Genomic DNA, 56,500 nt, shown 5'->3' with positions numbered 1-56,500 from the left:
GTGGCAGCCATGCGATGACCAGAAGTAGCGGTGCATTGCGGTGCTGCAACAGCGCGAGCACGGCGAACCCAGCTGCAAGGACACCTGGACCGGTCACCCGGAGCCATCGGATCGTCCGCTGCTGGTGTGCTGAGGAGCTGACGACTTGGCTTGCCGACCAGCCGAGCGACAATGCCGCTCCGAAGAACCCGGCAGCCACCGGCGGCAGTCCGCCCAGGCGCTGACCGAACAACGGCAGGAACGTCTCTACAGCAACGCCAGCCGCGAGGAACACGATGGTCAGGTAGACCCACCGCAATGCGGAGCCAGTCTGGTAGGTGGGGCGCGGTAGGACTCGGACCTGGCTTCGCTTCTCCGTCACCGCAAAGGCGGTGACCAGAGCCAGTGCCAGCGCGATGAACACCCCCATCATGACGTCGTTCGAGAGGATTCCGGCGACGCTCACGGCCCCTGCGGCCCCGATGACCAGCATCAACGACCCCAGCGGTACCGGAACCGCCTCCGCCTCGGTCCTGCCGCTTTTTGGAAGTACGTGGGGGGCAAACGCCGCCATCACTCCCGCGGCAACAGCCAACACGACGAACGCCAGCCGCCAGGACCCGAACTGGGCGAAGAGGCCGCCCAGAGTCGGACCGACGAAGTTGCCCAGGCCGAACATGGCGGAGATCAACGCGCTGCCCCGCACCCACAGATGGCGCGGCAGTGCCGAATAGATCAGGGCGAACCCCAGGCCGGTCAACAAGCCCGCACCGAGTCCCTGCGCGCCACGGCCGACCAGCAGCACCGGCATGACCGGACTGGCCGCGCAGACAACCGATCCGACGGCGAAGACGCCAAAGCCGACCAGATAGGAGCCGACGTTGCCGCGCCGGGAAAGAGTTCGGCTCACGAGCATGGTCGCGACCACTTGGGCAGTCAGGAAGACGGTCATGTTCCATGCGTAGAGGCGTTCACCGCCAATGTCCGCGACCGCCGTCGGCAGCAGACTTGCGGCCAGGTAAATGTTGACGGCGCCGACGAGTACGCCCCCGCCCAGCACTACGACGGTGCCGAAATGGCTGCCGAGTTCCCGCCACGACCCGACACTCTGATTGTCGTCCACTTGCCAAACCCCGTCCCTGAGTTGCTTCCTTCCAGGCATCATGGCGGGCCCGGGAGACCCGGTAATCCGGCAAAACGGACGTGATCTGCCTCACATCTTCGAAGTGGGGCGGTTTCGCGTACCCCTCGACGGGACCGCCCCGGAACTCGCGGGAGGCGCGGCGAAGTGGACGAACTGACATCCGGCGATGAGTCAGCAGCCCGGCGACGCCCTGAGATTGCGGCGAAGCAGCGAGTCACCTTGAATCGCATCCTGTGCACCTTCAGCAAGCCAGCACCGTCACCCCGAAGGCCAACTCAATCTGAATTCAGGCGAAAGCGCGCAGAACACCCTCTAAGAGCTCGACGCCTCACCGACAACCATGCACGAGTTCGTAGATGTGCAAAGAGGCCCCTGCCGCTTCGGCACTACGCCGGTGGCCTCCCTGTGGTCTGTTCGTCAGCAGTCGGTCGACCGCGCCATCGGCTCAACAACACGCGCTCAAGGTCCCTGGCATGCTTACCTGCGACAATCCCTCAGGAAGGGCAGCCCCCACGCTCATGAACAGCAGTGCACTGACCGCCTTGGAACGTCTCTCCGGGCACCAGCAGCGGTTCGACGCGTCCTTCGCGAAGTACTTCGCCGAGCTATCTCACGAGGTCAGCAGTCCGCCTCTGAGCCGCTTCGCTCCCCGCTGCCTGGAACTGCTGGCGGAGGTTTCGCTGCGCGGCGGCAAACGGATGCGGGTAGCCCTGGTCCATGAGGCGGCTCGCCTCGTGACCGACGACGAGGTGCCCGGCATCGAAGAGGCCGCGTTGAGCACCGAGTTGCTCCAGACCCACGCGCTCGTCCTCGACGACATCATCGACGACTCGCCGGTGCGCCGCGGTGGGCCCTCGACTTACTACGCCTACCGCAGTGACTTCCCCGAACACCCGCAGACCGCTCTGGGACTGGCCATGATGGCCGGCGATCTCGCCGGGTTCCTGGCAATGCGCGTCCTGCTCCAGGCCAACATCCCTGCCGAGCGCAAACTCGCCATGCTGGACGTCCAGTACGCCATGACGACTGACACCGTCGTCGGCCAGATCCTCGACCTGGAACGCGACGTCACCCCCGCGCCCGATGAGGAATTGCTCGACGCCGTGAGCGAGTACAAGACCAGTCGACAGGCCATCTTCGCTCCCATGGCCCTGGGACTCCTGGCCGCTGGTGAAGACCTGACCAAGTACGAGGCGAATGTGCTCCGTTACTCCACGCTGGCCGGCATCAGCGGCCAGATGCGCGATGACTATCTCGATCTATTCGGAGATACGGAGACCACCGGCAAGCCCTCCGGCGGCGACGTGCGGGCCGGCCGCCACACCTACGTTCTCCGCGCCTTGCTGACCGCTACCAGCGGGAGCGATCACGACACGGTCCAGGCCGCACTCGGCGACCCGGGCTGCACGCCGCAAACCATCGACCGTATCCGTGACATCGCCTACCGTCACGGCGTTCACGCCCAACTGCAGGACGCCATCGAACGATACGCCGAAGCCGCCTCCGCCGAAGCCGCATCATGGCATTCCCACTGGCGCGAGGAGGCCGTCACCCTCTTCGAGTACCTGCCCCAGTGGAACACACAACGAAGCCACTGATTGGACCGTGCCGCGCACAGGCTGACCAAGCAGTCCCCTCCCACCGGACACCAGCCTCAACATCGGCCCGGCCATCGGCTTCAGCTGCCCTGCCCCACATGCCAGGGTGGGGCAGGGCAGCCGCCCGGCCTGCGGAGCGGCACGGCGCTGGCGCTCCATCCGGTGACACCCATCACGAACGCGTAGTCCTCGCCTTTGTGCATGCCGCTGTGTCCGCACACCCTCACCAGTTCGGTCCGCGCACCGTGATCACAGTGTGGCCCTTCGATGACGGCCACTACACCCACAGGCAACCGGTCTTGTGCCTGCCCAGGGGTGAGCAGGCACAAGCGCTCAGGATGCCGTCACCCGCCAGGTCGGATGACAGACAGGCGACCCAGCCGACCCGTGGCCACGGCAGCAGCTTCACGCCCGGCGGTCTGAGCACGCTAAAAAACCGCCTCTCTCACCTGACTCACCATCACGAAAGTCAGCATCGAGTCAGCATCAAACCTGCCAGACCAGACCGGGCTTCACACCGGTGAACCTACACATGATCGAAGGGCAGTGAAAGATCGATCTGACCTGCAAGTTTGGCGCCCTGCCCGGGGAGAACACAGGCGGCCCTCCTGCCAAGAGCAGGCAGGTGTAATCCATGTCCCCACAATTTCCTAATTAGGAATTGGCGAGATCCCAAACATCATTCTCGCCTCTCGCGAAAGGGTTCAACTCGAAGAGCACTGGACCCTGTCGGTGAATCGGCAACCTCTCCGGGATTTCCATTCGGCACAAAGCAGGGAATAGCTCACGCTGAGAGGTCAGCAAAATGTCAGCATCATCCCGCAGCGATCTTGATCGTGCTGGCAGGGGCTGCTCAGTGGCTGAGTGAGGCGCGCTCTGAGCTTGGGAATCACCGGGCGCTTAGTCGCTTCTAAGCCTCTGAACTGCGTAAACGCGGTCCATGTGGAGGGTTGGGGTGGGCCGGGAGGCACCCGCATCGACCGGGGTTCACCGCCCGTCAGGGCACGCGGAGGGCACGTACTGCCGGAAGCCAGCACCCGTTCCGCGAGGCGCTAGATGCGCGCGAACCTCTCGGGCTGTTCGGCGAACTCCTTGGCCACGGCCGGGCTGACCGTGGCGTGGGTGCTGCGGATCGTGTCCAGGTAGTCGTCCGTGGCGGGGCGGGTCCGGGCACCGGTGTCGATGGTGCGCTCGAACGCGGACTGCGAGACGGTGCGTGCGGCGTGGCCGATGTCGGCCGGGGTGAAGCCCTCGCTGGCGGAGACGAGTGCCGAGACATCGGCCTGTGCGCCCGCGCGGGTCAGGAAGCTCTCCCACAGCGCGGCCCTGGCCTGCTGGTCGGGTGGGCCGAGGGGGACGACGTAGTCGAAGCGGCCGTGGCGCAGGAAGGCCGGGTCCAAGGTAGTGACGTTGTTGGTGGCGCAGACGAGCAGTCTGCCGTCCCGGCTGCGGAAGCGGACGATCGCCTTGAGCAGCTCGTTGACGATGCCGACCGCGGTCGCGTCCGCGCCGATGCGTTCGCCGGCCGCCTCTTCCACCTCGTCGATGAAGACCAGGGCATGGTCGAGCTGGGAGATCTCGTCGAAGCGTCGGTTCAGACCGGTGGCCAGTCCGTATTCGGCGGCGAGGCGGGCGGGGAACAGGTCCAGGAAGGGCCATCCCAGACGGTCGGCGATCGCGTGCGCGAAGGTGCTCTTGCCGGTCCCGGGCGGACCGAAGAGCATGACGGCGCGTGGTGGCGTGTTCAGCGGCCAGTTGGGGATGGGCCAGCGGCAGCACCAGGCGGCGCTCGATGAGCCGCTTCTCGTGTTCCATCCCGGCGACCTGCTGCCACAGGCCGCCCGGCGGCAGCTCCGCTCCCAGCGACGACAGCAGGCTGATCATCTGGGGTCTCACAGGTGCGCGTTTTTCGAAGAAGACCAGGCCGGAGCGGGCTTCGAAGGCGCAGTTGCGCAGGGCGGTCACGCCGGTCTCCCCGTCAGAAAGGACCGCGTGCACCGTGCGGACACCACCCGTGAACAGCCGTTGCTCCAGCGCGGTGAGCAGAGCGTTGCCCAGCCCCTGCTGTCGCCAGGAGGGCAGCACGCAGATACGGAGGATCCAGGCCCGGTCGCCTTCCACATGGCTCACTGCGGCCCCCACCATGACCTCGTCGGCCATGGCCACCACGGCCGGATGGGGGGCCTGGAGGGCGGCGACGACGTCCGAGAGGTGGAACAGGGGGGCTTCCCCGGTCGTGCCGCTCTCCGCGTCGACGCGGATCACCGCTTCGAGGTCGTCCCCGGAGTAGTCCCTGACAAGCCAGCTCGTCATGAGTCGGCTCCGAGTGCTGGAGGTACTTCCATCATCCGGTGCCCAGCCCGCCGTGACGACCGCGCGGGAGGCCCTGCACGGCGGCACCCGGCCTCCCGTGCGGGCACCCTGACCCCTCAGCGGCGCTCCGGTGATCGTCCGTGGCGTCGTGCGGCCCGGTCAGCCGCGCCACTCGATCAGGAGGAGAGTCGCATCGTCCGTGGTGATTCCGCCCCGTTCCCGCATGAGGGTGTGGGAGAGGGAGCGGACCGCCGTCCGCACTTCGGTCCCGGTGCGCGCGATGCGGTCCACCCAGTCGATGAGCTGTTGTTCGCCGAACTCCTCCCCGCCGGTTACGTGCTCCTCGATCAACCCGTCCGTGAAGCACAGGACGCGGTCGCCCGGCTCCAGGGCGAGCTCGCTGATCCGGGGTTCCTGGCCACCGAATCCGACCGGCAGGGTGGTCGGGCTGTGGAGCCGCCGGATGGCGTGCTGTCCGCGGATGAGCAGGGGCGCGGGATGGCCCACGTTGACCCACTGTAGGTGCCCGGTTGCCGTGTTGAGCCGCATCATCTGGGCGGTCACGAAGTGGTCGGGGCCGAACTGGTCGGCGATCGCCCGGTCCATGAACGCGTAGATCTCGGAGATTCCGATGCTGATGCGCCGGGCGTGCCGGTAGGCGCCGATAGCCACCGTGGCCATTGTGGCGGCGTCCAGACCGTGGCCCATCGCGTCGACCACGGCCACGTGCAGGATGTCGCCGTTGAGGGCGTAGTCGAAGCTGTCGCCCGCGACGTCGTACGCGGGCTCCAGCATCCCGGCCACCGCGACCCGGGGCACGGACATCGCCAGTGGTGGCAGGACCGACCACTGGATCTCCGCGGCGACGCTCATCGGTTCCCTGCGCCGGACCCGGAAGAACAAATCGGTGTATCCGTGCTTGGTCACCAGCATGTCGGCCGTCAAGGCGGCGATCCTGCGCAGCAGCCGCCGGTCGTCGTCGTCGACGCTGTCCAGGGTGACGGCCATGACGCCCACGTGGTCCCCGCCGTCCAGCAGCGGCAGGTGGACCCGCACACCGTCGGCCTGCCCCACCTCGACGCGACGCCCCTCCAGAAAGGCCCGGCCGGCGTCGGAACCGTCGATCGGATGCGGCTCACCGGCCATCAGCCCCTCGCCCGGCACCGGCACCAGCAGCAGCTGTCCGTAGTCCTGCAGAAGGATCGCGATCTCGCGGCCGCCGAGCCGGCCCACCTGTTCCGCGATCAGCGGACCGAGCAGATGCGGCGGCGACTCATGCCCCCGGTCCAGCAAGGTCCCCAGAAGTTGTTCCCCGAATCCTTCCGACGGGCCCAGGCCCCCTGTCCGGGGTCGGCGTTCACCTCCTGCCATCGCCGGCCCTTTGCCGGCAGCCTGCAGGGGTGGTGCCCGCGGTGGCGCGGGCCATACGAGGTCGGACGTTCTCAGGAATCCTCTTGAATGATGTGCGCACATGAACTCCCGGCACGGCAGTGATCGATGAGAGCAGCGTGCAGCGGTTGTCGGTTCTGCCTGATCCATTGCTCCGCAGGCGGCATGTCACTTCCCGGATCTCTTGGACGTGGGCCGGAAGGCGCCTGCCGCAAAAGGGTCTCTGGAGAGCGAGAGCGGGAAAATCGCGGGGGATCTATCGTCAAGGTATGAGCGTGTTCATCAAGCTGGTGGAGAACCGGCCTCCCAAGGAATACGCGGAGCTGGTGGCTGCAGATGTCTCGTACGACGACATCACCGAAGGTGAGTCGCCCGCCACGTACGAGTACGACCTGCTTCCGAGCGGTGCATTGCGGATCCTCAGGGTGACCAAGGGCGAAGCCGCTGTCGTCGATTCGATCTACGCTCCGGGGCTCTGGTTCCGTGTCCAGGGGCAGTGGCACGGTAATGCGGAATAGCAAGCACCACCCTGCCGGTGGCCCGACGCTGCCGGCTGCCGAGCCCGGTCGTCGGTGCTTGAGCTCCGAGCGGAATGTGCTCACGCTTTGCGTCAGCCTGCGGAATCACGTCGGAAATACCTGCAGGTGTACCGTGGGTTGTGGGTTGCGCACTCTCACGTGTTGCGCCTGAAAGGACGGCCCCGGCGGTTTCACCGGGGCCGTTTCGAGGTTCACACCGAGCGTGCCGGCACGGTCACACGGGCGCCGTGGCCGCCCTCGGAGTCCCGGACCGCTTCTCGGGTCTGGTCGGCTTCCGTCACGATCCGATGTGACGACCTCTCATGCGTTGCAGGGGGTGAAGCGACGAGGCTTTTTGCGGCCGCATACGGTCGCCGCAGCGCAGGGCATGTGACGCACGCCGCAGGAAGTGGATCTCGATATTCGGGACGACGTGGCGTCAAAGGCCCTGCGGAAGCCTTGCGCCGGCCAACTCGGTACGGCAATCGGTCCGTTATGGCACGCGAATGGCACGCGACCCAAAAATGGTCTAGGCAACAAACAAGCCCCAGGCCGCTGACCTAGGGCTTCTGCATGGAGCGGGTGACGGGAATCGAAGCCGCGCTCTGAGCGTGGGAATCAGGGGGCTTTCGGGTGCCATACGCCGTCCTGACCAGCGAAGATGCCGCACCGGCAGGCGGTGTCCCGCCGTATGCCTAGCCCCTGTTGACCGTTGTTTACCGCCCTATCTGGCACGACACTGGCACGGTGGGCGACACAGCTCTCGAATCGGCGGTTCGATGCAGGGACTTGGATCGGTGCGTACTGCGGGCACTGCAGCGGTTGGTACGCGGATTGCTTGCGCGAAGTGACCCACCCGCTTCGCGCATTGGCATTCACGGAATCAGGGGTCGACCGAGCCTGCCACGTGCACCGACCATCGCCGACGGCGGCTACCAGGGCACGGGACTGCTCATTCCGCACCGCAGACGCCGAGGTCAGCAGCGCCTGAGCCCGCAACAGGAAGCGGAAAACGCCGTGCACCGCCGGGCCCGAGTGGAACATGCCCTGTCCCGGCTGAAGAGCTGGAAGGTCCTGCGGGACTGCCGTCTCAAGGGCAACGGCGTCCACCAGGCCATGCTCGGCGTCGCCCGACTGCACAACCTCGCCCTCACGAGATAAGGCACACCCCATACGGGACAATCTCTAGCAAAATGAATCAGTGCTGTGCGATCAGTCGCGCGTCCTGAGCAGGTTCGAGTGCCGGGTGTCGTTGGAATACTTCTGCCTCGGCGCGTTCGTCGGGGCCGGGTGGGGCATTGGGAAGAGCGTGGTTCAGGCTTCGATGACGAGCCGCTCGATCAGGTTGTTGCGGAGTGTGAACTGGTAGCGCAGGTCAACGGTCCCGCCGGGGAAGTTGCCTTCGAGGTGGTGTGTGGCGATGTAGTGGGTCGTGTCGATCTGCTGGGCGCTGGTGAGATTGATGGTGTACGTGAACTCGGTGGCGGAGCGGCTCAGCCACCGCTCGATTGCGGTGGCGCCTTGGTATGTCTTGCCGTCGTCGGTCACGGTGGCATCATCGGTGAAGGTGGTGACCGCGGTGGCGGTGTCGTGGGCGCGGTGGGCCTTGAGGTAGCGGGTGATCGTCTCGGGCAGTGTGTGCGGGGCGATGGTGCGGGGCTGTTGTTCAGGCATGACGGTCCTGTGGGTGGTGAGGGGGTCAGACGGTGGGTGTGGTGCCGCCGTCGATGACGTGCTCGGCGCCGACGATGGACGAGGCACGGTCGGAGACGAGGAAGGCGATGAGCTCGGCGACTTCCTCGGGCCGGTTGGGGCGCCCGAGGGGAATGCCGCCGAGGGAGTCCATGAGCTGGCCCAGCGCCGCCTCCCGGGTGACGCCGGCTTCGCTTGCGATCCGGGCGACCAGATTGTCGGCGGCAGTGGTCTGGATGAAGCCTGGTGAGACGGTGTTGACGCGGACGCCGTGCGGGGCGACCTCGTTGGCCAGCCCCTTGCTGTAGGTGGTCAGTGCCGCTTTGGCGGCCGCATAGGCCAGGGTGCCGTTCCACAGCGGCATACGGCGCTGGATCGAGGTGACGTGCACGATCACGCCCTTGCCGCTGGCGATCATGCCGGGGAGCAGGCCGCGGTCCAGGCGGACGGCGGCCAACAGGTTCGTATTCAGCTCCCGGGTCCAGTCGTCCTCGCGCAGCGCCGCGAACCCTCCGGCCGGCGCCTCGGAGCCGCCAAGGGTGTGGACCAGGATGTCGACACCTCTCCAGCGCGCGTCCACCTCGGCGATCACGTGGGCGGCGCCTTCAATGGTGGACAGATCGGCGGCGATGAACGTCTCCTCCTCAACATCGTCGGGGCGGCTGCGGGAGGTGACGAGGACGCTCGCGCCGGACTCGGTGAGGCGCCGGGCGATGGCCGCTCCGGTGCCCTTGGTGCCGCCGGTGACCAGGACGCGGCGGCCTTCGAGGGATTCGCTGAGGGTGGTGGTCATGGAGCCTCTCCGTTCCCGGGGGGCATATGAGACGCCGCTCCCCTTGTTGCTGCTAAAATAGAAGCCACTAGCTTCGACTTTAGCAGTAACTGGGAGGGTGATCACGGTGGCGAGCCGGATCAGACTGGAGGACCGGGAATGCCCGCTGTCCACGACGGTGGAGCACGTCGGCGAGTGGTGGACGCTGCTGATCCTCCATGACGCCTTCGACGGCTACACCCGCTTCGACCATTTCCAGGAGAATCTGGGCATCTCCTCCAGCATGCTCACCACTCGGCTGAAGACCCTCGTCGCAGCCGGACTGCTGGAGCGCCGGCCCTACCAGAGCAACCCCGTCCGTCACGAGTACGTCCTCACCGAGCTGGGACGTTCCCTGCGCCCGGTGATCCTCGCCCTGGCCGCGTGGGGCAACTCCCGCCTCGCGCCGCATGAGCGCAGCATGATCCTCGTTGATGCGCACAGCGGCGAAGAGGTCGAACCCGTGGTCGTCGACGCCAAGACCGGCCGCCGACTTGACGACGGCAACGCGTACGTTTTCACCGCAGGACCCGCCGCCAGTGACGCCATGCGGGCCCGCTACACCCCCACTGCCTGAATGCAACCGAATCTTCCGGGGCAACCGGCGCCCTGGCTGTGAAGCGACGGACAAGGTCTGCGTGGACTGCCACAGCCCGTCCAGTCGACTACCGTCGCTGGGATCGCGGGCTGAGCCGAGGCGTCATACGGCCGTGCGTCCTCCGTCGACGGGCAGGACCGCGCCTTGTACGAAGCTCGCCGCGTCGCCGGCCAGGTACGCGATCGCCTCTGCGATCTCCATCGCGGTGGCGGGCCGTCCGGCGGGCGCCTGGGAGGCCAGGGCCTGGAGGTCCTCTGCCATGCCGGCCGTGGTCTCCGTCCGGGTCGGGCCAGGCTGCACGGCGTTGACCCGAACCCCGCGCGGACCGTACTCGGCAGCCCATGCCTTGGTCAGCAGGTTCAGCGCCGCCTTGCTCGACCCGTACAGCGCCATTCCAGAGGCGCCGAGCTCGGCGGCCATGGTGCTGACGTTGACGATCGCTCCGCTGCCGCGCTCGGCCATCGCCGGCGCCAGTTCCGCCCCCAGGAAAAACAGAGCCTTCACATTCAGTGCATAGACAGCGTCGACGTCACTCTCGCGTGTCTGCTCCGTCGGCCCGAACGGATAGATGCCCGCATTGTTGACCAAGATGTCGACCCGGCCACCGCCGATGCGTCGGGCTTCACGGGCCAGCCGCCGGACTGCCTCGGCGTCCCGCAGATCGGCGGCCACGAAGTCCGCCTTGCCGCGTCGCCCCCGGATCACGTCGACCACGCCGTCACCGCGGGTACGGTCGCGGCCCGCGACCAGCACATGCGCGCCCCGCTCGGCGAGCACTGAGGCGGTCGCCGCGCCAATGCCGCTGGTCGCCCCGGTCACCAGGGCAATGCGTCCTTCCAGGTCTGCGGAAGTCATGTTCACAGCCTTCATTCCTCGGATTGGCTCTGCTTATCGATCATCTCTCGCGTGTCATGCCATATCGCGCAACTTCTAAGCACCAGGCATGGGCCGCATCTGAATTCCGTGCCGCTTGCCGATCTCGATGAGGCGATCAATGTCCGGTGGCGCGTCCGACTGGGGTGGCAGCTCCCGTCGCCGGGCTGGTTCACCCGCCTCGGCGAAGAATTTTTCGATACCGCCCGGCGTGTAGGTGGTCAGGAGCCGCACCGTGCTGGTGGGCTCAAACCGCTCCAATGTGCCCTCAGGGATATGGATAAAGGACCCGGGACGGCATTCGACCGTCGCGTCGCTGATGTGGTAATGCAGCGTCCCGTCGATGACGTAGACGCTCTCGGTTCCGGGGTTTCATGGGTGGACGTCCCAGGTGTTCCCACGGCTGGGCCGGCGGAAGGCCCCCAACGGGGTGCGCGGGCCGCAGCGTCACGTGTGAGCGGCGCTTCTGTGTGGTCCACCGCAGTCCGGTTTTGCCTGGTCAGCGGATGTCTGCCATGACGCGGGGTCCAGCACCGGACGGCCTGTGGGGCCGTGTCCGCTCCATCGCTCATGCAGGGCGGACGGCTGGCCTCGCAATTCGGCGCCGTGGCCGATGAGCAGCCGCATCCGAGCTGCCCCCTGAGCCTTTTCCAACCTCGCTTTGAGGCGTTGGGGTGGAGGGTGAGGACCGGCTGGACGAGGCCGGTGATGCGGGTGGTGCCGCACGGCACAGGAAGGGACGCTGTCCCGGAGCGCCGTCAGCGCGCGCGGCGCCTCAGGCAGTGGCCCAGGAGGACTGTTCCCGCCCCCGCGATCAACGAGGCGGCGGCGATGCCGGCGATTTCGGTCTCCGCCCGTGCGGAACCGGTGGCGGCCAGCGCAGACCGGGCGGAATCAGCCGCCGTGGCGGCTTGGAGGACGAGGTCGGTGACCGCTTCGGGGTGGGCCATCATGGCCACGTGGGAGGAGTCGATCTCCACCGTGTGTGAACCCGCGCGTTTCGCCTCGAAGCGTTCCTGGTCGGGGTTGATGGTCTTGTCTTGCTTCGCGACGAGGAACCACGACGGGATGTGCTTCCAGGCCGCCACCTTGGCCTTCTGCGAGAACGCGGTCGTCGCCGCGGGCCGCTGGGTCACCGCCAGGACCCTGGTGGTGCTCTGCGGCAGGTCGGCGGCGAAGACCTGATGGAGTCTGTCGGGCTTGAGGTACAGGTCGGTGCCGCTGACGCCGCCGGCCCGGTAGGGAACGGACTTCGTGGCGGTGCCGAGTTCGCTGGGGAACCTGGCGGCCAGGGACATGCCGCTCTCGCCCACGTCGGGCATCAGTGCCGATACGTACACCAGCGACTTGACCCGGGGGTTGCCCGCGGCGGCCGAGCTGATCAGGGCGCCGCCGTACGAGTGGCCCACCAGCACGATCGGGCCCTTGATGCTGTCCAGGACCGAGGCGATGTAGGTGGAATCGTTGTACAGCCCGCGCAGCGGGTTGGCGGGAGCAATGACGGTATAGCCACGGCGTTCGAGCCGTTCGACGACCCCGTTCCAGCTGGAGGCGTCCGCGAACGCCCCGTGCACCAGCACGATGGTGGGTTTGGTCGTGGTCGTGCCGCCGTCCGCGGCGGCAGGGGCCGCCACGGTCGTGCACAGGGCTATGCCGCACGCAGCTGCCATGATGTGTATGCGACGTATTCGGCGCCGTGAGCCGAGTACCGGAAATGCTGTCATGAGACTCTCTCTTTCCGTCAGACCTACGGCACCCGAGTGTTCAGGTATCCGCACCGGCAAGCGCGGCCACGTCCTCTAACCGGGTCACAAACGTGGGCCATGGGAGTGAACGTCAGAGTCAATGGGTGTTCAGAACCTACGTCGTGAGCCGTGTGTATTCCGATGACCGCTCAGTGCGTGCGCAGAGCACTGACTCGACGGGCTTTCCGTAGTGGAAACCGTGCCACTAACTGTGCGAACTTCCGTTCCGCCTAGGGGAGCAAGCCGCTCACTGGATCAGGTCGCCATCAGCTCTGCGCCATCGGCCATCGCGTTCCGTGAACACGGCCCGCCAGAGGTTGTTCTGATGTGAGGGCAGCCAGCGACCTTTCCCACCCTGACTGGTGACGTGCTGAGTTGGTGTGAGCGCTGGGCGCGGGAAGAGGTGAGGCTCCTGGTAGATGGGGGGCGACCAAGAGCAACCTGTCCGCCCGGAGATTCGCGTGCTTGTCTACCCATCGGGGATCGATCTGTCCAGCTCAGCACTTCGGTTCCTGTCCGGCCTGCTACGCGCCCGGCGTCTGGAGCGCGGCATCCGGTGGCGCCGACTCCCCGCTGACCGGCAGGCCCTGCGGGTACTGGCCCACCTGCGGTGCGGTCACACCTACGCCCAACTGGCAGCCGGTTTCGGCATCGGGATCGCCACGGTCTACCGGTACGTGGCCGAGGCCATCGAGCTCCTGGCGGCCCTGGCACCGGATCTGACCACCGCTGTCCACACGGCGGCGCGGAAGGCGTATCTGATCCTCGACGGCACGCTGCTGCCCATCGACCGCATCGCCGTCGACCGGCCGTACTACTCCGGCAAGCACAAGAAGCACAGCATGAACGTCCAGGTCCTTGTCGATCCATTCGGGAACCTGTTGTGGGCCTCACCTGCGCTGCCCGGCGCAGTACACGACATCCGAGCCGCTCGCACCCACGGCATCATCGACGCCTTGGCCCAGTCAGGCGTGCGCTGCTGAGCCGACAAGGGCTACCAAGGCGCCGGAGGCACCGTGCGGGTTCCCTACCGCGGTCGCTGGAACAAGCTGTCCGCAGGTCAGCAGGCCGCCAACATCTCCCACGCCAAGATCCGTGCGCTCGGTGAACAGGCCATGGCCACACTCAAAACCTGGAGGCTCCTGCGCAAGCTGCGATGCCAGCGCCACCCGCATCACCAGCCTCGTCCAGGCGGTCCTCACCCTCCACCCCAACGCCTCAAAGTGAGGTTGGAAAAGGCTCATTGCATTGTTCAGCGAGATGGCCGGAGCCCTGCTTCTGTCACGCGCCGTCGCCGATGCCGACCCCGCCCTTGCCGACGAAACCCTCGACAGCGCACGCACCGACCTGCACAGCCGCACCGGTGCCGCGTAGGGCCGTGAACCGCCGACCGACGCGGCGAGGCCACCCCACACGCCGGTGGGATCGAGTGTTGGTGATCGCGGTCGAGGTGGGCTGGTTCAGTCTGGGATGGCAGCGTCGACCAGGGCGGCGGCTACGGTGCGGGCGGCTGTTTCGGCGCTGGGGTCGCGGTCCAGCCAGGCGCTGATCCCGGCGCCGTCGTAGAGCAGTACCAGTTGCTGGGCGAGTGATTTCGCGTCCTTGGCGCCTGCCTGCTGGGCGAGGCCGAAGAAGAGTTCGCGCAGCCAGGTGCGGTAGTCGTTCGCGGCCTGTTCGACGACGCCGCCGGGTGGGGCGTCGGCACTCGCGCTGATGAACGCGCAGCCACGGAAGCCCGGCTCGATGAACGAGAGCCCCTGCACCTCGAACACGCCGACCAGGCGCTCCTTCGGGGTTTCGTAGCGCGCTTCGAGCTCGCGTGTCATGTGCTCGACGGTCGCGGCATGCCGTGCCTGCAGGTAGGCGCGGACCAGGCCGTCCTTGCTGCCGAAGGCGCTGTACAGCGTTGCCTTGGCAACTCCGGCGTGCTGGATGACCCGGTCGATGCCGACCGACTGGACTCCCTCGGCGTAGAACAGCTCGTCGGCGGCGGCCAGCAGCCGCGCCCGCGCCGCCGCACTGCGTTCTCGTGGTGAGAGCACTTTCTCAGACATAGCCACAAGGTAGCAGACAGGTCTGTCTGTCTTCAATCGGTTGCCTGCAACCGTTGACATATCCAGACGGGTCTGTCTAGGTTGGAGTTGTTGCTAGACAGACCGGTCTGGATGATAGTTCGGAAAGGTGCATCCCATGTCTGTGGAGCGCGAAGACAACCTCGGCCTGCATCCCCTCACTGCTCTGGTCACCGGGGCCACCTCCGGTATCGGCCGGGCGGTCGCCAAGCGGCTCGCCGCCGACGGAATGTCCGTCGTGGTGACCGGCCGCAATGCCCAGCGCGGCGCCGAGACCGTCAAGGAGATCACCGCGGCCGGCGGCGAGGCCCGGTTCATCGAGGCGGACCTGGAGGATCCGGCCGGTGTCGACCAGCTGGCCGCGGAGGTCGGCGAAGTCGACGTCCTGGTCAACAACGCCGGGCAAGCCGTCTGGGCACCGACCGAGGAGATGAAGGTCTCCGACTACGACGCGATGTTCGCCGGCAACGTCCGCGCACCGTTCTTCCTCGTGGCCGCGTTCGCCCCGGCGATGGCGACGAAGGGATCGGGCAGTGTGGTCAACATCGGCAGCATGGCGGGCAGCCTCGGTCTGGCCACCGGCGCCGCCTACGGCGCGACCAAGGCCGCACTGGCGTCACTGACACGAGGATGGACGGCCGAGTACAGCGGCCGCGGCGTCCGTTTCAACACCGTCGCCCCCGGTCCGGTCTACACCCGGCCCGAGGCCCGCGACCTGTTCGACGCGCTCGCCGAGACCACCGCGATGAAGCGAGCCGCCCAGCCCGCCGAGGTCGCCGAGGCTGTCGCATTCCTCGTCTCGCCTAAGGCCGGCTACATCACCGGCGCGACCATCGCCGTCGACGGCGGCCGCACCGCCATCTGAACCTGCCTCCCATAAGAGGACAACACTCGTGAGCAACATCGTGTACGGCCTGAGCGTCGACACCGCCGACGCCGAGAAGCTCGCCCGCTTCTGGGCCGAGGTACTCGGGAGGGACGTCGCCTCAGGCGCGAGCCCCGAATTCGCCACACTCGACCCGGACGGGGCCGCCCCTCGCCTGAGCTTCCACCGGGTCCCCGAGCCGAAGTCGGTGAAGAACCGGCTGCACCTCGACCTCATCAGCCCCGCCTTCGAGGCAGAGTCACAGCGGCTGCTCGCGCTCGGCGCGTCCCGGATCCGCGACGTGACGCAGAGCTCCGCCCGCTGGACGACGTTCGCCGACCCCGAAGGCAACGAATTCGACCTCATCGCCGGATGAGAACGGAACCAGCCGTGCAGTACGCACCGGACCCGGCGAACACATTTGCCAACAGGGCACTTGCCTGTCCCGCAGCGCGGGGCACCGCTGGGCGCATCGCGTTCTCCCCGACCGGCTCGCGTCGGCCACCGTATGCCGCGGACGCCCCGGCAGAAGGCCGGATCAGGCGAGAAACCCACGGGGCCCGGCTACCGGATCCCCCATGACTCATACATGAAAGGTCACAGCCATGAACAGGCTGGACGGCAAGGTCACCCTCGTCACCGGCGGCAGCAGCGGGATCGGATTCGCGATCGCGCAGAGGTTCGTGGAGGAGGGCGCCTACGTGTTCATCACCGGGCGTCGCCAGCCCGAACTGGACAAGGCGAAGGACGAGATAGGTAGGAACGTCACGGCAGTTCAGGGCGACGTCACTGTCCCCGCCGACCTCGGCCGGCTCTTCCAGACCATCGAGAAGCAGAAGGGTAAGCTCAACGTCGTCGTTGCCAACTCGGGTCTGGTCGACCCGCAGGAGTTCGGCCAGATCACCGAAGAGAGCTTCGACCGCACCTTCAACCTCAACGCCCGCGGCACCCTCTTCACCGCCCAAAATGCGCTGCCACTGATGAAAGACGGCGGCTCGGTCATCCTCGTCGGATCGATCGCCGCCTACACCGGCCACGACGGGTACACCACCTACAGCGCCACCAAAGCCGCCGTGCGCTCCTACGCCCGCACCTGGACCAGGGAACTCAAGGACCGCGGCATCCGTGTCAACACCCTCAGCCCCGGCCCGATCGACACCCCGATCATGGACAGCCAAGCACACTCCAAGGAAGGCGCGGACGCGATCAGAGCAGCCTTCGCTTCCGCCATTCCCCTCGGGCGCATGGGACGCCCCGAGGAAGTCGCCGCAGCCGCCCTCTTCCTCGCATCCGACGAGAGCAGCTTCTGTGCAGGCATGGACCTGAGCGTCGACGGCGGCATGGCTCAAGTCTGAGGTTGGACTCCGGCAATCCGGGGAGTCTCGGCTCCTCCCGCGAGTTCAATGAAACCACCCCACCACGCACTGTGGCTGACGCCATGTACTGCGCCACGGGAGGCCACTCGGCGAGGCGTCAGCGTACGCAAAGGCAGGGTCGATCCCCGCGTTGCGGCTGTGCTCGCTGTTCGTCGGATCTGCCGGAGAGAAGCATTCCGGCATCACCTGGAGGGAGAACTCTCATGGGACAGACCGTGGAAGAGAGGAACAAGGAGATCGTCCGGGAGGCGTTCGACACACTCTTCAACAAGCGGGATTACGCAGCGGCCGAGAAGTTCTGGTCCCCGGACTACACACAGCACAGTGCACACATCGAGCCCGGCCGAGATGGTCTGTTCGATCTGGTCAAGATCCTGCCGGACGAGCTACGGCACGAAGTCGACTTCATCATGGCGGAAGGCGACATGGTGGTGGTCCGCGGGCGGTTCTCCGGGCACGCTCAACCGGTGCCCTGGATCGCCGCGGACTTCGTCCGCATGGAGGATGGGCTGCTCAGGGAGCACTGGGACATCATCGAGGACGAGGCATCCCGCGCGAACTCACTGAGTGGACTGCCGATGTACGGCGACACGTTCCCCGAGGAGCGCTGGCCGAAGCAATGAGCATCTACCTTCGATCAGTCGCCGAGGGACCAGGCGCGGCGGCGTGGCGGAGCCGTAAGCGAACTGGCCCTTTCGCCCCACCCGTGCTGTTCGCCACGCCCGCTTCGAACTCGCACCACCACAGAGGGACATCCGCGCCGTCTTGAGTAAGGCCGCGTTCGGCGATCTCTGCAGCAAACTCGCCGGAAAGAAGGGAGCACGGCACGTTCCTGCGCTCCTTGACTCACGGCCATGGCCTGCAACTGCACGCGGTGCACCGCACGCCTCTGGCCGAACTGGCGGCGCATGCACGGGTGCAGCCCGATGCGGCCAAAGTCGCGTTCATCGACATCGGCTCCACCCACAGGCGGGTATTCGGCTGGACCAAGCAGGGAGCGGAGGTGGGTTTCGCTCCGCCGACGAGCGGGACCACTAGGCCGTTTCGTTTGGATCACCGGGAGGACCAGGCGACAAGGGGGCGGGCAAGACCACCACTGCATTCCTCCTTGCCCGCGCCGGGTGGCGGCTCCTCGCCAACGACCGCGTGTTCGTACGGCCCGAGGGCGGCCACGACACAGCCGCCAACGCGGCCCTGCAAGACGGCCGCCCAGATCCTCGCGTGACACCGCCCTTCCCAGCTTGCTCGGGAAGGCCCCATGATTAGGCCCTCGCCCTGCGGCGAGGGTCTGTGTCCCGGCATCTACGCACCTGCGTCAAAGACCACAAAGGCCCTTTGCGAGCGAGCCCGGCGCGGGAGGGCCGGGCCGGCACGGGGCTTCGGAGGGCTCGGAACGCGGCGGTCTCGTCATCGCGCCGCCGCGTTCCGTCGTCCGGAACCGGGTCTGCTGCCGCCCTACTTACCGGCGACGGGGGTCGTCCGCGCGTAGAGCGCCTCACGCAGGGTCGCCGTGGTCTGGGCGACCGCCGCCTTGTTGGCCTGCGTGTCGCGCAGCGCGTCCAGCATCATGAAGTCGTGGGTGACTCCGCTGTAGTACGACGAGGTCACCTGCACTCCCGCCGACCTGAGCTTCGCGGCATAGGAGTTGCCGGAGTCCAACAGCACGTCGGAGTCGGTGATAACCAAGGCCGGCGGCAGGCCGCGCAGTTGCCCGACGGTCGCCTTCAGCGGCGAGGCCAGCGGGTTGGCGCGGTCGGCGACCTTTGGAGCGTAGGCGTTCCAGAACCACTTCATGGCGGGCCGGGCAAGCCAGCAGTTCTCCGCGTAGCGGCGGTACGACGCCGTGTCGAAGTTGGCGTCGGTGACCGGGTAGAGCATGATCTGCTGGCGGAAGTGCGGGCCACCGCGCTGCTTGGCCATGATCGTGACCGCGGCGGTCATGTCGCCACCGACCGAGTCACCGGCAACAGCCAGCCGGCTGGAGTCCAGGCTGATCTCGGCGCCGTGGGCGCCGACCCACTTGGCGACGGCGTACGCCTGCTCGATCGGAACCGGGAACTGGGCCTCCGGAGAAGGCGTGTAGTCCACGAAGACGACCTCGGCGCGGGCGCCATGTGCGAGTTCACGGACGAGGCGCTCGTGGGTCTTGAAGTTGCCGAGAACCCAGCCGCCGCCGTGGATGTAGACGATGCCGGGAAGCCTCCCTTTGACGCCCGCGGGGCGCACGATATGCACGTTGACCGGCCCCGTGGGGCCGCCCGGCACGGTGCGCTCGGTGATCTGCGCGGGCAGCATCGGGACGGGGCCCGCCTGGAGCTTGTTCAGCACGCCACGGGCGGCCGGGTACGACAGGTCGTACAGCGGCTTGCCGTCGGCGGCCGCGAGCTGGTCCAGGAAGTCCTGGTCGATCTTCTCCAGTTTCTGCGGCGGCTTGCCGCACGGCACGTACTTGGCGTCCGCGGTCACCGCCGCCATACCCTGGGTGGTACCCGGGGTGGCTCCATCACGGCTTGTGCCGCAGGCGCTCATCGTGGTCGCCGTCGCGGTCAGCAATGCTGCCACGGCGAGGTGGCGCAGGCGGCGGGCCCTGGGCACGGTGCGAATTGCTCCCACGTCTGTTGCTCTCATGTCTGCGGATTCCCTACGTGACGGAGTCGACCCCTCAGTAATCGTGGCTGGTCCGTATGACGTACACCATCAGGGTTAGGCCAGACGGGACACCAGTGGTCGACGCTCGAAGTCCTTCGGGGGTTGATCGATCACGCAGCGGGACGGGCGGAGGATTCTTCCTGCCGACGGATTGGGTGTCGGTCGATCCGGACCAGCAGTTCGTCCAGGTCGGAGGTGGTGAACCTCCACTGGAACGGCTGTGCCGTGGCGTTGTAGCGGTCTTCGAATGCTCGGAGCCGATCCCGGACCTCGCTGAGGTCCGGGAAGTCATTGGGCGAGACGACCTTGCGTTGGACGATCGAGAAGAAGATCTCGATCTGGTTCGTCCAGGAAGCGTGCACGGGGGTTGTGGACCATGGCAGCGTTCGGAAACGCCCTGGTGAGGCGATCTGTGGCCTTCATCCCTCGGTGGGAAGAGCCGTTGTCGACGATCCAGAAGACGCGTCTGGCACTGGCGTAGGGCTCGGTGGTCATGACCTGGGTGACCAGGTTCATGAAGGGCACGATGCCGGTCTTAGGTTCGCAGCGGCCGAAGACACGGGCGCGATGGACGTCGTAGGCGGCCAGGTAGGCCAACGCGCCGCCGCGGTCGTATTCGTGGTTGACGCGCATCGCCCGGGTCTGCCCGGGTGCCAGGGTCGGGTGGCAGCGGCAACGCGCCTGGATGGAAGTCTTCTCGTCCGCGGAGATCACGTACTCGTCCTCGCCCAGCGGGGCGCCGTCGAAGGTGCGGGCGTACAGGTCCAGCACGCGCGCGGCCTTGGGCCGGAAGGCGGGGTCGCGCACAAAGATCCAGGACTGGTAATGCCAGGGCTTGAGCGCGTCCTGCTTGAGCCAGCGCCGCACGGTGGAAGGCGAGATCGACCCGGCGGTCGACCGGTCGACCGCCTCCCGGGCCAGTTCCGGACACGACCAGCGCGACAGCGGGGTGCCGGTCTCGGCAGGTAACTGGCAGGCCAGCGCCTTAACTTCGGCGACCTGCAACGCGGTGAACGAGGCTGGCCGACCGGACCGCTTGCGGTCGGCGAGGGCGGGAAGGCCGCCGTCGGCGAAACGGCCCCGCCATGTACGCACGGTGTCCAGGTGCAGCCCCGTCTCGCGGACGATGCGCGCGTTGGAGCGTCCGCGTGCCGCGTGCAACACGACCTGCGCGCGCATGCGCAGTTGGTGGGGTGTCTTGTGGCCCCAGGCTACCTTCTTCAGCCGTCTACGCTCGGCGGCGGTCAGGACTATCGGACAGGCCGTGGCAGCGGGCATGGAAGAGCAGACCGATCGGGAGAAACGGAGCGCGACGAGCCGCAACCTGCCGCACCGTTGTCCCGTGTACCGAACGTTGAGCGGTGTGTCAGCGACAGCTCAACACTTCTCGGGCCAGTGCTGGTCACAGCCCCGCCCACCGCTCAAGGTTCCCTACGTTCTTCCACGGGACTGGGCGAGCCCTTCGTATGGTTGGCCCACCCAGGGGCGTCGGGTGTGGCTTTCAAGGTTCTGCCGCTTGTGGCTTCCATCGATTGGCCGCCCGACGCCCCACGACGACTCGGCTGCCAATTAGGAATTGCGAATGATCGCTCGGTAGGGAATCGACAGCGAGGTCGTCCGTCGGGAGGTATCAGCACACCGCATCGCACGGAGGCACCATGGCCACGATCTGGGCCGGCATCGACGCAGGCAAGACCCACCACCACTGCGTCGCGATCGACGAGAACGGCGTTCCGTGCGAGGGGCCGTACAGGAGTCTTGAGTTCGTCGTCACGTTTTTGTGGAGGAGGTGAAAGTAGCCCGGTTTCAGACCTGTTGCTGAACCGCCTTCGTTTCTTCACAGGTCTGGATTGGTGGCAAAGTGGTCAGAGGCGGCGTATCCGTGCGGCTATTCCGCGTCCGGTCAGCAGATAGATCACGGCCGGCAGGCCGTAATTGAGGAGAACGCGAACGCCGTCTGTGTCCATGGTGAAGATGTCCTGTGACCACCAGGCCAGCATGTCCGCCATGCCTTCCACGAACTCGACGAAGACGTTCGCCTGGTTGGCTTCGAGCAGGTAGAGCAGGATCCATAGGCCCAGGAACACGGCGGCGATGTCGGCGATGGTGTGGATGACCAGGGCTGTGCGCCTTGTGGTGGAGCCGTCCCGGTTACGGTCGCGCCGGTGGTTGCTGCCCTGGCTGTGGTCGTATGGCTGATTTCCCGGCATGGGGTTGGTGTTATTCACTGGAGTCCGATCGGATGTGGACACCGCCTTGGCGGTAAGAGCGAGAGGCCGCAGTCAGAGTGGATTTCTTCGCGAGAGACACCCCTACTGTGGCCGCATACGGGTCGCTGCACACACGCCCGCATTCAGCTCTGCGTCAGAAGGGTGCCGTTGCGTTACCCGGCGAGCGCAATACATCCGATATGGGCGCCCACAGTAATTCTGTCAGTCGCTCGACCTGCCGGTGTGACATTTGAACAGCCGACGGCGCAGAACCGAGTGTGCCGACTTGATCGTCGGCACCCAACGGATCCGAGGTCCCCCCGTACGGCAGGATCCGCGCCTGACGTGGGCGGGGATGGAGCCCCCCGCCCAGCCCCGCCCGCGTCCGGCATCTACGTCTCGGCGTCGGTGTGACCCGCACGTTGCTGCCCTGCTCACCGCATACGGCGCGACTCCCTTGAAGAGCTCGGCGTGGCACGGGTTTAGGGAACGGAGGAGATGTGGACGTGAACATACGAGTGAACGCCGGGGCAGCTGGCGGCGTTCAGGCGGCGTTCAGGGAGGACCAGGTGGGAGTGCCGGACCAGATGGCCACGGCAGGCCGGATGCCCACGGTGGATCCAATGCCCGCTGCAGACCGCCGTGTCCGCCCCGGTAGCGATGGCGAGCACGAGCTCCAGGAGCGTATGGGCACCACCGCACGCGCCGACAAGTTCTACGACGAGCAGGTCCTGGACCGGCTCAACACCAGGATGCGGGACTTCGTGGCGCGCCAGGAGATGTGCTTCCTGGCCACCTCCGACCGGCACGGTCAGTGCGACAGCACCTTCCGGGCCGGTCCGCCCGGCTTCCTCCAGGTCCTCGACGACAGGACGCTGGTCTACCCCGAGTACCGGGGCAACGGCGTGCTCGCCAGCCTCGGCAACATCGAGGAAAACCCCCACGTCGGTATCCTGATGATCGACTTCCTGCAGGACCGAATCGGCCTGCACATCAACGGGCGGGCCCGGATCGTTTCCGACGAGGAGATGCGCCGCGCCCAGCCCGAGCTGCCGGTCGACCCCGTGCCCGGGCGCCGAGCCCAACTGTGGGTCGAGATCACCGTTGAGGAGGCGTACATCCACTGCGCCAAGCACATTCCGCACCTGCGGAAGGCGTCGGCAGAGCAGGACCAGGGGCAGGCGCCGGGCACGGACGGCTTCAAGCGCAAGGGCGGGGACTTCTTCGGCGCGGCGGCCGAGGCCCCGGACCGCCGTCCGTACCAGCCGCGGCGGCGCAAGCGTTACGTTCCGTCATGGGCGAAGGCGGGAGAACCGACGCGTGCCGCTGTATGGCAGCGCTCGGTCGAGCGGTTGCTGGCGATGGTGGCGCGGCGGAACGCCGACGCGGAGGAGGAGGGCGAAAAGCCCTTCCGAGGCTGGTTCTGCTAGCCAAAGCCTGTTGCTGGACGCTGGTGCAGCGAGTGCAGGCGGAGACACTCCGCGAGCGCCGGACAGCATGTGACATTCCGGGCGGCGGAAGGGGCGCAGAGGCCCCAAAAGGTAGCGTCAGGTTCGTTTTCCGCGGTCGGTGCATCGCCGAGATGTGGCTGCTTGGTCCCGGGAGCACCGCGATCGTGCCTGCAGAGCCGCGCCGCATCAGGTCAGAGTTGGCCGCCAACGATTTGAGAGACGTGCTCCTGCGGGATGCCCAGCATCCGGCTCGCGTCCCGCTGGCTCAGACCGAGCTGCGTGACGAGAACATGGACGGCTTCGGCCAATGCTTGCTGCTCTGCGGCGATGGCCGACATCAGTTCGGCGCGAGCCTGTCGGACGCGCTGCAATGGGCCTGCTGCCTCCGGGATGACCAGATCCACACGGATGTCATCAGCCGGCACCTGGAGCGCCCCTGCAATGATGTCGCGGGCGCGAGCTTCGGCCTCCCCCAGAGTGCGCCCCTGGCTGTAGAGAGCCAGTTCAGGAATGTCGACGTTCCACCACCGCCCAGCCTGGCGCAGGTGGGCTTCGTAACGCCTGTTCACGGAATTCGACCCTTCCCATCTTGCTCGCACCAGCACCCTAGTCCCCGCTTGAGGGCGATCGAGACCCGACGGGTTCCCGTAAGCGGGCTCTGACCGACCCGTTGCCCCGTCCGGCACCGGTGCTGCTTGTTCAACCGCGACTGTGAAGGCAGACCCGGGATGGCAGGTCGACGTTGCCGCGACGTCTCGTAGAGCTGTGAGCTCCCTGGCTCGCCTACCTGGCTTCGTACATCTCTATGAACGGCGTGTCTCGACGCCTTCCGGAGGCAGTCGGTGATCAACCGGCTCGTGAATGTTGAGGGGAAATGACGGCACTGTCGTGGCTGCGAATGGCGGACGGGAGATCTTACGAAGACTCCAAGCTACTCATCTCGACCACGACAGCCGAGGAGATACTCGATTCCTCGCTCGTTTCTGCCGAAGGTTCTCCAGCGTAGGACAGCTGGCTCTGGGCACGGCTATTCGGCAGGAACGTCCGTCCTGCGGAAAAGGCAGTCAACCTCTACGTCGACATCGACCAGGCGCCTCAGAGCCGGAGCTCCATGAACGCGCACGAACTCCAGACCGTAAAACTGCTTTTTGTGTTCGAGCTCGAACGACGGAGACAAGTACCCCTCGTTCTCGATGGACCACTTTCCCCTGCCGGTCACCCGCACTGGCTCGGATCTGCCAAGCGGGATCTCGACCGGGAAGTCCGCGAAACGGAACGTGCCGTCCTTGCCCACGTCCAGCGTCGACCCGCAGTCACCCTTCCAGTGCCCGATGACCCGTTGCGGGCGGAAAGGCCCCGAATCATCTTCATCAAAATCGCCACAGGCCGAGACCAGGCACAGCACCGCGGCGTTGGCCACCAGCATGGTCGTGAAACGACCCCTCATTGACTACCCGGCTTTCCTGGTCTCGGTACATGCTGCAAGCGTTCCGCCGCCGCAGCGGTTGGGCTGCGGCGGCGGACAGCGGCGTACGGGCAAGGATGTCGCTACATCTGCGGCATGACCAGGACCTTTCGCCAAGGGCATACCGAGCCGCCCTGGCAACAGAACCGGTGCCTCCCGAACTCAAACCCATCGACAAGTGACGTCACTACTGCTCGATAAAGCCACCTACCGCACGCTCAGTCCGCCGAGCGCAGGATCTGCGCGACGATCGGGCCCGCCGAAAATCCGCCGTGCCCGCCCGCGGGGACGACCGCTGCCGCGGCCAGGTCGTTCCGGTAGGCGGTGAACCAGCCGTTGGGCTTCTTCTGCCCGTCGACCTCCGCCGATCCGGTCTCCGCACCGATCTCCCCGTCGAGCCCCGCCATCGCCTCGGCCGCGGTGCCCGAGGTCGCGGTCAGCCGCATCAGGGACCGCAGCTGCTTCGCGGTGTCCGCGGACAGCGGGCGGGACGACTCGGCGAGCTGCCGGTTGTCGACCGACGGGTCGACGATGTACGGCTGGTGGAAGGCCCCCGAACGGACGGTGGCCGCCACCGACGCCATGGTGAGCGGGTTCATCCGAACTCCGCCCTGGCCGATCAGCGAGGCAGCCTTCGGGGCGCCGGTCTGCGTCGGCACCGCACCGTCGAAACTCGGCACTCCGGCGCCCCAGCAGGTCAACCCGATCCCGAAGACGTCCCGCGCCTCCTTGGTCAGCTCGTCGTCGTCGAGCTTCTCGGCCTGGCTGATGAAGGCGGTATTGCAGGAGCGGGCGAAGCCTTGCTCGAAGGTGCCGTTCTTGATCTCGAACTTGTCGTCGTTCTGGAACTTCCAGCCGCCGTATGTCACGTACTTGGGGCAGGGTGCGGCTCGCCGTAGGCCGCGAGACCCTTGTCGATCAGCAGCGCCGCCGAGATGACCTTCATCGTGGAGCCGGGGGCGAAGGAGCCTTGGAAGGCCATGTTGAATCCGTCGGCAGGGGAGTTGGCGGCAGCGAGGATCTCGCCCGTGGCGGGGTCGAGCACGACCGCCGCGGCTTTCGCGCGCTTGCCCACCGCCTCCTCGGTGACCGCCTGGAGGTTTGAGTCGAGTGTCGTACGGAGCGTGCCGGGCGTGCCTTTGGAGAGCACCTTGAGGGTCTCGTCAAGGCGCTCGGGGTCCTTGCCGTCGACTGGCGTACCCGAGCCCGAATCGGCGTCGGTCTTGTTGGCGCGCGCGATCCACAGCTCCACGCCCGCTGCGCCGCCGGCCTTGTCCCCGTACCGCTCGCGCAGGCTGGAGAACACGTCGCGCAGCGCCGGGTGTTCCTTCTCGGTCAGCGCGGCACCGTTGCGGTCTACGGCCTTGATGGGCGGTGCTTCCGGCCTGGCGATATCCGATCGCACCCCGTCGTGGGATTCCACGTGGCCTCTGTCCATTCGATCGAACTGCGATCACCCATTGCTGCCCCTCCTGCCGTGAGGCGAAAGCCTCAGCTCGCGGTCAGTGTGCGCCTCGGCCGGTCTGTGTAACGAGCGGCGTACCGAACTGGCACGCGATCCACTCATCATCCGCGTCGAACACATGTTCCGCATAGGGGGTGCGCTGGCACATACCTCCAGAGAGCGAGCGAGTCGGAATCCCGCAGCGCAATCCTGCCCCCTGAGGCCCATCCGCCACCCCGCTTCAGTAGCTGACACAGCGTCAGGAAAGTCAGCATTGGGTCAGCATCGATCCTGCCAGACCCGCTTTCACTCCCCCACACCTGCGCATGATCGAAGGGGCGCCAAAAGTCCTCCTGACCTGCATGTTTGCCGTGCCGCCTGGAGAGATCGCAGGGTCCTTCCTCCAAGGGCACGCAGGTGTAATTCATGTCCCCGCAATTCCTGGGTCGACCTCGGCTTCCCCCTGGGGAGGGAGGCGGATGGTCCGCCCGGACGATGCCGGGGCCATCCTGCTACGGGCATCGTGGTCCGCATGGCAACCACCACTCAGTACATCTCCTACCGGAACGCCAACTCCTGGTGGGCTACGGCAGGCTCCTACGGCGCCACCGCCTGGGGTCTGGCGTTCGCCCTGGTCCACCTGTACTGGCTGCTCGGCGGCCGGACCGGCCTCCCGGGCGGGCTGTCGCTGGGCGACAACTTGCCGCTGCTGATCATCGACGTGGTCGCCATCCCGCTCTCCCTGGTCGCCACCGTCCTGGCGCTGGCCCTGATCCGGCCGTGGGGCGCCCTGATCCCGCGTCGGCTCCTGCGGACGACCGCCTGGGGCACCACCGCCCTGCTGGTGGTGCACGCCCTACCCTCGGTGCTGGACTGGGCCGCCCTCGCGGTCGGCGCCCGGGCGGCCGACGAACTGACCGACCTTGAGCGCTTCGCCACCTTCCTGTACGAGCCGTGGTTCCTGGCGGGCGGTGTGCTGTTCGGCCTCGCTGCCCTCGGCACTCGGGCGCGGCGCTAATGCTGCGCCGGGAACTCCGTGGAGGAGTATCGATCAGGCGGCCTTGAGCGGGGTGCCGTCGTAGGTCCAGCGGAAGGGTTTCGCGGTTTCGTTGCGGTTGATGATGCAGCTGTCCAGCTTGTCGATGAGGTCCTGGCGGCTGGCGAAGTCGCCGTGCCGCAGGACGCTGCGGGTCAGGGCGGAGAAGACCAGTTCCCCCTGGTTGAGCCACGAGGCGTGGGGCGGGGTGAAGCGTCCAGCGTGGGTGGGCCTCGAACCACGCCTTGGTGTGCTTGGCGGTGTGGGAAGAGCCGTTGTCCAGGACGCCGTGGATGTCGGTGCCGTCGGGGATGAGCGTGTCGATCCGGTCGAGGAAGCCGGTGAAGGTCACCGCGTTGTTGCGGGCGATCACCTCGGTGAAGACTTCGCCGGTGCTCACGTCGAGCGCGGCCATGAGGGATGCGGTGCCGTGGCGGATGTACTCGAACTCCTGGCGGGCCGCCTGGCCTGGGGTCCGGCACGACCTCCCACCTGCGCGACGCGGAAACGGCACGCCTGGTCGACCATCTGGTCGCGGAACTCGCCGGGGCCGGCGTCTCCCACGTATTCGGCGTCGGCGGCGCGAACATCGAGGACCTGTACGACGCCGTGCACCGCAGCGGCGCCGTCCGCGGCATCGTCGCCAAGCACGAGTCCTCCGCCGTCACCATGGCCGACGGGTACGCACGCACCACCGGGCGCCTCGGCGTCGTCGCCGCCACCTCGGGCGGTGGGGTGAATCTCGTACCGGGCCTGGCGGAGGCCCATGCCTCGCGGGTGCCGGTGCTGGCCCTGGTGGGTCAGCCGCCGACCGGCCAGGAAGGCCACGGGGCGTTCCAGGACTCCAGCGGCAAGGCGGGCTCCTTCGACGCCCGGGAGGTTTTCGCCCCCATCTCCCGGTTCTGCGCCCGGGTGGACGACGCGGACTCGCTCATGGAGTTGCTGCCCCAGGCAGTGGCGGCGGCTCGGGCGAATCCACGCGGGCCAGCCGTACTCTTGCTGCCCAAGGACGTGCAGCAGGCACGGATCCGGGTGCCCGGCCGCGGGGACCCCGGACGCCAAGGACGTCTTCGACAACCGCGATCCCCGCTTCGCAGGCGTGGCCGGGGTGATGGGCCACGACAACGTCGAAGACTGCCTGCGACGGGCCGACGTGTGCCTGCTGGTCGGTACCCGCCTGCCGCTGCTGGCACGCGGCAGCCTGGACCGGGCCCTGGCCGCGACCGATGTCCTCTGCATCGGTCCGGAACCGCCCTTCGTGGCAGGCACCGCGCTGGGCGGGGACCTGCGGGAGGCGCTGCTCGCGGTGACCGCCCGCCTGCCGGCCTTCCCCCGTCCCTTTCCCCGGCACGCCGGCCCTCGTCCCGCCCCCGCGCCGAGCCCGCCTCCCCATGCCCTCGGGCGGACCCTCCCCCACCGTCAGGCGGTGGGCGCGGTGGAGGCGGCTCTCCCCCAGGACGCACACGTCTTCGTGGACGCCGGCAACGCGGGGGCCAGCGCCGTCCACCTGCTGCCGGCACCGCGCCGCGGCCGCTTCGTGGTGGCCGTCGGCATGGGCGGCATGGGCTACACCTTCGGTGCCGGCATCGGTGCCGCGCTCGCCACCGGCCGACGCACCTACGTCCTCGCCGGGGACGGGGCCTTCTTCATGCACGGGATGGAAGTGCACACCGCCGTGGAGTACGCGGCACCAGTGACCTTCGTGATCTTCAACAACAACGCCCACGCCATGTGCGCGTTGCGCGAGGAGTTCTTCCAGGGCGGTGTCCGCACCGACGACTCGTTCGCCCGGACCGACCTCGCCGCCGGAGTGGCCGCCGCCTTCCCCTCCCTCGACGCCACGGGGGCCGGCGACGTGGCGCAGCTGCGCGCGGCACTGCTGCGCGGAAATGCGGGCAGCGGCCCCGCGTTCGTCGCGGTGGACTGCGACCCACGGGAGATCCCGCCGTTCCTCCCCTTCCCGGCCCGCACCGACAGCGCCGGCGTCACCACGCACCCCAACGACACGACGAAAAAGCAGACTTCGGATGAACGAGGAGTCGTCCAGATTGGCTGACATCCCCGGCCTGCTCCGGATCGAGAACGCCGGCAAGGAGGAACTGACCGCCCACTGCATGGAGCTCACCGACGCCGTCTACCCCCACCATCAGGTCTACGGGCAGTACTGCACCCTCCACGAGTACGTCGACTGCCCCCGGAGGCGGCCTACGACTACCTGCGCCAGGGGCACCACCTGGAGGAATGGACCTGCAGCCTGCGGGACTTCGCGCCCTCCGGCACACTGGGGCTGTGGGTCGGCCTCGACCGGCTGGAGGACGACACCAGGATCTACTGCGAGGTGGTCGCCAACCCCGACGCCATGACCGTGGACTACCACTGCTCCTGGGACCAGGGCGAGAAGCTGTGGATGATCTACCTGATGCGCGTCGTCCCGGCGCAGCTGGTGCTGGACAGGCCGGGTTCGGTGATCACATGGACCAATTGCCGGCACCCCTACTACGACGCCAACCCCATCCCGAGAGGGCGCCCCGCCCGGACCGGCCCTGGGTGGGCGACTACTGGGACCTCTTCTACGCGGGGCACACCGTGGAGATGCACAACCTCAAGGCGATCCTGGAACACCGCCACCGCAACGGCCTGCCGGTCAGCGCGGCGCCGTCGAGGGCGGCGGCGCGGTGACGACGGTCAGCCTCACCGACGTCGCGAGCTACCTCCCCGGCGAGCCGGTTCCCGCGGAGTTCTACACCGAGCATCCCGGGGCCGAGGACAAACTGCGCGACCACCCGATGTTCAGGGTCCCGCCATTACGGCACCACGTGGCTGCCGACGAGACCAACGCGGACATGGTCGAACGCGCCGTACAGCCTCTGATCGAACGACACGGCAGGGACGAGATCCGGGGCGTCGACGTGCTGTTGGTGCACAGCCAGTTGCCGGACCTGCCGTTCGTGGGCGCAGGCACCGAAGTGGCGCGCCGGCTGGGCCTGAACCCGGAGTGGCTCGTCGACGTGGCCAACGCGGGCTGCGCCTCCTTCGTGTACATGCTGAAACTGGCCCGGCAGATCCTCGCCACCACCGACGCGAGGAGCGCCCTGATCTGCAATGCCCAAAGCGCCGCGGGTCAGTGGTTCACCCAGTCCCAGGTGCGCCGGCTCGCCCAGGCCGCGATCCCGGGCGACGGATGCGGTGTGGGGTACGTGACGACGTCCTCCGACGCGCCGGTCCTCGACGTGGCGACCCGGCACATCGCCGAGTACGCCGGGGACATGACCGTAGCCCTCGACGACGGCCGCAAGTACTGGGAACCGGGAGAGTCCCAGCTGCGGATCGGGTTCACCGACGCCGGCGTCGCCAAGGTCCTGGCGCGCGGGAACCGCCTCGTCCCTGAAATGGTCGAGGACCTGTGCCGGCGGCTCGGCGTGGCAACCACCGACATCGACGCCCTCATCACCAACCAGCCCAACCGCACCTTTCTACGGAACTGGCGGGAAGCGCTGCAACTGCCGGCCGAACGCCACCTGCACACCTTCGACGAGTACGGAAACCTCTTCGGCGCGGCGATCCCGATCACCCTGGACCGCGCGATCAGCTTCCGACAGGTCGAGGACGGCGACCTGGTGGTTCTCGGAGGATTTGCCCACCCGGGCGACTTCGCCGGTGCCGTCGCCGTCCGCTGGCACAGTGGACGGACCTGAGCCGTGCACATCGCCGTACTGCACCGACTTGCCCTTGTCGAGAGCCGGTCCCCTACTGCCCTCGGCACGCCGCGAGGCAACGGGCCATCGACAGCCCACGGCTACCCGCAGCGCACTGTCGACGACCCCACCGAGGTCTCGCTGGCGCCGGATGGCAACACTTGGCGCCGCACGGAGTCCCCATCACCCAGGCGATCTCGTCGATGGGGCCGTGGCCGGATCCTCAGGCAGTGGTCGGCCACACTCCACATCTGGTGCTCAGTGCGTAGGCGTCTGATGTTGTTTCAGCTGGCGAACGGTACCTGCGCTGCCTGCTCCGGCCGGGGGTCGTGCGGGTGGTGCCACAGGCCCTGTGCGGCCAGCCGTGGCAGCACTCCCTCACCGAACCAGTACGCCTCCTCCAGGTGCGGATAGCCGGACAGCACGAACTCGTCGATGCCAAGGGCGTGGTACTCGCGGATCCGTTCGACGATCTCGTCGTGGCTGCCAACCAGCGCGGTGCCCGCGCCACCGCGCACGAGGCCGATGCCGGCCCAGAGGTTCGGGTGGATCTCCAGGCTCTCCCGGCTCCCCCTGTGCAAGGCGAGCATGCGCCGCTGTCCCTCCGACTCGCTGCGGGCCAGTCCGGCCTGTACAGATTGCACCGTCTGCGGGTCGAAGCCCGCCAGCAGGCGGTCCGCTTCGGCCCACGCCTGTTCGGAGGTGTCGCGGGTGATGACGTGCAGGCGGATACCGAAGCGGACGGTGCGGCCCTCCTGCGCGGCCAGCGCCCGGATCCAGGCGATCTTCTCTGCGACCTGGGCGGGCGGCTCACCCCAGGTGAGGTACACGTCGGCGTGCCGTGCGGCGACCTCCCCGGCCACGGGGGACGAGCCGCCGAAATACACCTCGGGCACCGGGTCGGGTACCCGGGCGAGCTTCGCCTCCTCGAGTTGGAGGTGCTCCCCCGCCAGGTCGACGGTCTTTCCGTTCCACAACTCGCGTACAGCGTCGAGGAATTCGCCGGTACGGCGGTAGCGGGCGTCCTTGTCGAGGAAGTCGCCGTAGGCGCGCTGCTCGTGGCCCTCGCCGCCCGTGACGACGTTGAGCAGGAGCCGACCTCCGGTCTGCCGCTGGAAGGTGGAGGCCATCTGCGCGGCCAGCGTGGGCGAGACGAAGCCGGGGCGGAAGGCGACCAGGAACTTCAGGCGCTCGCTGTGCTGGGAGACCATGGCCGTGGTCAGCCACGCGTCCTCGCACCAGGCGCCGGTGGGGGTGAGCGCACCAACGAACCCCAGCTCCTCGGCGGCGCGGGCGATCTGGCTCAGGTAGGCCACGGTCGGCGGCCGCTCCCGTCCGAACGCGGTGGCCGGGGTGCCGTGGCCGCCGCCGACGACATGGCGGCTGTCGCCGTTGGTCGGAAGGAACCAGTGGAAGGTGAGGGACATGTGAGGTCTCCGATCTGAATGTCTGCTGCCCACTGCCCGTCACAGCAGTCCGTGGCGCGGTGGCCGTGTGCCGCTGAGCACGTATCTGCCGATGTGCTGGATCTTCCAGCGGGCCGGGTCGTGCAGGGTGTGGGTGCGGGCGTCACGCCAGTAACGATGCAGGTTGAGGGAGTTGAGCGCGGAACGGGTGCCGGCCACCTCGAACAGGGCGCCGGTCACCTCGACCGCGACGTGAGCCGCGTGTGCCTTGGCGGCGGCCACGGCGATCGACGCCTCGGCCGCCGAGTCGTCGGTGAGGTCGGCGCGCGCCGCGTCCACCGTGCGGGCCGCCTCGCGCAGCAGCGCCTCGGACGCCCGCAGCTTGACGGCGAGTTCCCCGAACCGCTGGATCAGCAGCGGGTCCTCGGCAGCCGTCTCGGCCCCGCTTTCGAACCAGGGGCGGCTCTTGGTGCGGACGAACTCGGCGGCTTCGGCCAGGGCACCCCCGGCGATTCCCGCGTCGATGGCCGCGTGCAGCAACTGTGCGAGCGCACCGTGGAGTTGGGGTTGCTGGAAGGTGAGGTGATGAGGCAGGACACGGTCGGCCGGAACGGGCACGGCGTCGAGCCGCACGGTGCCGCTGGCCGTGGTGCGCTGCCCCATTCCGTCCCAGTCGTCGATCACGCTGAGGCCGGGGGCGTTTCGGGGGACGTAGGCCACGTGCAGGTTCTCGTCCTCGGCGCGGGCGAGGACCGGGATCCAGTCGGCGAACAGCGCACCGGTGGCGTAGTGCTTGACGCCGGTCAGGACGTAGGAGTGGTCGGAGCGTGGTTCGAGGCGGGTACGGATGTCCTGGACGTGTGTGGTGCCCGCCTCGGACTGGGCGTTGCCGAAGCGGCGTCCGGCGAGCACCTCGGCGAAGAAGAACCTCTGCTGCTTCTGGCGGCCCTGACGGCGTACCACGTTGACGTAGACGAAATGGCTCTGCGGGATCTGGGCGAGGCTTGCGTCGGCCGAGGCCAGCAGCCGGAAGATCTCGGCGAGGGTGAGCATGCTGACGTCTGCACCGCCGTGCTCGGCGGGGACGGTGACGGCGAGGAGCCCCGAGGCGGACAGTTTCTCCACCTCGGCCCGTGGGAGGTTGCGTTCGGCGTCGCGTGCGCAGGCTCCAGCGCGGAATTCCTCGGCCAGGGCGGCGGTGACGGCGAGGGCCTCGGTGTCGTCGGCGATCACGTGCGCGGACATGGTGCTCAGCCGGCCGCGGCCAGGACTGGGCTGTTACCCAGCGCCGTCGAAAACTGGTCGATCACCTGGGTGAGTGCCTGGGCAGCACTCGCCACGACGGCCACAGAGCCGTCGTCGCGCACGGTGATGTCCTTGTCGAGGGTGAACCAGCCCTGCACGATGTGGGCCGCGCCCATGGAGCTGAGGACCGGGCGGAGCGCGTAGTCGATGGCCAGGACATGGGCCGTCGACCCGCCGGTGGCCAGCGGCAGCACGGTTTTGTCTGTGAGGGCGTACTGCGGGAGCAGGTCGAGGAGTGCCTTGAGGACGCCGGAGTACGAGGCCTTGTAGACAGGGGTGGCGATGACGACGCCGTCCGCGCGGGCGAACAGTTCGGTGACCTCCACGATGGCGGGGTGCCGGAAGTCGGCGCCGAGCAGGGCCTGGGCCGGGATGGTGCGGACGTCCAGCGGGATCACCTCGTGGCCCTGTGCGACGAGCCGGTCGTCGAGGTGGCGCAGCAGCCGGTTGGTGCGGGAGGAGGCGGAAGGGCTGCCGGAGACGGACAGGACGGTGGTCATGGGTCCTCTTTCGGGGAGCGGGGGCGCCCGCGCATGGCGAGCGCCCCCGGGAAGGGTCAGGAGTACCAGGTGGGTTCGGGCAGTGCGCCTTCGAGGACCCAGCGGCCGACCTCACGGCGCTTGTAGGCAACGGGGTCGTGCAGGGTGTGGGTGCGGACATTGCGCCAGAAGCGGTCCAGGCCCTCGGCGGTGGTGGTGGATCGGGCGCCGGTCACCTCGAAGATGCGGCTGGTGATCTCCAGGGCGACCTCGGTGGCGCGGGCTTTGACGGCCGCCACGCGCACCTCGAACTCACCGCGGATCTGGTCGGTGACCGCGCCGGGGTCGTCGTGCAGATTCTGTCCCTCGGCGGCGACGGCGTCGGCGAGCGCCTCGGCTGCCCAGAGCTTCGCGGTGAGGTCACCGTAGGTGTCGATGACGTGGGGCTCGTCGACCGCGCGCTCGTGGCCGCCGTGCAGCCAAGGCCTGGTCTTGCTGCGGGTGTAGGTGGCCGCCGTCTCCAGCGCGCCGCCGGCGATGCCGAGGTAGAAGCTGACGAAGACGAGCTGGATGGTGGGCACGTTGAGGGTGTTGTAGGTGCGCGCCTGGAACTCCTTGTCGACATAGCCGGCCGCCGAGGACCACGGTGCGCGGACGCCGTCGATGGTGACGCTTCCGCTCTCGGTGAGCCGCTGGCCGATGTTGTCCCAGTCGTCGTGGAAGGTCAGGCCCTCGCTGTCGGAGGGCACGATCGCGAAGACATGATGGTCGGTGCCGTGCAGGACGCCTTCGAGGACGGTGACGTCGGAGACCTTGCTGCCGGTGGAGAAGGTCTTGCGGCCGGTGAAGACCAGGTCGTCGCCTTCCTCGGTGACGACGACGTCCTTGTCGCGCGGGTTGACGGCCCCGCCGAAGAACCAGCGGCTGCGCGCGGCCTCGGCCTCGATGTGCTCCCACTGTTCGCGGGTGCCGACCAGACGGGCGGCCCAGTTCCACAGGTAGTGGTAGCCGAGGAGCTGGCCGATGGAGCCATCGGCCTTGACGACCTCGCGTACGACGCGGTAGGCGGTGGTCCAGTCCTGGCCGGCGCCGCCGTGCTCGACGGGGCCGAGCAGGGTGACCAGGCCGGAGTCCTTCAGGAGCTGGACCTCGGCGTACGGGGTGGTGCCGGCGCGGTCGCGTGCGGCGGCGTCGGTGGCCAGGACCGCCGCGACCTCGGCGGCGCGTGCGATCCAGTCCTGAGCGGTCGCCGGGGCGGGGCGGGTCTGCCATTCGGTGGCCGTGGTGGTGCTCATACGGGTGACCTCCTTCGCGGGGCGGAGCAGTGTGGGAGAGGCAGGCGCGGGTCAGACAGGCGCGGGGGCGGAGTAGGGCTCGTCGTCGGAAAGCTGCGCTTCCAGTTCCCGTACAAGAGGCAGCACGCGCTTGCCGAAGTACGCGACCTCCTCGTGGTAGTGCAGAAAGCCGAGGAGAAGGAGGTCGACGCCGAGCCTGCGGTAGGCGACGATGCGCTCGGCGATCTGCTCGGGAGTGCCGATCAGTTGCGTGCGGAAGCCGTCGTTGTACTGGACCAGGTCCTCGAAGTTCGAGTCCTGCCACATGCCCTTGCCGTCGGCGGTGGACCGGCCCGCCTGCTTCACGGCCGCACCGAAGCCCTCGACGGCGTCGGAGTCGGCCTTGGCGACGATCTCCCGGAGGGTGTCGCGGGCCTCGGCCTCGGTGTCGCGGGCGATGAGGAAGCCGTTGAGGCCGAACCTGGGTGTCGTGCGGCCTGCTCGGTCTGCCGCGGCGCGTACGTCGTTGATCTGCTCGACGACTCCGCCGAAGTCCTTGCCGTTGGAGAAGTACCAGTCGGAGACCCGGCCGGCCATCTGCCGGGCGGCGGTGGAGTTGCCGCCCTGGAAGATCTCCGGGTGGGGGCGCCCAGGGGCGCTGAGCGGCTTGGGCTTGAGGGAGAAGTCACGCAGCCGGTAGAAGTCACCGGCGAGTTCGGTGTGGTCCTCGGTCCAGATCTGGCGCAGGGCGCGGATGAACTCCTCCGAGCGGCGGTAGCGCTCGTCGTGCTCCAGCCAGGGCTCGCCGAGGGCGGTGAACTCGTCCTTGAACCAGCCGCTGACGACGTTGACGGCGAAACGGCCGCCGGACAGGTGATCTGCGGTGGCGCCGAGTTTGGCCAAGACCCCCGGGTGCCACAGTCCGGGGTGGACGGCGGCGATGACCTTCAGGCGCTCGGTGGCCAGCAGCAGGGCAAGGCTGAAGCTGGTCGACTCGTGCTGGAATTCGGCACCGTAGCTGGCCATGTAACGGACCTGGCTGAGCGCGTACTCGAAGCCGTTGTTCTCAGCGAGGACGGCGAGTTCGCGGTTGTAGTCGTACCCCCAGTCGGTGCGCTGCTCGATCGTGCTGGTGACCAGTCCCCCGCTGACATTGGGGACCCAATAGGCGAATTTGATGGGCGCGGGCATGCGGAACTCCTGTTGCGGAATGCATGGTTGTTCAGGGACGCCAAATCCTGGGAAAGGGGCGGGCGCGCGGCAGCGCACGTTCAAATGGCGCGGTGAAAACGTGGCAGCGGCATGTGCGGCGCCAGCCGTGGCGTGACCAAGGGGCGGCAGATCGCGAGGATCAGGCCGCTGAGCAACAGGAGGCGCTGGAGACGCGCGCGAGGTCGACATGACGTCGCCGCGTGAGGTCCAGTCGCATCTTCATGCCGTCGATCGTGGCAGTGGCCGCTCGGGACAGTCAAGGGAAATCCGACCGGTTCCATATCGCGGACCACCGGATTTCACGAAGCTGTGACAGGGAAACCCTTGAACCGGTCCCGGGGCGTAGGAATTCTGCTGCCGTGCGGACAGAACAACTGGAATACATCGCCGCAGTGACGCGTCTCGGCTCGCTGCGCCGGGCCGCGGAGGAACTCCGCCTGTCCCAGCCGGCATTGAGCGAAACCGTCAGAAACCTGGAACGCGAACTGGGAGTCGATCTGCTGGAACGCAAACGCACCGGGGCGACGATGAGCGCGGAGGGCCGGGAGCTGCTGCCGCACATCGTCGGCGTACTGGAGGCGGTGGACCGGCTGCGGGCCGCGGCGGGCGAGCAGCACCGCATCAGCCGCATGGTGCGGGTGGGTACGGTCAACGCGGCCACCGTGCCGCTGCTCATCCCGGTGGTGCGCGCCTTCCGTGCCGCGCACCCCGTCACCCAGGTGGAGGTGGTCGCCGCGCAGCAGACGGACATACACCGGGCCCTGACCGAGGGCGGTTTCGACCTCGGCCTGGTGAACCACCTGGAGGGCGACGACGTGCCGCCCGCCCTGGAGTCGACACAACTGCTGCACGGGCAGCCGGTGGTGTGCCTGCGGCCCGACAGCCTGCTCGCATCCCGGGCCGCGGTGAGCGTGGACGACCTGCTGACCCAGCCCCTGATCGCCATGCGCTCCGGTTACGTCATGAACCGCTATGTGCACCGGCTCCTGAACGGCCGCACCCCGTCCCTGGCGTACTCCACCGACGGAGCGGAAATGGGCAAGCTGATGGTCGCGGAGGGACTCGGGGCCACTGTATTGCCGGACTTCAGCATCATCGGGGATCCGCTGGAACGACTCGGCGCCATCACCTACCGGCCACTGGCAGGCGCCCCGCCCCGGGTGCTGCTGATGCTGCAAGGACGCAGAGCCCAGTCCGTGCCGCAGGCGGCGCGTGACCTGCGGGAGACATTCGTGCGCCGGGCTGGCGAACTGGACGGGACGCTGAGCTCGTCGCCGAACCAGGAGGCTGATGCGGCGACCGGCTGAATGGCGGTGCCGTGGTGGTGCCATGGGAGTGCCGCAGGGCGACGTCTGCGGCGGCCGGCCAGGCGCTCAGGGCGTTCTCTCGACGGGTCCGCCGTGACGCCTCGGTCCAAGTGACATGGTCGAAAGCGGCCGCAACGGGGGTGCGCGAGCGGGGCGACCACGCCGAAACCCCGCGGTGCTCTGCACGGACACCAGGGACGGTTCGTCGGGTCGCGCAACCGCCAGGCGGAGTTGCGTGAGCGGCGCGGCCACGAGTGCCTGAGGGCGGCGGGGGGCCGGTCCCCAGCACAGGCAGAGGTCCGGCGACTCCTGGACGTTCTCCTTCCCCGCCCCAGACCCGACGATGACCCCACGATGACCCATCGCCCACGCACTGAACTGGTCCCACTGACGCAGACACCACCAAGCCACCGCCCGGCACTGCCACTACCGAAGAAGAACCAGCTCAGGCAACGATTCCTGACTGGATTACCAGTGCTGTCAGTGCCCGTTGATAACGTGCTTCGTCCAGTCGTGGAGTTCATGAAGGGACGGGTACGTGCGGAATGTGGCATGCCATCATGTCGGCGAGCAGCGGTTGGCCGAGGCGCTCGACAACATCGACGGGCGGGCCTACACGCGGTGGCACTCGCTGCGGTACGGCAACATCTCGCCGGCGCTGATCCGGGCCATGGCCGACGAACTGCTCGACCATGTCGCCGCGCGAACAGTGACGGAGCCGGGGCTCGACGCTGCGGCCGGCACGGTCGCCGTCACCGCCGCGGAGTGTGTGCACGGAGTGCTGAGCATCATGTGCTTCCCGGACGGGGACCAGGAACTCCGGTTCCCCCTCGTCGGGGAGCGGATCAGCACGGACCCGGACGACGACGAGTTCGGGGACGGTCCCCTCACCTTCGGGAACGTCGTCAACGAGGCGCCCACCGCGCGGACCTGGCTCGACATGTTCGAGATATGTGTCGTCAGCGGGCATGTGTGGGACTGGGAGCGGGTCACCGGGCTGCTGCTGCGCGGCGACTACGCGCCCGCCATCCGTGACGGCGTGCCCTACAACCGGTACACCTCCGTCTCCGACCCCGCCGACCTCGCCGCCATGGACGCCCTGTGCCCCTATCTCACCGAGGCGTCCGGGCATCTGCCCCGCGACTGGCCTACGGTTCCGCTGCGCAAGCCGGACGCCGGGGAGCGCGCGGAGGCCGCCCGGCGGCTCGACGAGGTGGGCGACGCGCTGAGCGCGGACCAGCGGCTGCTCCGCGTACTCCTCGACGACGACCAGCACGCCTTCGAGGACGCCCTCGTCGCCCGGCTGATCGCGTACCGGGAGAGCGTCGAGGCCGATGCCGGTGATCCCGCGCCCCGGTCCCTCCTCCCTCTCGGCACCCTTGCCCTGGCCTGCCTCGCCGTCCAGGTCCATGGGTGGGAACTCGGTGTCCGGTCCGGGTATCTGCCGTACGGTCTGCTGGGATCGCCGGACGCGCCGCGCCGGGCGGCAGAGGAGAACCGGAACAACTTGGGCCGCTGGGCCGCCAAGTAGGCCACCGGGGTACGGAAGTGGGCGTGGCCCAACATCCAGGACATCGTCGTGGAGACGGACTCGTCCCCACCGAGGCAGCGCGCGGACGGCCTGCACCGGATGGGACCTAACAACCATGCCGTGCAGCCGAGTTCGAGAGTTCGTACACGGCTGTGGTCGGGGCAGTCGGGGCCAGCGGGAGGTCGCGGCGGATCCGGGTGCGAGGGAAGAACCGGCGCTCACGAGTGAATGTCGTGCCCTCCACGGCGCCGTCCCATGTAGACCGGACCGACAAGTTGTCCGTCGCTGTCGCGGATCCCGATCCACACGCCGGGCTTCCGGTGCGCCCGCCGTTCACGTGCCGAACTCGAGTGGCCTGCGTGCCCCTGCCGGCGTTGTGCGCTCCTCGGGCGGCTCTTCCGGCGGACGGGTGAAATCCAGGACACAGACTCCATGGAACCCACCGGACCGGCCGTCCTCGCTCGTGGCGATCCTTCCAGCGCGCTGCGCGAGTTGGGCCGCGGCCCCGAGGCCGGGAGCACAGGCGGGGGCGTCCACCGGGCGAACGCGAGCTGCGGCATATCCCTAGAGCACGCGTCCGCCGGCGTGGTCGTCGCCGTACGTGGCTGGCTGCGGCATCCAGTACCGCTTGCCCGCGGCGTCGAGGGCGGAGATGAGCAGGAATCCGGACGTCGTGTCGAGCCGGCCATCGGGCTGAGCGGCGAGGAGGCCGCCGAGGATGACGGGTTCCGGTCCGATACACACCCCGGCCTCGACGAGTGCGGCGAGTTCGTCGTCATCGGCTTCCGCCGCGCGCAGAGGGAGGGCATCGTGCGTGATGAGCGACCAGGGGCCCGCAGTCGCAGTGCGGCCCTGGTCTGCTCGTCGACGGGGGCAGTGGTGACCAGGTCTAGGGCGAGCGGGGCGCGGGACCATGTGCGCGGCGGCGAGACGGACCGCAGTCCCGGACAGGGCGCGAAGCCACCCCGCCATGCTGCCCGGCCCCCCCCCGGACCCAACGCCCCCGTTTCCCTTGACCAAAAACGTAGGGACTCCTCGCGATCGCTGCATCCTCCGCGGCCCGTTGCCCTACGCCGACGACACAGTCATCGCCGTGACTGGCATCACCATGGCGCGGCCAGTCGTGTAGCTGGACCGCGCTGACCGTGCCACAATTTGTCAGGGTCGGCAGGACGGCCGGACGCTGAGCAGCTCAGTCCGCAGCACGGGCGTGCCGTCGACAGGCGCCGGATCCTGCGCAGTTGGTTCGATACCGCCAGCAGCGATCTTGTCGAGAGTCTCCAGGCCGGTGGCACCGACCGTGCCGAACACCGTGTAGTTCGGTCGCAGCGCGGAGTCGCCGTAGACGACGAAGAATTGCGAACCGTTCGTGTTCGGCCCGGCGTTGGCCATCGCCAGCAAGCCGCGCCCGTAAAGGCGACGGACGCCGGTCGGATCGCTCGGTGCCGGCGGCAGGTCCACCGGCAGCTCGTCTTTGTACTTGTACCCCGGCCCACCCTCGCCAGTGCTGGTGGGGTCGCCACACTGCAGGACCTTCAGCGTCGGATACGCCGTCAGCCGATGGCACACCGTACGGTCGTAGAACCGGTGCCGCGCCAGGTGCACGAAGCTCTGGACCGTGCACGGCGCCTTCGCCCGGTCCAGACGCAGCGGGAGCGAGCCCTGGCTGGTCCGAACAGCCATACCGACCGTGCCGTGACTGGGGGTGTGCCGCGGATCGGGCGGCAGGGGAACCCACCGCGCCGCCGGCTCGTCCGGGGTCTGGGTGTACTGGCAAGGACCGTGCGTGGTTCGCGGCGGGTCATCGGAAGCGGAGGCGGTGGTGCTGCCCCCGGACACGACCAACGCTGCTGCCGCCAATGTGGTCATGAGAGCTCGGTTCATCCTGCACACCCTCCAAAAGATCGCCAGATTTCGGAGCGGTCGCAGTCTAAGGCGCGGCCCGGTGGGCGAGAACCCGGCCGCCAGCCACATCCGCCTCCCAGCCTTCGGCCCGCGGCGGCAGGCCACTTCGTTCGGATGCGGCACAGCGCCGGCTGGCCGATCAGGGCGTCCACCCGGTGCCCGACGGATGCTCCCCGAACCGGCCCTGTCCTCCCGAAGCTGCGGCGAAGTGACGAGTAGCACTCTGAAATCGGCGTGACGCTGGGTCAGGGGTAGCGGGGCGGGGTCCGGGGACTTCGCCGACCTGGAGGGCAGTGAAGTCGGCGTGGGCCTGTTCGACGGCATCGGGGTTCGCCTCGCGCTTGGCGTGCTCGGTCAGCGCCCGCCCCGCCACCGGAGACAACACGGCAGCGGCTCCGAACCCCGCCGTCGTCGTCAACCCCAACATGGCGCGGCTCATATCCAGATCCGCCACCAGCCGCGGACCGAACGCCCCGACCAGAATCACCTGCAGCATGGAAAAAGCCCTCGCCGAGGTCAGCAACAGGGTCACCACCGGCCCCGCACCCCGCTCAGTGCCCGCACCACCCGCACGCCCGGCAGCCGACGGTATCGAGGACGGCAGGGACGACCGATCTGCGTGCACGTGCACTCTCCCTCCACGCCGGACCACGCACCGCACGAGGCCCGCCGCAGAGAGTCGTACGAACACGCCCGTTGGTTCCCGCGCCCCGTTATCGTCCCGGGCCGACCAGAACTACGTCTCGACTTCGGGCAGCACGTGCAGATGAGCGAGGACCAGTTCGCCGACCTCGTCACCCAGGCAAAGGCCGGCGCACTGGACCGCCTGACCGCCTCGCCGGCCTGACACAACGAGGACCTTCGCGCCACTGCATGAGGCGCCGCTCATGGCTTTGCCTTGTGCGCACAACCTGCGTTCGCCTCCGCGGGGCGGGGAGCAGGCGCCGCTCGGTCGGCGCGTGCTCCCCACCCCGTCTCGTTGCTCAGCCGAAGAAGCGGCGCAGCGGAGCGAGCCGGCGGATCATCAGCCAGTCCAGCGTCAGGATCAGCAGCATGGAAATCCCGGCGAGGGGACAGCTGATTGCGGGAGGGCCGTACGCGGTCGCTGCCGCCGTCCGGCTCGGGCTCCGGCGTGCGGTCCGGTCTGTCCTCGGAGCTGTCTTCGGACAGGCTCGGGGCGTCCGTCATTGCGGTGTGTCTTTCGTCGTACCCCGCGGCCGGTCAGCACCGACCGCACGTGAGGGCAGGAGGAATCCGGCGGGCCGTGGGGACAAGCGCGACCGCCCAGCGGGCAGGCGCGCGAGGCGCTCTCCGGGAAGCCGCGTGCGCCGCGCAGGGCACGGCAGCGCTCGGGCCCCGGCTTACGGAACCCGCACGACACGCGGTGATCAGTACGAGAAAGACGGCGGGGGCCACGGCGGACGACCACGTACCGGACCACCGCCAGGTGCAGTGGTCCGCACGCCACGGGCCACCGGCAACGCCGGGGCCCGCCAGCCGGCACGGGCACCGTGACACCCATGACGAGGAGGCGCATCAGCCGGTGCAGCGAGCGGTCCTGGCAGTGCTCACACGAATGATCAAGTTGGGAAAGGGGTGGGGAGGGACCACCCTGCTCCAGTGCGTGAGCGCGCGGCCGCTCCAAGGTGGACCATGGAAGCCAACGCACTCCATAGGTACGGAGCAGGGCCGCGGGCCGGCGCGAGCGAGGCCCTTGTGGTCCGGCGTATGGAAGGAGTGCCCGTGTGAGCACAGCCGATGGGCGTCCGGCTGGCACCGGTCAGCCGGAGGGGCGATCCTCGCTGCCGAGTGGGCTGATGGACCTTCTCGGCGTAGCTGCGGTGCTGCTGGATGCCGATGGGCGGATCGTCTTGTGGAGTCCCGAAGCCGAGGAATTGTTCGGCTATACCGCTGAGGAGGCGCTCGGGCAGTACGCTGCGCCGCTGCTCGTTCACGAGCAGCACTGGGACCTGATGATCAAGGTGTTCGACGAGGTCATGGGTACCGGGGAGCGGTGGGCGGGGGCGTTCCCCGTCGAGCACAAGGACGGCAGCACTCGCTTGGTGGAGTTCCGCAACATGCGGTTGCTGGACGACCTCGGCGACTTCTACGCCCTTGGCCTGGCCACCGACAGGTCAAGGCTTCGGGAGGTCGAACGGGACCTCGCCCTGTCCACCCGGCTGATCTCCCAGTCCCCCATCGGGCTGGCGATCCTCGACGCCGATCTCCGGTATGTGGCCGTCAACCCCGCGCTGGAGCGGATGCACGGGATTCCCGCGGAAGATCATCTGGGCCGGCACTACCGCGAGATCATGACCTCGGCGAAGTTCGAGGGGCCGGAGGCCGGGATGCGGCAGGTCCTCAAGACTGGCGCTCCCCTGGTCGACGAGTACACCATCGTCGGCCACACTCCCGCTGACCCACACGTGCACGCCTGGTCGATCTCGCTGTACCGGCTGGACGATCCCCAGGGACGGGTTCTCGGCGTGGCTGACCTGGTGGTGGATGTCACCGACCGCTATCAGGCGGCCACGGAGGCCGCCGAGGCCCGCCGGCGTCTGGCGCTCATCGCCGACGGCTCCGCGCGCATCGGCACCACCCTGGAGGTGGAACAGACCGCCCGCGAGCTGGCCGGTGTCACCGTTCCCGAGCTCGCCGACATGGCCACGGTCGACGTCCTCGACTCCGTCCTCGATGAGCATCGCCCGCCCCTGGGCGAGGGCCCCGCGGTCTTCCGCGCCCTCGCGGTGCACGCCGCCTACGTCACGGAAGCCGTCCAGGCCACCGACCCGCCTGGTCAGATCGCTTCCTACGACGCCGACCGGCTCCCCACCGAATGCGTACGTACCGGCCGGCCGATCCTGATCTCCCACATCGACGACGCCGCCCTGGCCCGCATCGCCCGCGACGACCGCGCCGCCACGCTGCTGGCCCGCGCCGGCGTGCACTCCTACATGCTGCTCCCGCTCACCGCCCGCGGTCAGATCCTCGGCTTCCTGGGGCTGAGCCGCGCCCGCAACCCGCAGCCGTTCAGCGACGACGACCTCGCCCTCGCCGGTGAACTGGCCTCCCGCGCCGCCGTGTGCATCGACAACGCCCGCTCGCACCAGACGGTGCGCAACGCCTCCGAGACCCTTCAGCGCAGCCTGCTCCCGGACCACCCGCCCCACCTCCCCGGCTTGGACGTCGCCTCCCGCTACCGGCCCGCACAAGCCGCCTACGAGGTCGGCGGCGACTGGTACGACGTCCTCCCGCTCGACGGCGACAAGACCGCACTGGTCGTGGGCGACGTCATGGGCAGCGGCATCGACGCCGCCGTCACCATGGGCCGCCTGCGCACCGGCACCAGCGACTTCGCCGACCTCGATCTCGACCCGGCCAAGGTCCTCCAACACCTCGACAAGATCACCTCAGGACTCGAGCAGTACATAGCCACCTGCGTCTACGCCGTCTACGATCCCCACCGCGCGGAGTGCCACCTCGCCACCGCCGGCCATCTGCCCCCCGTCCTGGTCCGCAGCGGGCAGCACCCGGAACTGCTCGACCTGCCGACCGGCACCCCACTCGGAGTCGGCGGCGTCCCCTTCGTGACCACAACCTTCCCCGTCGGCCCTGGTGATCGGCTGGTCCTGTACACCGACGGCCTCGTCGAAGTCCGTCATCACCCCATCGACGAACGCCTCAACACGCTCCTGCGCCTGCTTGACACACCTGACCCCACCCTGGAGGAGACCTGTGACCGGCTCCTTCACGAACTCCGGCTCCCCGCCGACCCGGACGATGTCGCCGTGCTCATCGCACGCATGCAGCCCTTCGCGACCGACTCTTGAAATACGGCCCGGTCCGGCCGGTAGCGACACGGATTACCGCACGATGCCCTGGAGTGTGCGACATATGGAAGGCATCACCCGCACCGGGCGAGGGTAAGACGGCCAGCAGCTACGTCCCCATGGCGCACGACCGACCGGTCTGCATCAGACCGGTCTACCGCCGCCTGCAGAAAACCCCTCTACTCAGCGACTGGACCACACCGCGACGAGGAGCAAGTGAGAGCACGTCTCAACTGGCCTGATCACTGGGCTGGTCGTCGTGATGACCATTGACGGGAGCGTTGGATTCGGAGGGATTATGGGTGTTGTTTCAGCGGGTGGGCCGGCGGCCCCGGTGCGCCCGGCCCGTTCCTCAAGCCCGTGTCAGGTGGTCTTGATCTGGCCGCCATCGATGACGAATTCGGCACCGGTGATGTTGCCGGCCCGCGGGGAAGCCAGGAATGCAACGAGGTCGGCCACCTCCTGGGGTTCGGTGATGCGTCCGGTGGAGATGCCCATCTGTTGGGGTACGACCTCGTCCAGGGCCTCCTGTGCCGTGCCGCCTGCAGCGGCCGCGACGGCGTCCGCGAAGGCGCCGGGGGCAGTCCAGAACGGCGTCCGTACAGGGCCGGGAGCGACGGCGTTGACGCGGACTCCACGAGGGGCGAACTCCTCCGACAGAGCTTTGGTCAGATTGCTCAGGGCGGCTTTGGCCGCTGAATAGTCCACCACCATGGGGAAGGGCAGGCGGGCGTTGACTGAGCTGATGTTGACGATCGCTCCCTCACCGTGAGCCAGCAAGTGCGGCAACGACGCGCGGCTGGCGCGCACCGCGCTCAGAAATGTCATGTTGAGGGCATGCAGCCATGCTGCATCACTGACATCGAGGAAGCTGGAACGTGGGCTGGTGGCACCGACGTTGTTGATCAGCACATCCAGCCGGCCATGCCGGTCTGCTGCCGCCTGGACCAGAGTGTCGGCCCCGTCGGTGTCGGCCAGATCGACCGAGTGGAAGGCAACGTCGTACTGCTCACGCAGGGCCGACAGTTCTGATGTTTCCATGCGGCTGCCAACCACCACGCGCGCGCCCTCACGGCCGAGTGCCTCGGTGATGGCCAGGCCGATGCCCTTGCTCCCTCCGGTGACAACGGCGACCTTGTCCGCGAGATTCAGCTCCACCGCACTCTCCTCCTTCGCCAGGCGTCCCAATATGCCCGAAGTGTCACATTGAGCGAGTATCAACCCTCGGTTCCGATCGGCACTGGCGCCACGCAGCCTTCGCTGAGGATCCCCGCGCAGCACCGCCTCGGTGGGCCTGGAATCGTCAGGACGACCTCTTAGTCCGGAAAAGAGGCTGAGGACACGGCGTGGCCCCAGGATGCGGCCACGGTTGGGCCGGATGGCGGGCCCGTGAGTGCGGCTCGGGAGGGGAACCTGCGGCTGCGGCATCTTCCCGCAGGCCGCCAGCAGGGGTGGAGACGAGCGATGGCCACCACGATGGGGTGAGGCCGGGGGCGGCATGGCGCAACCGGCGAGTATCCAGTTGCCGGGCCCGGTGCTCGGGGTGGGGATGGGCCGCTTCGTCGACGGCATCCTGCTCCACCCTCCTGCAGTGGCGCCACCTGCTCGGGTTGATTCCCATATGCGATGGCACGATGGGCCAGCACGAGAGTGCTGGACAGCTCGATCACGCTGCGAAGTCCCCCTGACGGGTGGGATTCAGCGGCATCGGCCAACCATCCTTGGACACCACCCCTGCCCTACGAACAATGGCTCGCACTGGTCAACCAGTGGCTTGGACGGAACCTGCACGGGCATCTGCGAACCAGGCCCATGCGGACGCCGAAAAGGGTGGCGCCTGCCCTTCAGCAAGGCCCCTATAGGGACACGCCCTGTTGCTCGGTGGCTGCCGGCACCGTCCCGCGCAGACAGTCGACACGTCCGTGGCTGGACACTTAGGCCCGCCCGCCCCTGTGGAGTCGCCCCCGCACCCGCGGGGATCAGTTCGGCGCCGGACCGCCCCTTCCCGTGCGCGCATGCGACTGCCACTGCGGCGGTGACTGGTGGCCTCGGTGCACCGTCTCGCCTCCCCCAGCCGTCGACCTCCACGTGGGCACCCAAGCCACCTCAGCCAAGCAAGTGAGCGTAACGAACTCTCCAGAGCGTCTTCGGCCGTCGTCTTCCTCAACGGTGCCCGAACCACTTTGGGTATCAGGGAGAGCGACAGCCTCGCGGAGTTGCGCCCGCATCTGCAGAGCGCTCTTGAGCACTTGGCGAGCCCAGACGACCTCGGCGAATCTGGACCGCCTTGGCGGACAAGGTCATCAACAAGACGCCCATCAAGCCGTCCGAAAGCCAGAAGCGAACACCGCGCTGCTCTCAATCACCTGCGGAGACGTTTGGAGGTCGCCCCGCCCGCTTCACCGGCACCCCGCCTGCGGCCCCTACGGCAGACCCACCGGGCCGAGCGCGCCGAACGTCCGGTCAGGCCCAACCATCGGCGCTGGAAGGCGCGTTCGTCTTCGGCGCAGACTCGCCCAGCGCCGTGAGGATGTCGCGGACGGTGTGGTCGAAGAGCGGTTCGGGGTCGGTCAGGGCGAAGTCGAGGTGGCCGAAGACCTCCACCGCCACGGCTCCGTACAGACGGGCCCAGCAGGAGACGAAGACGTAGATGACCTCCAGGGGCACGGGTTCGCCGGAGAGGTGCTCGCGCACCTCCTCCAGCTGGGTGGTCCAGGCCGGGTCCAGGTCGGTCGGCGGCTGGATGTTTCCGCGGCGCCACAGCTGGACCATCAGCTCCAACAGGATGCCGCCGAAGCGCCAGCTCGGGTCGTGGGCGGCGGCTCCGGGTGCGGTGTCGGCGTCTGTGAGCGGCTTGGCGAACAGCAGCCCGAACTCCTGGGGGTGCGCCAGTGCCCAGCGACGCAGTTCGCGGCACACTTCGCCCAGTTGCCGCCCCGGTTCGAAAGCGGGGTGGCGGTCGCGGGCTGCTGCCAGGCTTGTGGCCAGCTCGTCGTAGAGGGACGAGGTCAGTGCCTGGATCAGGTCCCGGTGGGCGGCGTAGTAGCGGTAGAGGCCGGGCGCCGTCATGCCCATCTCGCGGGCGATGGCCCGCAGCGTGACGGCGGCCGGTCCTTCCTCGACCAGCAGTCGCCGGCCCACAGTCACCCCGCGGTGGCTGGCGCTGTCGCGCGAGGAGCGCAACGCGATGCGCAGGGAGCATCTGGAGCCGATCTTCGACGCTTACGCGGATCGCGTGACGGCCCGCTTCTTCGACGCCGAGGCGTTCACCGGGCGGGTCTCGGACTTCGCCGTACTGGAGACCGATGACCTGGGCGCTTACTACTTCCTCGTCGAGGCCCTGCGCGACACCCCCGTCATCAGCGAGGGCTACCTCACCTTCGCCGACATCTTCCTGGGCGTCGAGGACGGCTTCCAGGCGTACGAGCAGGCCCTGTCCCACAGGACTGTGGCGAACGGGGGCAGATCCCGGTGACCGCACCCAAGGGATACGAACGGCAATGGCCGATGCGGCTGCTACGGGGCACCGCCGTGCTGGTGCTCCTGGACACGCTCGTACAGGCAGCCCTGGCCGGCCTGTTCGTGACCGGGGACCTCGACCTGCTGGCCTGGCACGCGGCCAACGCCGGTGTGCTGAGCGCGCTCACGGTCATCCAGACCGTGCTCGCCGTGGTGGTGTGGCGTCGGCTGCGCGGGCCCGGCTGGCCCGCCGCTACCAGTGCGGCGCTCGTCGCCCTGGTGACTGTGCAGCAGGGGTTGGGTGAGGCACGGGTGCTGGCCGGGCACATCCCGCTGGGCATGGCGGTCTTCGGCTGCGCGACGGTGCTGACGTACTGGGCGTTCACCGGTCGCATCCAGCCGGCGGCGCCGGCGGGCCGGTCCGTGGGGGTGGCCGAGTGAGAGCCCGTGGTGTGAGTCGGCGCGGATTCCTGGGACTGGCTGCCGGTGCCGGTACGGCGGTGACGGTGGGCGCAGCCGGCTGGTCCCACCTCGCCGGGGCATCGACCGGGCAGATCCTGGCCAGCAGAGGGCCGTTGCCCGAACCGTTCGGTGTTCCGCTGCCGGTGCCGCCGCTGGCTCGGCCGGTGCGCAGCGAGCGGGGTGCGGACGTCTATGACGTCGAGCAGCGCGAGGGCCGTGTCGAGATCCTGCCTGGCCGGAAGACCACCGTCTGGGGTTACGACGGGATCTTCCCCGGCCCGACCTTCGCCGCCCGCTCAGGGCGCAGGACCGTGCTTCAGGTGCGCTACAACCTCACCGTTCCCACCGTCACGCATCTGCACGGCGACGTCACCCCACCGGAGTCCGACGGTTACCCCACCGACCTAATGCTTCCCGCCGTCCGTTGCTCAACAGGACAGCCACGCCACACGCACAACGGCATGGCGGCTGGCCACGGCGGTCGAATGGCCTTCGGCTGCCGTAGCTACGTGTACCCGCTGCCGCAGCGGGCCGCGACCCTCTGGTACCACGACCACCGCATGGACTTCAGCGCCCCCCAGGTCTGGCGCGGCCTGGCCGGCTTCTTCCTCATCGGCGACGAGGAAGAGGACCAACTCCCCCTGCCCGGCGGCGACCGCGACATCCCACTGATGCTGTGCGACCGGTCCTTCGACGAAGACGGCTCCTTCCGCTACCCGGCCCACGACGCCTTCCCCGACGGGGTGCTCGGCGACGTCCAACTCGTCAACGGCGCACCCTGGCCCGCGCTGGAGGTGTCCGCCACCCGCTACCGCTTCCGCCTCCTCAACGCCTCCAACGCCCGCCGCTACCGGCTCCGACTGGAGGCCGAAGGAGGCAGGCCCGGTCGGTTCGTCCAGATCGGCAGCGACGGCGGGCTGCTGGCCGCACCCAGGCCGCACACCACGCTCGACCTGGCGCCCGGCGAACGGTTCGACGTGGTCATCGACTTCGCCGACCACCCCATCGGCAGCCGAATCACGCTACGCAACACGGCGGGCGAAGGCGCCATGCGTGACGTCATGCGTTTCCACGTCGTGCGCAAGGAGAGGGACGACAGCCGCATACCGGCCCGCCTGTCCGCCTCCTTCGAGCAGCTCACACCGAGTTCGGCGATGCCGGTCCGGGTCTTTGACTTCCGCCGGACGACCACCGGTGACGACGACCGGCCGATGTGGACCATCAACGGCCGACCGTTCAGCACGGACGCGGTCCTGGCTTCCCCACGGATGGGGAGCGTGGAGCGGTGGCGATTCAGCAGCGACTTCCACCACCCCGTCCATGTGCACCTGGCCCAGTTCCAGGTCCTCGCCCGGGGCGGCAGGCCCCCGGCTGCCGCGGACGCAGGCTGGAAGGACACGGTGGACGTCCGCCCCTACGAGGTGGTGGAAGCCCTCGTACGGTTCGACGGGTACAAGGGGCGCTACATGCTGCACTGCCACAACCTCGAACACGAGGACATGGCCATGATGGCCGACTTCCAGGTCATCTGAACTTGGGAATCACTGACGCTGTGGACACTGATAAGTCAGCAGCTCTGCGACATCACCTTTGCCCTACGAGGGTGATGTCGCAGGGCTGCCAGCTTTCCTCGTGCGGAGTTTGTTGCATTGATCGCGAAACGACAGGCCCTTCACAGGACGGACCCCATGGCCTCAACAAACACCGCGACCAGGCACCACACTGGCGAAGCCGGCCTACCGACCCGACCTTCATTGATTGGGTGGCTGGCCGTGGTTTCGGTGATGCTGGGAATCTTCTCGATCGTCACAACTGAGATCCTGCCGATCGGCCTGCTCACCAAGATCGGCTCCAGCTACGCCATCTCTGACGGCATGGCTGGGCTCATGATGACCATGCCCGGGTTCCTCGCGGCCATCTGCGCACCGGTGGTCACCGTGGCGACAGCACGTATCGACCGTCGACTGATGCTGTGCGTGTTCACGCTCCTGCTGGCCATGGCAAACTTCCTGGCCGCCGCAGCACCCGGCTACTGGCTTGTCCTGCTCTCCCGTGTCGTCGTCGGTGTGGTCATCGGTGGCTTCTGGTCGATCGCCGCCGGATTGGCCGAGCGTCTGGTGCCGACCGAGGCTGTCAGCCGCGCAACGGCAGTGATCTTCTCTGCGGTACCGCTCGGTTCCGTGCTGGGTGTACCAGCCGGCACGTTCATCGGAGACCTGGCCGGCTGGCGCACCGCTTTTGTCGTGATGGGTGCCTTCACGGTCGGTGTACTGATCATGCTCGTGCTGGTTGTCCCACCGCTGCCGCCCCATCAGACGACCCGCCTCAATGTGCTGCGTGGCATGCTCAAGACCGTCAACACGCGTTTCGCGTTGCTGCTGACCTTCCTCATCGTGTTGGCGCACTTCGGGACCTACACCTACGTCACGCCGTTCCTGGAGCAGATCACCGATGCCAACTCACCACTGATCACCGTATTCCTGCTGGTCTACGGTGCCGCAGGAATCGTCGGCAACTTCCTGGGCGGGGCCGTGGTCGCACGCTGTCCCCGGGGCACCTTCGGTCTCGCGGCTGCAATGATCGCGGCGGCCACCCTGCTGCTGCCGATCCTGGGACGCTGGCAGGTCGGCGTCGTGGCCCTTCTCCTTGTCTGGGGTACTGCCTACGGTGCCGTTCCGGTCTCTTCCCAGACGTGGTTCGCCAAGGCAACACCACATGCCCCCGAGGCAGCATCAGTGCTCTTCACCGCCTCCTTCCAGGCGACCATCTCACTTGGCGCGCTGATGGGCGGCGTGATGGTGGACCGGACCTCTCCCTCTACAGTCATGACGCTCGGCGGGCTCACCGCCACGCTCATGGTGCTGGCCGCCTGGGCCCACTTCGCTCGCCGCCTCACCTGGCCGAGCAACACATGAACTCCACAGGCAGGGTTGCTCATTGTCCGGTTCGCGATGATGTGCGTCCGAGGAGAGTGAGCGGTCGGCGGACGTTGCGGGCGTTGCGCCGAAGGGCGGAAGCGAGGACCGCGCCGTCCCGACGCGTCGTTGTGGCTACGCGAACACTTCCCCTGTCGACGCCATCAGTTGTCTTGGCGAACCAGCCTGGCACAGCGCCAAGTTCGGCCCTTTCGGATCTGTTCCGTCCTCGTTCTCCTTTGGGCGGCCCTTAGCTCAGCGACAGCCCTCAGCACATGCTCTCCCCCTTCCCCGCGTTCAGCCGTAGCCAGGCATTTAGGGCAGCGTGCAGCTCAGTCACACCTGCGCGGTCGAGGTCTCCTTCGGCACCGCCAACCCGGATACGGACTGCGTCTACGGAAACGGTGAAGCCGGCCGATCCGCGGCTGTACGTAACCGGCACACCGTGGGTGAGCGTCCGCAGGAGTTGAGCGGCGCGCGAGTTCCGTGACTGAGCGACCTGCCAGGCACGAGCAACACGGTCCTGGCGAAGGGGCGGGATCGGAGCACCAATTGCTTGGTAGAAGGCTCGAACGGCGTCTTCCAAGGACTTCGGCTCGTTCGGGGCGGCTCCCACGAAGGCGTTGATGACGTCTTCCCGGGTTGAGTCCGGCTCGTCCACGTCTACGCGAACGCTGGCGGGCGGAATCAGAGAGCGGGAACGACCCTTCCGAAGTTGCGTGCCATGGAGTTCCCTGAGCTTCGCGACTGACCGCTGAACGGGGTGCTCAAGGGGGAGACGCTGGGGGTCATAGTGACAGCGGTACCGACCGGCACGGCCATACACCCCGTGGTTCTTGTGGAAGTAACCGCTCTGCGTCACCACAGCGGTCAGCTGCTGACCTGTCTCGTCGTTGCCGAGCCGAAAACCGACGACCATCATCGCCATGCGACCTCCTCCGCCAGCGGAACGGGCCGCAGCCTATGCGCCTGCCTCGCTTGTGCGCGACGACTCTGCTCCTCACTGGTCGAAAGCGACTGGACCAGGGCAGTTTGACCCTCGAATGTTCTGAGGGATGACCGCCGGCGACTGGCCGCTTCGTGCCCGAATAGATTGAGCGCCGCCCCGGCCACCTGATCAAGCGAGCGCGCATGAAGGCGGCTGGGATCAGACCCAGTGGCCCCGTCGTGGGCCCGCCGACGGCCCTCGGTGGGCTGTGACGGGCGCGTTCGCGCACCGTAACCACCGGCGCCAGGACGCCTCCGACGCCGTGATCGACCAGGCACGACAAGAGCATGCCAGGCAAGGTCAGCCGTTACGGCACGGCACAGCCCATCGCGCCGTCTCAGAGGTCGTTTTATCCCTATGTTTCATCCCGGAATCTGCGGTTGATGCGGCTTTGCGGGGTCGCGCCAGGAGACGGTCGCTTCGCCGGTGAGGCGGCGGGCCATGAGGTCGGTCATGGCCAGGTGGATCATGGCTTCGGAGCGGGCGGGGAGGGTTTCGTAGTCGCGGGCCAGGCGGCGGTGGAGCATGAGCCAGCCGTAGGTCCGCTCGACTGTCCAGCGTTTCGGTATCGGGGTGAATCCCCTGGTCCCGGGGGTGCGGGCGACGATTTCCATGTCGATTCCGAGGGTGGCGGCATCTTCGACGAGGTGCTTGCGGTAGCCGCCGTCGACCCAGACCTTACGGATGCCGGGGTGGTTGGCGGCGACCTGGTCGAGCAGGTGGGTGCCGGCTGCGGAGTCCTGGACGCTGGCCGCCGTGACCAGCACTGCGAGCAGGAGGCCGATCGTGTCGGTCACGATGCTCCGCTTCCTGCCCACGATCTTCTTGCCTGCATCCGTTCCCTGGCTCGTGGCGGGGACACTGGTGGAGGTCTTGACGCTCTGTGCGTCGATCACGCAGGCCGACGGGCTCGCCCTCCGGCCCTCCTTCTGTCGCACCAACTCCCTGAGCAGTCCATTGAGCTGGGCGAACACGCCGTCCTTCTGCCACTTCGCGAAGTAGCCGTACACGGTCTGGTGGGGTGGGAAGTCGTGTGGCAGGTAGCGCCACTGCACCCCGGTCCGGTCCACGTACAAGATCGCGTTCATGATTTCGCGCAGGTCATGCTCGGGTGGGCGGCCGAAATCCAGGGCCCGGCCGCGGCGCTCGAAGCGCCAGGCGGCCAGGACCGACTCGATCAACTCCCAGCGGGCATCGGACAGGTCACTCGGATACGGACGTCGCTCACTCATGACTTGGACGTACTGGCCGGATGCGAGTGCGCCCAGGCGTGCGTCTTCGGCTGTGGAAGCACAGCCACGGAACGGGCGTCCTGGAATGAGACAGCCGTAAGCCTCATCCTGCCCCAGCCGTCACCCTATCCGGCCATCAAGACTCAACCGCATCAGCCGGCACACCAATACCGCAGCCTTGCACCGCACAAATCAGGAGACACAAGGGCTCTTGAGATGAAAACGACCTCTCAGAGGTCGTTTTCATTTGGCGAGGTGGCGGTGCTGCTGAGCACGGTGAACCGTTCGGTCACAAGGCCGACGGAGGCCAAAAATGTTCCGTCTTGACGACCCGAGCGCGACCTGTCGAAGGCATGACCTGGGGGGTGGTGTCACCGGGCCCGGGAGGTGCCGTCGGAGATGCTGATGAGAGGTCCGGCCACCGTCCGGTCCGGCACAACGCCGGACGGTTCGCGGGCGGCAGGTCTGCATAACGTGGATGCGCGCGTAGGACACCACCACCGAGGCCGGTACTTGCAACTCCTTGAAAGGGCCCGATGTTCGCTACCGAAGACCTGGGCGTGTTCCTCGGCCTGGACGTCGGCGAGACCGCTCACCACGGCCACGGTCTCACCCCGGCCGGCAAGAAGGTCTTCGATAAGCAGCTACCCAACAGCGAGCCGAAACTGCGGGCCGTCTTCGACAGGCTGGCCGCGAAGTTCGGCACCGTACTGGTGATCGTGGACCAGCCGCCTCCATCGGCGCCCTCCCCTTGACCGTCGCCCGCGACGTCGGCTGCAAGGTCGCCTACCTGCTAGTCCTGGCTATGCGCCGGATCGCTGACCTCTACCCGGGCGAGGCGAAGACCGACACGAAGGGCGCGGCGGTGATCGCGGACGCCGTCCGCACCATGCCCCCCACCTTGCGCTCGCTGGAACTGACCGGCGAGATCACCGCCGAACTGACCGTCCTGACCGGCTTCGACCAGGACCTAGCCACCGAGGCCACCCGCACCAGCAACCGGATACGCGGCCTGCTCACCCAGTTCCACCCCAGCCTGGAACGTGTCCTTGGCCCCCGCATCGACCACCAGGCCGTCACCTGGCTCCTCGAACGCTACGGCTCCCCGGCCGCCCTGCGAAAAGCCGGCCGCCGCAGACTCGTCGACCTCATCCGGCCCAAGGCCCCGCGTATGGCCGCCCAGCTGATCGACGATGTCTTCGACGCACTCGACGAACAGACCGTCGTCGTCCCCGGCACCGGCACCCTCGACATCGTCATGCCTTCCCTGGCCACCTCGTTCGCCGCCGTCCACACCCAGCGCCGGGCCCTGGAAGCCCAGATCAACGCCCTGCTGGAGGCACACCCTCTTTCCCCGGGCCTGACGTCGATGCCCGGCGTCGGCGTCAGGCCCGCCGCAGTCCTGCTGGTCATCATCGGCGACGGCGCCAGCTTCCCCACCGCCGCCCACCTCGCCTCCTACGCCGACCTCACCCCCACCACCAGGCAATCCGGCACCTCGATCCACGGCGAACACGCCCCACGGGGCGGCAACCGTCAGCTCAAACGCGCCATGTTCCTCTCCGCCTTCGCCTGTGAACGCCGACCCCGCCTCCCGCATCTACTACGACAAACAACGAGCCCGCGGCAAAACCCACACCCAAGCCCTCCTCCGCCTCGCCCGCCAACGCATCAGCGTCCTGTTCGGCATGCTCCGCGACGGAACCTTCTGCGAGACCCGCAACCCCGAAGCAGCCGCCGCATGACCTCGGCCTTACCCGTGGTCGCGGTGAAAAGCCCACTCCCCCGAAGGACAACCCCCCATGAGTTCGCCGCAAGGCATCGAAGTCCCTGACGCCCTGGTCGCGTCGTACACGAGGAACGGTGGTGAAGATCAACGGACCTGGATCGCCCGGCTGCCCGCGCTGGTGGCGAAGCTGCTCGACCGATGGGAACTGGAGCGCGACGGCGGCATCGGGTCCGGCGAGGCCTCACTGGTGGTACCGGTGCGCCGCGCGGACGACACCCGCGCCGCTCTCAAACTCCAGATGCCCCGCGAGGAGACGACCGCCGCGCTGATCGGGCTGCGGGCGTGGAACGGCGACGGCATCGTACGACTGCTCGACCACGACCCGGAGAGCAGCGCCATGCTGCTGGAACGCCTGGACGGCTCACGCACCCTGGCTTCCGTCGAAGACGACCACGTGGCCATGAGCGCCCTGGCCGGACTTATGGCCCGGCTGCACTCCGTCCCGGCGCCCGAGGGCCTGCGCGGCCTCAGTGACGTCGCGCG

General features: G+C 67.9%; 48 protein-coding genes and 9 pseudogenes (2 of these 57 cut by a window edge). 27 read left to right on the top strand and 30 right to left on the bottom strand.

Going from position 1 to position 56,500, the window contains the following annotated elements; translation table 11 throughout:
- Positions 1–1,102: the 5' portion of an MFS transporter gene (locus IG62_RS0111800; RefSeq protein WP_051797949.1), read on the bottom strand. Its footprint begins 332 nt before the window's first position; the window shows 1,102 of its 1,434 coding nt (coding positions 1–1,102); it begins with the start codon at positions 1,100–1,102; the stop codon falls past the left edge of the window.
- 539 nt (positions 1,103–1,641) lie between these two features.
- On the opposite strand from IG62_RS0111800, the gene IG62_RS0111795 reads away from it, so the two are divergent.
- The gene (locus tag IG62_RS0111795; RefSeq protein WP_030800741.1) at positions 1,642–2,721 is read left to right on the top strand and encodes a polyprenyl synthetase family protein; all 1,080 of its coding nucleotides are present in this window, start codon (positions 1,642–1,644) and stop codon (positions 2,719–2,721) included.
- A gap of 1,052 nt (positions 2,722–3,773) precedes the next feature.
- Here IG62_RS0111795 and IG62_RS48570 read toward each other — a convergent pair.
- The 3 genes and pseudogenes from IG62_RS48570 to IG62_RS0111785 all read right to left on the bottom strand — a co-directional run bounded on the left by IG62_RS48570 (position 3,774) and on the right by IG62_RS0111785 (position 6,405).
- A complete protein-coding gene (locus tag IG62_RS48570; protein WP_234326426.1) occupies positions 3,774–4,445 on the bottom strand; it encodes an ATP-binding protein in 672 nt (223 codons plus the stop codon).
- 325 nt (positions 4,446–4,770) lie between these two features.
- A pseudogene (locus IG62_RS48565) lies at positions 4,771–4,866 on the bottom strand (hypothetical protein); the annotation flags it as partial.
- A gap of 327 nt (positions 4,867–5,193) precedes the next feature.
- On the bottom strand, positions 5,194–6,405 hold the full coding sequence (locus tag IG62_RS0111785; RefSeq protein ID WP_051797948.1) for a PP2C family protein-serine/threonine phosphatase: 1,212 nt from the start codon (positions 6,403–6,405) through the stop codon (positions 5,194–5,196).
- Positions 6,406–6,692: 287 nt separating this feature from the next.
- Between IG62_RS0111785 and IG62_RS0111780 the strand changes: the two genes are divergently transcribed.
- Together IG62_RS0111780 and IG62_RS41735 are read left to right on the top strand one after the other, a co-directional pair.
- On the top strand, positions 6,693–6,941 hold the full coding sequence (locus IG62_RS0111780) for a hypothetical protein (RefSeq protein WP_030800736.1): 249 nt from the start codon (positions 6,693–6,695) through the stop codon (positions 6,939–6,941).
- 915 nt (positions 6,942–7,856) lie between these two features.
- Positions 7,857–8,102, top strand: a pseudogene (locus IG62_RS41735) (transposase); the annotation flags it as partial.
- A gap of 153 nt (positions 8,103–8,255) precedes the next feature.
- On the opposite strand, the gene IG62_RS0111770 reads toward IG62_RS41735, so the two are convergent.
- Positions 8,256–8,615, bottom strand: coding sequence for a nuclear transport factor 2 family protein (locus tag IG62_RS0111770; protein WP_030800733.1), 360 nt, complete (start codon positions 8,613–8,615; stop codon positions 8,256–8,258).
- 25 nt (positions 8,616–8,640) lie between these two features.
- On the bottom strand, positions 8,641–9,426 hold the full coding sequence (locus IG62_RS0111765) for an SDR family oxidoreductase (protein ID WP_030800730.1): 786 nt from the start codon (positions 9,424–9,426) through the stop codon (positions 8,641–8,643).
- A gap of 106 nt (positions 9,427–9,532) precedes the next feature.
- Here IG62_RS0111765 and IG62_RS0111760 point away from each other — a divergent pair, with 106 nt between their 5' ends.
- Positions 9,533–10,021 carry a winged helix-turn-helix transcriptional regulator gene (locus IG62_RS0111760; RefSeq protein ID WP_199812457.1) on the top strand — a complete coding sequence of 163 codons (489 nt, stop codon included), beginning with the start codon at positions 9,533–9,535 and terminating at the stop codon, positions 10,019–10,021.
- Between the two features lie 123 nt (positions 10,022–10,144).
- On the opposite strand, the gene IG62_RS0111755 is transcribed toward IG62_RS0111760, so the two are convergent.
- Together IG62_RS0111755 and IG62_RS0111750 are read right to left on the bottom strand one after the other, a co-directional pair.
- Positions 10,145–10,897, bottom strand: coding sequence for an SDR family NAD(P)-dependent oxidoreductase (locus IG62_RS0111755; protein WP_030800727.1), 753 nt, complete (start codon positions 10,895–10,897; stop codon positions 10,145–10,147).
- A 776-nt stretch (positions 10,898–11,673) separates the two neighbouring features.
- On the bottom strand, positions 11,674–12,585 hold the full coding sequence (locus IG62_RS0111750; protein WP_234326424.1) for an alpha/beta fold hydrolase: 912 nt from the start codon (positions 12,583–12,585) through the stop codon (positions 11,674–11,676).
- Positions 12,586–13,121: 536 nt separating this feature from the next.
- On the opposite strand from IG62_RS0111750, the pseudogene IG62_RS41730 reads away from it, so the two are divergent.
- Positions 13,122–13,887 (top strand): annotated as a pseudogene (locus tag IG62_RS41730) (transposase family protein).
- Between the two features lie 21 nt (positions 13,888–13,908).
- Positions 13,909–14,034 (top strand): hypothetical protein, encoded by a 126-nt coding sequence (locus IG62_RS49505; protein ID WP_267887869.1) that lies wholly within the window; start codon positions 13,909–13,911, stop codon positions 14,032–14,034.
- A gap of 86 nt (positions 14,035–14,120) precedes the next feature.
- Here IG62_RS49505 and IG62_RS0111735 read toward each other — a convergent pair whose 3' ends face one another.
- Positions 14,121–14,714: a TetR/AcrR family transcriptional regulator gene (locus IG62_RS0111735; protein WP_051797946.1), complete on the bottom strand. Its 594-nt coding sequence runs from the start codon at positions 14,712–14,714 to the stop codon at positions 14,121–14,123.
- A 136-nt stretch (positions 14,715–14,850) separates the two neighbouring features.
- On the opposite strand from IG62_RS0111735, the gene IG62_RS0111730 reads away from it, so the two are divergent.
- The 4 genes from IG62_RS0111730 (at position 14,851) to IG62_RS0111715 (ending at position 17,596) form a co-directional block, all read left to right on the top strand.
- Entirely contained in the window at positions 14,851–15,597 is a 747-nt protein-coding gene (locus tag IG62_RS0111730) for an SDR family NAD(P)-dependent oxidoreductase (protein WP_051797944.1), read from the top strand.
- 28 nt (positions 15,598–15,625) lie between these two features.
- Positions 15,626–15,973, top strand: coding sequence for a VOC family protein (locus IG62_RS0111725; RefSeq protein ID WP_030800716.1), 348 nt, complete (start codon positions 15,626–15,628; stop codon positions 15,971–15,973).
- Positions 15,974–16,202: 229 nt separating this feature from the next.
- Complete coding sequence (locus tag IG62_RS0111720) at positions 16,203–16,952, top strand: SDR family NAD(P)-dependent oxidoreductase (RefSeq protein ID WP_030800714.1); 750 nt, start codon at positions 16,203–16,205, stop codon at positions 16,950–16,952.
- Positions 16,953–17,176: 224 nt separating this feature from the next.
- Positions 17,177–17,596, top strand: coding sequence for a nuclear transport factor 2 family protein (locus IG62_RS0111715; protein WP_030800712.1), 420 nt, complete (start codon positions 17,177–17,179; stop codon positions 17,594–17,596).
- An 832-nt stretch (positions 17,597–18,428) separates the two neighbouring features.
- Here the strand turns inward: IG62_RS0111715 and IG62_RS0111710 are convergent.
- Together IG62_RS0111710 and IG62_RS41725 are read right to left on the bottom strand one after the other, a co-directional pair.
- Positions 18,429–19,448: an alpha/beta hydrolase gene (locus IG62_RS0111710; RefSeq protein ID WP_051797942.1), complete on the bottom strand. Its 1,020-nt coding sequence runs from the start codon at positions 19,446–19,448 to the stop codon at positions 18,429–18,431.
- A gap of 462 nt (positions 19,449–19,910) precedes the next feature.
- Positions 19,911–20,801: an IS630 family transposase gene (locus tag IG62_RS41725; RefSeq protein ID WP_199812456.1), complete on the bottom strand. Its 891-nt coding sequence runs from the start codon at positions 20,799–20,801 to the stop codon at positions 19,911–19,913.
- A 479-nt stretch (positions 20,802–21,280) separates the two neighbouring features.
- Between IG62_RS41725 and IG62_RS48560 the strand changes: the two genes are divergently transcribed.
- The gene (locus IG62_RS48560) at positions 21,281–21,415 is read left to right on the top strand and encodes an IS110 family transposase (protein ID WP_234326422.1); all 135 of its coding nucleotides are present in this window, start codon (positions 21,281–21,283) and stop codon (positions 21,413–21,415) included.
- 72 nt (positions 21,416–21,487) lie between these two features.
- Here IG62_RS48560 and IG62_RS0111695 read toward each other — a convergent pair whose 3' ends face one another.
- Positions 21,488–21,832, bottom strand: coding sequence for a hypothetical protein (locus IG62_RS0111695; RefSeq protein ID WP_030800706.1), 345 nt, complete (start codon positions 21,830–21,832; stop codon positions 21,488–21,490).
- A 686-nt stretch (positions 21,833–22,518) separates the two neighbouring features.
- On the opposite strand from IG62_RS0111695, the gene IG62_RS0111690 reads away from it, so the two are divergent.
- Positions 22,519–23,262: a pyridoxamine 5'-phosphate oxidase family protein gene (locus IG62_RS0111690; protein ID WP_234326421.1), complete on the top strand. Its 744-nt coding sequence runs from the start codon at positions 22,519–22,521 to the stop codon at positions 23,260–23,262.
- 212 nt (positions 23,263–23,474) lie between these two features.
- Here the strand turns inward: IG62_RS0111690 and IG62_RS0111685 are convergent, their stop codons facing one another.
- The 4 genes and pseudogenes from IG62_RS0111685 to IG62_RS50075 all read right to left on the bottom strand — a co-directional run.
- Complete coding sequence (locus IG62_RS0111685) at positions 23,475–23,852, bottom strand: hypothetical protein (protein ID WP_030800702.1); 378 nt, start codon at positions 23,850–23,852, stop codon at positions 23,475–23,477.
- 458 nt (positions 23,853–24,310) lie between these two features.
- On the bottom strand, positions 24,311–24,709 hold the full coding sequence (locus IG62_RS0111680) for a hypothetical protein (RefSeq protein ID WP_158795034.1): 399 nt from the start codon (positions 24,707–24,709) through the stop codon (positions 24,311–24,313).
- Positions 24,710–24,966: 257 nt separating this feature from the next.
- A pseudogene (locus IG62_RS44535) lies at positions 24,967–26,174 on the bottom strand (penicillin-binding transpeptidase domain-containing protein); the annotation flags it as partial.
- Positions 26,156–26,209: pseudogene (locus IG62_RS50075) on the bottom strand (hypothetical protein); the annotation flags it as partial. The pseudogenes IG62_RS50075 and IG62_RS44535, both read right to left, overlap by 19 nt.
- Positions 26,210–26,724: 515 nt before the next feature.
- Here IG62_RS50075 and IG62_RS0111670 point away from each other — a divergent pair.
- Positions 26,725–27,210: a DUF3995 domain-containing protein gene (locus IG62_RS0111670; protein WP_037838185.1), complete on the top strand. Its 486-nt coding sequence runs from the start codon at positions 26,725–26,727 to the stop codon at positions 27,208–27,210.
- A gap of 298 nt (positions 27,211–27,508) precedes the next feature.
- Here IG62_RS0111670 and IG62_RS50070 read toward each other — a convergent pair.
- A pseudogene (locus IG62_RS50070) lies at positions 27,509–27,742 on the bottom strand (hypothetical protein); the annotation flags it as partial.
- On the opposite strand from IG62_RS50070, the pseudogene IG62_RS48550 reads away from it, so the two are divergent.
- The 4 genes and pseudogenes from IG62_RS48550 to IG62_RS0111655 form a co-directional block, all read left to right on the top strand.
- Positions 27,649–28,011, top strand: a pseudogene (locus IG62_RS48550) (thiamine pyrophosphate-binding protein); the annotation flags it as partial. The pseudogenes IG62_RS50070 and IG62_RS48550 overlap by 94 nt on opposite strands.
- Positions 27,995–29,284, top strand: coding sequence for a thiamine pyrophosphate-dependent enzyme (locus tag IG62_RS41715; protein ID WP_324604618.1), 1,290 nt, complete (start codon positions 27,995–27,997; stop codon positions 29,282–29,284). The pseudogene IG62_RS48550 and the gene IG62_RS41715, both read left to right, overlap by 17 nt.
- Positions 29,285–29,700: 416 nt before the next feature.
- Entirely contained in the window at positions 29,701–29,907 is a 207-nt protein-coding gene (locus tag IG62_RS48545; RefSeq protein ID WP_234326417.1) for a hypothetical protein, read from the top strand.
- The gene (locus tag IG62_RS0111655) at positions 29,904–30,923 is read left to right on the top strand and encodes a 3-oxoacyl-ACP synthase III family protein (RefSeq protein WP_030800697.1); all 1,020 of its coding nucleotides are present in this window, start codon (positions 29,904–29,906) and stop codon (positions 30,921–30,923) included. Before IG62_RS48545 ends, IG62_RS0111655 begins: the two co-directional genes overlap by 4 nt.
- A gap of 284 nt (positions 30,924–31,207) precedes the next feature.
- Here IG62_RS0111655 and IG62_RS0111650 read toward each other — a convergent pair whose 3' ends face one another.
- From IG62_RS0111650 to IG62_RS50065, 6 genes are all read right to left on the bottom strand, one after another.
- Positions 31,208–32,350, bottom strand: coding sequence for an LLM class flavin-dependent oxidoreductase (locus IG62_RS0111650; RefSeq protein ID WP_030800695.1), 1,143 nt, complete (start codon positions 32,348–32,350; stop codon positions 31,208–31,210).
- 39 nt (positions 32,351–32,389) lie between these two features.
- Positions 32,390–33,574 (bottom strand): SfnB family sulfur acquisition oxidoreductase, encoded by a 1,185-nt coding sequence (locus tag IG62_RS0111645; protein WP_030800692.1) that lies wholly within the window; start codon positions 33,572–33,574, stop codon positions 32,390–32,392.
- Between the two features lie 5 nt (positions 33,575–33,579).
- Entirely contained in the window at positions 33,580–34,134 is a 555-nt protein-coding gene (gene ssuE, locus IG62_RS0111640; protein WP_030800690.1) for an NADPH-dependent FMN reductase, read from the bottom strand.
- 56 nt (positions 34,135–34,190) lie between these two features.
- Complete coding sequence (locus IG62_RS0111635) at positions 34,191–35,408, bottom strand: acyl-CoA dehydrogenase family protein (protein ID WP_030800688.1); 1,218 nt, start codon at positions 35,406–35,408, stop codon at positions 34,191–34,193.
- A gap of 51 nt (positions 35,409–35,459) precedes the next feature.
- Positions 35,460–36,578 (bottom strand): dimethylsulfone monooxygenase SfnG, encoded by a 1,119-nt coding sequence (sfnG, locus tag IG62_RS0111630; RefSeq protein ID WP_030800685.1) that lies wholly within the window; start codon positions 36,576–36,578, stop codon positions 35,460–35,462.
- Between the two features lie 160 nt (positions 36,579–36,738).
- A complete protein-coding gene (locus tag IG62_RS50065; RefSeq protein ID WP_353962189.1) occupies positions 36,739–36,816 on the bottom strand; it encodes a putative leader peptide in 78 nt (25 codons plus the stop codon).
- A 142-nt stretch (positions 36,817–36,958) separates the two neighbouring features.
- On the opposite strand from IG62_RS50065, the gene IG62_RS0111625 reads away from it, so the two are divergent.
- Positions 36,959–37,906, top strand: coding sequence for a LysR family transcriptional regulator (locus tag IG62_RS0111625; RefSeq protein WP_030800683.1), 948 nt, complete (start codon positions 36,959–36,961; stop codon positions 37,904–37,906).
- Positions 37,907–38,444: 538 nt separating this feature from the next.
- Entirely contained in the window at positions 38,445–39,437 is a 993-nt protein-coding gene (locus tag IG62_RS0111620; RefSeq protein WP_030800681.1) for an immunity 49 family protein, read from the top strand.
- A 564-nt stretch (positions 39,438–40,001) separates the two neighbouring features.
- On the opposite strand, the gene IG62_RS43195 is transcribed toward IG62_RS0111620, so the two are convergent.
- The 3 genes from IG62_RS43195 to IG62_RS47770 form a co-directional block, all read right to left on the bottom strand.
- Complete coding sequence (locus IG62_RS43195; RefSeq protein ID WP_030800674.1) at positions 40,002–40,181, bottom strand: hypothetical protein; 180 nt, start codon at positions 40,179–40,181, stop codon at positions 40,002–40,004.
- Between the two features lie 414 nt (positions 40,182–40,595).
- Positions 40,596–41,306 (bottom strand): peptidylprolyl isomerase, encoded by a 711-nt coding sequence (locus IG62_RS0111610; protein ID WP_234326415.1) that lies wholly within the window; start codon positions 41,304–41,306, stop codon positions 40,596–40,598.
- Positions 41,307–41,481: 175 nt separating this feature from the next.
- Complete coding sequence (locus IG62_RS47770) at positions 41,482–41,877, bottom strand: hypothetical protein (RefSeq protein WP_051797936.1); 396 nt, start codon at positions 41,875–41,877, stop codon at positions 41,482–41,484.
- 84 nt (positions 41,878–41,961) lie between these two features.
- On the opposite strand from IG62_RS47770, the gene IG62_RS46225 reads away from it, so the two are divergent.
- Complete coding sequence (locus IG62_RS46225) at positions 41,962–42,189, top strand: hypothetical protein (protein ID WP_107052954.1); 228 nt, start codon at positions 41,962–41,964, stop codon at positions 42,187–42,189.
- 898 nt (positions 42,190–43,087) lie between these two features.
- Entirely contained in the window at positions 43,088–45,172 is a 2,085-nt protein-coding gene (locus IG62_RS0111595; RefSeq protein ID WP_030800672.1) for a SpoIIE family protein phosphatase, read from the top strand.
- A gap of 363 nt (positions 45,173–45,535) precedes the next feature.
- On the opposite strand, the gene IG62_RS0111590 is transcribed toward IG62_RS0111595, so the two are convergent.
- Both IG62_RS0111590 and IG62_RS0111585 read right to left on the bottom strand, forming a co-directional pair.
- The gene (locus IG62_RS0111590; RefSeq protein ID WP_030800671.1) at positions 45,536–46,330 is read right to left on the bottom strand and encodes an SDR family NAD(P)-dependent oxidoreductase; all 795 of its coding nucleotides are present in this window, start codon (positions 46,328–46,330) and stop codon (positions 45,536–45,538) included.
- A 1,305-nt stretch (positions 46,331–47,635) separates the two neighbouring features.
- Entirely contained in the window at positions 47,636–48,319 is a 684-nt protein-coding gene (locus IG62_RS0111585) for a TetR/AcrR family transcriptional regulator (protein ID WP_158795033.1), read from the bottom strand.
- On the opposite strand from IG62_RS0111585, the gene IG62_RS0111580 reads away from it, so the two are divergent.
- The 4 genes from IG62_RS0111580 to IG62_RS0111565 all read left to right on the top strand — a co-directional run bounded on the left by IG62_RS0111580 (position 48,240) and on the right by IG62_RS0111565 (position 52,008).
- The gene (locus IG62_RS0111580; RefSeq protein ID WP_199812454.1) at positions 48,240–48,647 is read left to right on the top strand and encodes a darcynin family protein; all 408 of its coding nucleotides are present in this window, start codon (positions 48,240–48,242) and stop codon (positions 48,645–48,647) included. The two genes, IG62_RS0111585 and IG62_RS0111580, sit on opposite strands and share 80 nt — an antisense overlap.
- Positions 48,644–49,072, top strand: a complete 429-nt coding sequence (locus IG62_RS0111575) for a hypothetical protein (protein ID WP_030800663.1) — start codon at positions 48,644–48,646, stop codon at positions 49,070–49,072. Before IG62_RS0111580 ends, IG62_RS0111575 begins: the two co-directional genes overlap by 4 nt.
- A gap of 11 nt (positions 49,073–49,083) precedes the next feature.
- Complete coding sequence (locus tag IG62_RS0111570; protein ID WP_030800662.1) at positions 49,084–50,625, top strand: multicopper oxidase family protein; 1,542 nt, start codon at positions 49,084–49,086, stop codon at positions 50,623–50,625.
- A 156-nt stretch (positions 50,626–50,781) separates the two neighbouring features.
- Complete coding sequence (locus IG62_RS0111565; RefSeq protein WP_030800661.1) at positions 50,782–52,008, top strand: MFS transporter; 1,227 nt, start codon at positions 50,782–50,784, stop codon at positions 52,006–52,008.
- A gap of 268 nt (positions 52,009–52,276) precedes the next feature.
- Here the strand turns inward: IG62_RS0111565 and IG62_RS0111560 are convergent, their stop codons facing one another.
- Together IG62_RS0111560 and IG62_RS0111555 are read right to left on the bottom strand one after the other, a co-directional pair.
- Positions 52,277–52,936, bottom strand: coding sequence for a hypothetical protein (locus IG62_RS0111560; RefSeq protein WP_030800660.1), 660 nt, complete (start codon positions 52,934–52,936; stop codon positions 52,277–52,279).
- Between the two features lie 422 nt (positions 52,937–53,358).
- A complete protein-coding gene (locus tag IG62_RS0111555) occupies positions 53,359–54,228 on the bottom strand; it encodes an IS5 family transposase (protein ID WP_030800659.1) in 870 nt (289 codons plus the stop codon).
- A 536-nt stretch (positions 54,229–54,764) separates the two neighbouring features.
- Between IG62_RS0111555 and IG62_RS41695 the strand changes: the two are divergent.
- Both IG62_RS41695 and IG62_RS48535 read left to right on the top strand, forming a co-directional pair.
- A pseudogene (locus IG62_RS41695) lies at positions 54,765–55,973 on the top strand (IS110 family transposase).
- A 57-nt stretch (positions 55,974–56,030) separates the two neighbouring features.
- Positions 56,031–56,500: pseudogene (locus IG62_RS48535) on the top strand (aminoglycoside phosphotransferase family protein); its annotated part runs 343 nt beyond the window's last position; the annotation flags it as partial.

Origin of the sequence: Streptomyces sp. NRRL S-337 (assembly GCF_000720175.1) — a bacterium.
Taxonomy (GTDB): domain Bacteria; phylum Actinomycetota; class Actinomycetes; order Streptomycetales; family Streptomycetaceae; genus Streptomyces; species Streptomyces siderophoricus.
Note: the sequence above shows the minus strand (reverse complement) of the source record. Positions and strands in the feature narration are given on the sequence as shown.

Coding starts and splice junctions, on each gene's coding strand:
- IG62_RS0111730 (WP_051797944.1), top strand. CDS start 14,851: ATGTCTGTGGAGCGCGAAGACAACCTCGGCCTGCATCCCCTCACTGCT.
- IG62_RS0111680 (WP_158795034.1), bottom strand. CDS start 24,709: ATGCTGGTGGCCAACGCCGCGGTGCTGTGCCTGGTCTCGGCCTGTGGC.
- IG62_RS0111720 (WP_030800714.1), top strand. CDS start 16,203: ATGAACAGGCTGGACGGCAAGGTCACCCTCGTCACCGGCGGCAGCAGC.
- IG62_RS0111710 (WP_051797942.1), bottom strand. CDS start 19,448: ATGGCGGCGGTGACCGCGGACGCCAAGTACGTGCCGTGCGGCAAGCCG.
- IG62_RS48560 (WP_234326422.1), top strand. CDS start 21,281: ATGGCCACGATCTGGGCCGGCATCGACGCAGGCAAGACCCACCACCAC.
- IG62_RS0111755 (WP_030800727.1), bottom strand. CDS start 10,897: ATGACTTCCGCAGACCTGGAAGGACGCATTGCCCTGGTGACCGGGGCG.
- IG62_RS0111670 (WP_037838185.1), top strand. CDS start 26,725: ATGGCAACCACCACTCAGTACATCTCCTACCGGAACGCCAACTCCTGG.
- IG62_RS48545 (WP_234326417.1), top strand. CDS start 29,701: ATGGACCAATTGCCGGCACCCCTACTACGACGCCAACCCCATCCCGAG.
- IG62_RS0111715 (WP_030800712.1), top strand. CDS start 17,177: ATGGGACAGACCGTGGAAGAGAGGAACAAGGAGATCGTCCGGGAGGCG.
- IG62_RS0111650 (WP_030800695.1), bottom strand. CDS start 32,350: ATGTCCCTCACCTTCCACTGGTTCCTTCCGACCAACGGCGACAGCCGC.
- IG62_RS0111765 (WP_030800730.1), bottom strand. CDS start 9,426: ATGACCACCACCCTCAGCGAATCCCTCGAAGGCCGCCGCGTCCTGGTC.
- ssuE (WP_030800690.1), bottom strand. CDS start 34,134: ATGACCACCGTCCTGTCCGTCTCCGGCAGCCCTTCCGCCTCCTCCCGC.
- IG62_RS41725 (WP_199812456.1), bottom strand. CDS start 20,801: ATGCGCGCGCAGGTCGTGTTGCACGCGGCACGCGGACGCTCCAACGCG.
- IG62_RS0111610 (WP_234326415.1), bottom strand. CDS start 41,306: ATGACCACATTGGCGGCAGCAGCGTTGGTCGTGTCCGGGGGCAGCACC.
- IG62_RS0111645 (WP_030800692.1), bottom strand. CDS start 33,574: ATGTCCGCGCACGTGATCGCCGACGACACCGAGGCCCTCGCCGTCACC.
- IG62_RS50065 (WP_353962189.1), bottom strand. CDS start 36,816: ATGCGACTGGACCTCACGCGGCGACGTCATGTCGACCTCGCGCGCGTC.
- IG62_RS0111555 (WP_030800659.1), bottom strand. CDS start 54,228: ATGAGTGAGCGACGTCCGTATCCGAGTGACCTGTCCGATGCCCGCTGG.
- sfnG (WP_030800685.1), bottom strand. CDS start 36,578: ATGCCCGCGCCCATCAAATTCGCCTATTGGGTCCCCAATGTCAGCGGG.
- IG62_RS0111560 (WP_030800660.1), bottom strand. CDS start 52,936: ATGGCGATGATGGTCGTCGGTTTTCGGCTCGGCAACGACGAGACAGGT.
- IG62_RS0111785 (WP_051797948.1), bottom strand. CDS start 6,405: ATGGCAGGAGGTGAACGCCGACCCCGGACAGGGGGCCTGGGCCCGTCG.
- IG62_RS0111695 (WP_030800706.1), bottom strand. CDS start 21,832: ATGCCGGGAAATCAGCCATACGACCACAGCCAGGGCAGCAACCACCGG.
- IG62_RS0111750 (WP_234326424.1), bottom strand. CDS start 12,585: ATGGCAGCTGCGTGCGGCATAGCCCTGTGCACGACCGTGGCGGCCCCT.
- IG62_RS0111780 (WP_030800736.1), top strand. CDS start 6,693: ATGAGCGTGTTCATCAAGCTGGTGGAGAACCGGCCTCCCAAGGAATAC.
- IG62_RS0111580 (WP_199812454.1), top strand. CDS start 48,240: ATGCCCATCTCGCGGGCGATGGCCCGCAGCGTGACGGCGGCCGGTCCT.
- IG62_RS0111635 (WP_030800688.1), bottom strand. CDS start 35,408: ATGAGCACCACCACGGCCACCGAATGGCAGACCCGCCCCGCCCCGGCG.
- IG62_RS41715 (WP_324604618.1), top strand. CDS start 27,995: ATGCCTCGCGGGTGCCGGTGCTGGCCCTGGTGGGTCAGCCGCCGACCG.
- IG62_RS0111795 (WP_030800741.1), top strand. CDS start 1,642: ATGAACAGCAGTGCACTGACCGCCTTGGAACGTCTCTCCGGGCACCAG.
- IG62_RS0111735 (WP_051797946.1), bottom strand. CDS start 14,714: ATGTCTGAGAAAGTGCTCTCACCACGAGAACGCAGTGCGGCGGCGCGG.
- IG62_RS48570 (WP_234326426.1), bottom strand. CDS start 4,445: ATGCTCTTCGGTCCGCCCGGGACCGGCAAGAGCACCTTCGCGCACGCG.
- IG62_RS0111770 (WP_030800733.1), bottom strand. CDS start 8,615: ATGCCTGAACAACAGCCCCGCACCATCGCCCCGCACACACTGCCCGAG.
- IG62_RS0111690 (WP_234326421.1), top strand. CDS start 22,519: ATGGGCACCACCGCACGCGCCGACAAGTTCTACGACGAGCAGGTCCTG.
- IG62_RS0111565 (WP_030800661.1), top strand. CDS start 50,782: ATGGCCTCAACAAACACCGCGACCAGGCACCACACTGGCGAAGCCGGC.